The organism is Halomarina ordinaria (assembly GCF_030553305.1).
Lineage (GTDB): Archaea > Halobacteriota > Halobacteria > Halobacteriales > Haloarculaceae > Halomarina > Halomarina ordinaria.
This window is the reverse complement of the sequence record NZ_JARRAH010000001.1, coordinates 2134104-2188039: the sequence shown is the minus strand read 5'-3', so window position 1 is coordinate 2188039 and position 53936 is coordinate 2134104. Positions and strand designations below refer to the sequence as shown.

The window sequence follows — 53936 nt, the reverse complement described above, 5'->3', positions numbered from 1 at the left end:
CGGTCATCTCGTTGCCGCGCTCGCCGCAGCCGACGTAGACGACGATGTCCGCGTCGGCCCACTTCGCGAGCTGGTGCTGGGTGACCGTCTTCCCCGAGCCGAACGGACCGGGGATGGCGGCCGTCCCGCCCTTCGCGATGGGGAACAGACCGTCGAGGATGCGCTGGCCCGACACGAGCGGCTCGCGGGGCGTGCGCTTCTCGACCGTCGGCCGGGCCTCGCGGACCGGCCACTCCTGGCGCATCGTGACCTCCTCGCCGTTCTCGAGTGCGACGACCGTGTCGGTGACGGAGAGTTGCCCCTCCTCGACGCGGTCGACCGTGCCGCCCTCGAATCCGGGCGGGACGAGCACCTTGTGGTCGATGCTCTCGGTCTCGGGGACGACCCCGACGACGTCGCCGGGTTCGACCTCGTCGCCGACCGCGACCTCGGGGGTGAACTCCCAGACCTTCTCCAGGTCGATACCGGGGGCGTCGACCCCGCGGTCGAGGAACGCGCTGTTCATCTTCTCTTCGAGGACGTCGAGCGGGCGCTGGACCCCGTCGTAGATGGAGTCGAGCATGCCCGGTCCGAGGTCGACGGAGAGGGGCGACCCCGTGTTGACGACGGGTTCGCCGGGGGCGACGTCGGAGGTCTCCTCGTAGACCTGGATGGTCGTGAGGTTCCCCTCGATCTCGATGACCTCGCCCATCAGTCCCTCGTCGCCGACGTAGACGACGTCGTTCATGCGGGCGTCGAGGTCGACGGCGGTCACGACCGGACCGCTCACGCTCTCGATGACGCCCTCTCGTTCTTCGGCGTCGATGTCTTGTGTTTGACTCATTGTTGGTCTTCTTCCATCAGGTCGATACCGATGGCACGTTTGATCTGCTCGCGCAGTCCGCCGCTCCCGGCGGCCCCGCCCAGCGTGACCAGGACGGGTTCGACACTCGTCTCGACGTCCTGGCGCACCCCGCGCGAGAGGTGGTCGAGGTCCTCGTCGTGCATCACGATGATGCCGACCTCGTCGTCCGCGAGCATCTGCTCGACGGCACCGTCGAGCTCCTCGCTCATGTCGTCGTCGGGGATGTTGGCGAAGCGGCGCACGCCCGCGAGGCGGAACCCCGCGGTGAAGTCCGGACTCCCGATGACGGCGATCTCCTGGCTCATCGAACCACCAGCTCCTGTTCGATCTCCTCGTTCGAGAGGCCGGCCTCGGTCCCGCGCGCGATGGCGCGGATGTTGTCCACCTCGCGCTCCTTCGCCAGGATGTACGCGAGGACCGGGCAGACCGAAAGCGGATAGCGACTGGACATGGTGCTCGAGTACTCGAGGAGCGCCCGTTCGAGCGCGCGCTCGAACTCGATGAGGCTCCCGGCCGCGTCGAGGCGGTCGAGGGCGTCGTCGAGGTCCTTCCCGTAGGTGCTGTCGCGGATGCGCTCGACGAGCTGGTCGGGGTTCGAGACCAGCTGGTTCAACTCCTCTTGCTTGAACAGACGGCCCCCGGGAATGAAGTACTCGGCGGGGGCGATGTCGGCGCCGCTGCGCGCGAGGCGCAGGGCGTTGCGCATGTTCCGGAAGTCGATCTCGGCCTCGAGGAACTCGATGTAGAGCCGCGTCGCGCGGTTGGTCTGCGACGGGAGGCCCGTCAGCAGCGACCGGTAGTACGCGCGGTCGACGGCGTTCTCGAGCGGGACGAGCACGCCCGCCGCCTCGTAGTCCTCGTAGGCGGCCTCCAGCGACTCGCCGAAGCGCGTCCCGTGGAGGACCTCGACGACCGTCTCGATGGAGTCGGCCTCGACCAGCCGCGTCAGCGTCCGGTCGTCGAGTTCGCCCGCCCGGATGAGGTCGTCCTCGATGTCCTGGCGGTCGGCGTTCGAGTAGATGCCGCGGATGACGGTCTTCACGTTCCAGGCGTCGAACTTCCGGAGGTAGCGTGCGAGGTAGTCGTACAGCTTCCCCTCCGAGAAGTCGAGCATGTCGTTGAAGTGCTTCGCCAGGTTGCGGTTGAGCGCGTACTCGATGAGGTCCACGCCGGAGTACCGCGCGCCGAGGGCGTTCATCTCCTCCTCGTACTCGGTCTCCTCCATGAACCGGGCGATCTCGCCGGGGCCCATGCGGACGAGCTTCCGGTAGTCGTCCGCGTCGAAGAGGGCCGCGCGGCGGGCGTGCGCCCGGGCCGTGACGTATTCGTAGTTCGCTGCCTCGTTGCGGGAACTCATTGGTCGAACAGGGTGGCGCTGACGTCCCGGAGGTTGTCCTCCCAGACGTCCTCCAGGACGGAGTCGAACGTGTTGCTCACGCGGACGCGCGAGCCCTCGCTCTCGACGACGACGCCGCCGAGGCAGTCGACGCTCCCCGCGTACTCGCAGTTCTCGTAGTCCGCGAGGATGGCGAGCAACAGCGCCTCGTCGTCGGCGCGACCGGAGACCTGTTTCTCGGCGTCGTCGTCGAACTCCTCGACGGCGTCCTCGAGCAGCGCGCGGGTGAGTTCCTCGCGGTCCTCCTCCATCGACGCGATGCGCTCCTCGACGGAGCCGCGGACGTCCTCCAGCACGTCGCGGCGCGCCTCGAGGCGGGCCTGCTTCGTCTGGAGTTTCGCGCTCGAGAGCTTCTGCTCGCGCTCCTGGTCGATCTGTCGTTCCACCTCCCGCTTTCGTTCTTCGAGGAGCTCTTCGGCGTCGGCCTCGGCGTCGGCGACGATTCGCTCGGCACGCTCGTCGGCGTCCGACCGAATCTCCTCCGCACGCGCGCGGGCCTCGTCTCGAATGTCCTCTACGACTGTATCAAGGCTCATAATGTAGAAGGCGGGGGGCGTTTAGACGACGAAGACGACGACCAGCGCGAGGATGACCAGCGTCTCCGGCAGGACCGTCAGGATGAGGCCACGGCCGAACATGGAGTCGTCCTCTGCGATGGCGCCGACCGCGGCGGCACCGATACCGCGCTGGGAGTACCCCGCACCGAACGCGGCGAGCCCCACCGCGAGCGCGGCGAGACCGGCGGCTTCGATGGCGGGACCTTGCTGAAGGAGCGGTGCGATACTGCTGACGAACGCGATGGCGAGTTCTAGCATGGATTCCGGGTGATGGTTCGCTCGTAACCGAACAGTTTGGACTCGTCGTAGCGTCTTCATAAAGCTTCCCAAGTTCGACGGGCTACGGGGGGCGAGAGTACCGAATCGTAAGGTTTGACACCCCTGCAGTACCTCTACGTACGGTCGGTCTACCGCCCGAAAAACGGCGTCGAGCCGCGACTACTCCTCGGTCGTGTAGTGGCGCTCGCGGCCGAACGGTTCGTACGCCTCGCCGCCGCCCTCGAAGAACTTGCCGAAGAACTCGACGTACTCCAGCCGGACCGCCTGCAGGCCCGCGCTCGTGATACCGAGGACGAGCACCAGCGCGTGCCCGACGAGCAGGATGACGATACCGACGATGGCGCCGAGGACGAACTCGACGCCGGTGCCGTTCATCAGCCCCGTGAAGACGATTTCGCCGTGTTCGCTCGCGTACTCCAGCGAGTAGTTCGGGAAGATGAAGTGCCACTCGCCGCCGCTGTCCTCGTAGGCACCGAACGCGAGCAGGTTGATGACGAACGCCATCCCGGCCTTCGCCAGCAGCACCGCCGCGAGACGGGTGTACGAGAGCGCGTTGACCAGCACGTTCAGCGCCTCGACGACTTCGATGCGGTCGCCGAGCGCGAGGAGTACGACGCCGACGAAGAACGCCGCCAGGCCACCCCAGCCGACGAGTTCCGGGAATCCGGAGAACCCGAGAGCCATCGGGTTGCCGTTGAAGACGCTCTCCGGCCCGACCATGAACTCGGGGGAGGTACCCTCCAGCGCGTAGCTGAAGATCCACGTCCACAGCCCGAACATCATGATGAGCCACGACCCGCTGTGGGTCACGGCGTGCCAGAGGCCGTGGTCCAGGTTCTCGTAGAAGTCGAACACCCACCCGATAGTGAGGTGGGCGATGCCGAACAGCACGCTCATCACCAGCCAGAAGTACGCGTAGTCGATGTAGCCCGGCTGGAGACCCTTGTGGACCGGCGGGTTGCCGCCCCAGAGGACCTCACCGAGGACGTGCAGCCCGAAGATCTCACCGTAGAGGATGCCGAAGACGGCCGTCGAGAGGCCGGCGACGACGCCGACCCCGCCGAGGCTCCGGATGGCCTCGTTGTCGAAGCTACTGTAGAGCCACCCGCCGAGGGCGACGTACAGCAGGCCGTACCCGAGGTCGCCGATCATCAGCCCGAAGAACACCGGGAAGGTGAGGAACAGGACGATGGTCGGGTCGAGTTCGGAGTACTTCGGCCGGTTGATGACCTCGACGAGCGTCTCGAAGGGCTTCACCGCGCCGGAGTTCTTCTGGATGACCGGCGGCGAGAGGTTCGTCGACCCGCCGGGGCCGCGCTCGGCGTCGACGGTCCCGCCGTCGGCGGCCACCTCGTCGCCGCCATCGGCGGCCGCCGGCCGACCGCCGGGGGTGCCGCCGACCTCCTCGCGCTCGACGATGCGACCCTTGCCGTCGTACTCGGCTATCTCGAGTTCGTCGACGTCGACGTGTTCGCCGACCTCCTCCTCCAGCCCGCGTTCGAGGTCGATGACCCGCGCGGTGGGGACCCACCCCTCGGCGACGAAGGCGTTCTCCGTCGTCGCGAACGAGAGGGGAGCCTCGCGGCGCTCCACCCGGATGGAGAGCGTCTCCTCGGCGGCGAGCAGGAAACCGCCGACCTCGAGGCGCTCCTCCTCCAGTTTGTTCTCGACGGTGGTGAGCTTCGATTCGAGCTGTTTGCGCTCGTGTTCGAGTTCGTCGAGGTACTCGCTCGGCGTCCCCTCCGCGTCGGGGACGTCGTAGGTCGCGAACTCGGCGCCGACGAGCACGTCGTCCAGGTCGTCGGTCCGCGCGAAGACGGCGACGACGCCGTCCTCGACGAACAGTTCGTAGTCGTCGACCCCGGCCTCGTCGAGTTCCCGCCGGACCGCGTCGGCGTCGCCCTCGCCGACCGCGACCGACAGCGTGTCGTAGCCCGACAGCAGGTCGAGGTCGATGTTGAGCGTCGCGAACGGCTCCATCGTGTCGATGCGGTCCTCGACGTCGCGCAGGTCGTCGCGCAGGTCGTCGCGGCGCTCGTCGAGGCCGTTGACGCGCTGACGGATGTCCTCGAGTTCCTCCTCGAGGGCCTCGTCGGTGACGATGCGCGCCGGGCCGGCGTCCTCGTCCTCGATGCCGAGGATGCTCTCGAGCGAGCGGACCGTCACGAGCCGCTCGGCGTCGGTGTCGGCGCCCGGACGCGGGGTCCCCGTCTCGAAGCCCGACCAGTCGCCGCCGTAGTCGGTGACGTGCAGCAGGTTCAGCTGGTGGACCGCCTCGATGGCGTCGTCGATGACCTTCTTCGAACCGGTCACCGACACCCGGCTCATCCGCTCAGGTCTGAGCATGGACGGCCTCCTTGAACCGGTCGAGCACCTCCTCTACGACCTCGTCTTCCCGCTCGTGCGCCTGTGCCTCGAGTTCGGCGCGCTCGGCCTCGCCCGCCTCGATGATGGCCTCGCGCTCCTCCTCGATGCCCGCGCGAGCCTCGGCGAGCCGTTCGGCTTCGTACTCGTCGGCCTCGGCTTCGGCCTGCGCGCGTATCTCGCTCGCGCGCTCTCGGGCCTCCGCGATGCGTTCGTCGCGGTCGTCCTCGGCCTCGGCGAGGATTTCGTCGGCCTCGCGCTCGGCCCCTTTGATGCGGTCAAGAACCTCGGGTCTCGCCATAATTATGTCAGACGAAGGTTGGACAAGGGCCTATTTGGTAGTTGCGAACCACGTTTTGCTGCGCGCGCTTTCGGGCGACACGCACCGGGGTCGCCCGCGGCGCGCTGGCAAAATCTGGACGAAAAGCGCATCGTCACCCCTTCGGAGGCTCGCGTCGCTCGCGTCCTCGAAGGTCCCTCGGCCCGCTCGCTCCCGCCAGTCGCTCGCGGAACGGTGTCGGCGTGGACCTGCTTCGACGACGAATCCGCAGGATTATGCGCGGAGCGTCCCAACGTCGGGTAATGGGAGTCCTCGAGAACAAGGCGCGGGCGCGGCTGTTCTACAAGTATCTCTCGAAGGTGTACGACCAGGTCAACCCCTTCATCTGGAACGAGGAGATGCGCACGGAGGCGCTCGACCTCTTCGGCGTCGAGGAGGGGGACGTCGTCCTCGACGTCGGCTGCGGGACGGGCTTCGCCACCGAGGGCCTGCTCGAACGCACCGAGAACGTCCACGGCCTCGACCAGAGCGTCCACCAGCTGGAGAAGGCGTGGGCGAAGTTCGGCAAGAACGAGCAGGTGCGCTTCTACCGCGGCGACGCCGAACGCCTCCCGTTCGCCGACGACACCTTCGACGCGCTCTGGTCGTCCGGGTCCATCGAGTACTGGCCGAACCCGGTCGACGCGCTGCGCGAGTTCCGCCGCGTCGTCAGGCCCGGCGGCCCGGTGCTCGTCGTCGGCCCGAACTACCCCAAGTCGACGGTGTTCCAGCGCCTCGCGGACGCCATCATGCTGTTCTACGACGAGGCCGAAGCCGACCGGATGTTCCGCGAGGCGGGCTACGACGAGTTCGAACACCACTTCATGGGGCCGACCTACAGCCCCGACATCGCCATCACGACGGTCGCGCGCGTCCCCGGCGCGGCCCCCGAGGCCGTCGAGACCGAGTCCGCCTGAGCCTCAGGCGCGCACGCCGAGGCGGGCGACGGGCCGACCGTCGACCCACACCCGGACCGTCACGTGCGAACCCTCCTCGATGGCGGTGTTCGTCCCCGCGAGCCGGAGGCGTGCGGTCTCGCCCGCACGCCAGTCCCCGCCGGTCGCGCTGTTGAACGCGCCGGTCGGCCCGCTCTCGAACCCGCGCGCGGAGAAGAACGGGACCGGCGGCTGGCGGGCGAGCGGGTCGCCGTCGACGGCGACGCGCAGGCGGAGGTCGTCGGGGTCGATGGGGTCGCCCGAGCGGTGCGTGAGCGCGAGTTCGTCGTCCTCGGCGTCGACGGCGAGCGAGAGGGCGGCGGTCGGGGCCGGAGCGGCGGTCGGGGAGTCGGCGAGTCCCTGTGCGAACACGCCGACCGTCGCCGCCGCCGCGACCGTGACGGCGAGGAGACAGACGACGGCGACGACGGGGGAGACGGCGCGGTCGGTCACGACCGACACTGGTCCCGCTCTCGGTTATGAACCTTCGGAGCCGACGGTGACGTTCGCGTCCGGTTCGGGGCGCGGGACCGTCACCGACGCCGGGCCGGCGTCGGGCGTCGTCGCGCTGACGGTGACGGGGTCGCCGCTCGGCATGAGCACCCACCGCTCGCCGTCTGCGCCCGTCGTCCCCACCTCCTCGTCGTCGACGGTGACCGTGGCGTTGACCGATTCGTCGCCGGCGCGCGTCTCGACGAGGACGGGGCCGCCGGGGTAGGTCCGGCTCACCGCGAGTTCCAGGCCCGCCTCCGAGCCGCGCTCGACCTCCGTGACGGGGACGAGCGCCAGGTCCTTCTCCTGGTACTCGCGGAACACGCTGTCGCTCTGGCCGTCGATGAACGTCGTCAGCTCACCCTGCGGGTGAGGTGTCGAGAACCGATAGACCTCCTCCAGTCCGTCGATGCGGATGGAGCCGGTCGGGAAGTCGTCCGAGGAGGCCCACGGGTAGAGTTCCTCGGCGCGTCGCTGGATGTCGTCGATACCGCCGTACTGGTCCTCGCCGCTCGACGCCTCGCGAATCTCGCCGAGGTAGGCTTCGCGGACGTAGACGGGGCGACCGTCGCGCTCGACGATGACCGAGAGGACGACCCCGGTTCCGGTCGCCTCGACGGCCACGCGTTCGGGGGACTCCGAGCCGGAGTAGACCGACGCCAGTCGGTCGCGGACCGGCCCCTCGAGGGCGACGAGGTCGGCCTGCACGGCGTTGAGCCGCGACGCCGGGACGGCATCGTCGGTGCGCCGCTGCAGGGTCGCGAGACGGTCGAGGAGCGCCGAGGTCCGTTCCGCCTCGACGTGCAACTCCGCCAGCGTCTGCAGGTAGCGCTCGGCGGACAACTGTCCGGCGACGAACCGTGCGAGCGCCCGGCGTTCGCTCGACCGGAGGTCGGCGGTCAGGTTCTCCGCGCGCTGCGTGTACCCGAGCAGGACCGCGCGGCGCTCCTCGGTCGTCTCCGCCTCGCTGTACGCCCGGTCGAGCGCCCGTCGGTCGAGTTCGCCGCGGGTGGCGGCGGTGTCGGTGGCGAGCGAGGCACTCACGTCGATGCCGGGGGTGCCGAACTCGGTTTCGACGTCCTCCGACCGGTTCAGGTCGAGGTAGTTCGTGGTGTCGTTCACCGTGACGACGGGCATCGCCGCCGGGGGAGTGTCGCGCTCGACCGCCCGCGGCGTGGACTCGGTCAGGGGGACGGCCGCGGCGCTCATGGAGAGGACGCAGCACAGCGCCAGCACCACCGCGAGCGCACGTTCCATTATTCGTGACTACGCGTAATGATATAAAAAATCGACCCTCTTACATTCGGTACGAGCCGAGGATATATTCAGTGTCTTGACGTATGCAAAGCGTTTTCGTCACGGGGTAACGACTGCGAGACATATGCGGACCGGGTCGCGCCTCGCCCTCTGTCTTGCACTCTGTCTCCTGGTCGTCGGCGCCGCGCCGGTCACACAGGCGACACAACAGCGTGCCGCACCGGTCGATTCGGGGACGACGACGATAGCGATACACGTCGAACAGAACGGCGACGCGCGCTTCGTCGTCGAGACGCAGTACGAACTCAACGGAACCGACGAGACGGCCGCGTTCCGCGACGTCGGCGAGGACTTCGAGGCGGGTCGCGCCGAGGCCGGTCCGTCGATGGACGCCTTCGAGGCGGCGAACGACGCCGCGAGCGAGGCGACCGACCGGGAGATGGCCATCGAGAACGTCACGCGCGAGGCGAACCTCACCGGCGGCAACGAGAGCGGCGGCAACGAGAGCGCCACGGCCGACGACGAGGACGACCTCCCCACGAACGGGACCGGAACCCTCCGCCTCGGGTTCGAGTGGACCGCCTTCGGCGTCGTCGAGGACGACCGCATACGCGTGTCCGACGCGTTCAACACGACCTCCGGGACGTGGCTCCCGGGACTGACCCAGGACCAGCGTCTCGTCGTCTACCCGCCGCCGGAGCACGGCGTCCAGAGCGCCCCCGTCGGCCCGGTGAACGACGTCCTCACCTGGCGCGGTCCGACGACCTTCGAACCCGGCGAGATAACCATCACCTACCGCGAACGGGGGATGGGCGACATCGCGTCCGGCGAGGACGGACTGATGACGACCGTACTCGGCGGCACCGCCCTCGTCCTCGTCGTCGCCGTCATCGGCGGGTACGCGCTCCGGCGTAACCCGGACACGGACGCCCTCGGGGGCCTCGTCCCGTGGGCGGCGAACCGGGGGACGTCTGAGTCGTCGACGCCCCCGGCCGCGGTGTCGGAGGGCGTCGACGCGCCCGACTCCGGCGGACCGGACGACGCCGAGACGGGGCCGATGGGCGGTCCGGTCCTCGACGACGAGTTGCTGAGCGACGAGGAGCGCGTCGAACGCCTGCTCGAGTACAACGACGGACGGATGCGGCAGGCCGACATCGTCACCGAGACCGGCTGGTCGAACGCGAAGGTCTCACAACTGCTCTCCAGCATGGACGAGGAGGACCGGGTCGACAAGCTCAGAATCGGCCGCGAGAACCTCATCAGCCTCCCCGACGCGGAGGACGATAACGGACGTTCCTAAACGTTTAACACCGCAGCGAGGCGAGTGTCGGATGGCAATGAAGATACTCGTCACCGTAAAGGAGGTGGCCGAGGCCGAAGACGATTTCGAGATCGACGGCCTCGACATCGACGAGCGGTACCTGGAGTACGACCTCAACGAGTGGGACGACTACGCCGTCGAGGAGGCCGTCCAGATCGCCGAGGACGGGGACGACGTCGAGGTCGTCTCCGTCACCGTCGGCCCCGAGCGCTCGGAGGAGACGATCCGGATGGCGCTCGCGAAGGGCGTCGACCGCGCCATCCGGGTGTGGGACGACACCCTCGCAGGGGCGGAGATGCTCGACGTGGGCGCGAAGGCGGACGTCCTCGCGTCCGTCGTCGAGGCCGAGGAGCCCGACCTCGTGTTCACGGGCGTCCAGGCGAACGACGACGCCTTCGGCGCGACGGGCGTCGCACTCGCCGACACCGTCGGCTTCGAGTGGGCGGCGGTCGTCAACGCCCTCGACCTCGACGCCGAGGGTGGCGTCGCGCACGTCCACCGCGAACTCGAGGGCGGCGTCGAGGAACTCACCGACGTCCAGCTGCCGGCGGTGCTGACCATCCAGACGGGTATCAACGAACCGCGCTACGCGAGCCTCCGGGGTATCCGTCAGGCCCAGCGCAAGGAACTCGACGTCCAGGGGCTCGACGACCTCGGCCTCGACGCGAGCGTCGTCGAGACGCCCGTGCGCCGCACCGCGATGTACGAACCCGAGTCCGAGGGTGACGCGACGGTGTACGAGGGGAGCGCCGAGGAGACGGCCGGGCAACTGGCCGACCTCCTGCGTGACAAGGGGGTGGTCGAGGGATGAGCGACGTCCTCGCAGTCGCCGAACACCGCCGGGGCGACCTCCGCGACGCCAGCTTCGAGGTCGTCACCGCGGGTCGCGAACTGGCCGACGAGCAGGGCGGCGACCTCCACCTCGCCGTCGTCGGCGGCGACGTCGACGGCTTCGCCGAGGAACTGAACCGCGAGGGTGTCGACGTCGTCCACACCGTCGCGGAGGGCGAGGAGTTCAACCACGACGTCTACGTGCAGGTCGTCGAGCAACTCTACGCCCAGGTGGCGCCGACCACACTCCTCATCCCGAACACGGTCAACGGCCTCGACTACGCGCCGGCGGTCGCAGAGCGACTCGGCGTGCCGGTCGTCACCGACGCTATCGGCGTCTCGCGGGCGAACGGTTCCATGGAGGTCACCCGCGAGATGTACGGCTCGAAGGTCGAGACCACGGTGGAGGTCGACGCCGACGAGGTCGTCGTCACCACCCGTCCGGCCGAGTGGCCCCAGACCGAGAGCGAGGGCAGCGCCGACGTGCAGGCGTTCGACGCCGACGTCGACGAGTCGGCGGTACGCTCGACGGTCACCGGCTTCGAGGAGGTCGGCGGCGGCGACGTCGACATCAGCGAGGCGGACGTCCTCGTGAGCGTCGGCCGCGGTATCGACGAGGAGGAGAACCTCGAACTCGTCGAGGCGCTCGCCGACACCCTCGGTGCGACGCTCTCCTCGTCGCGACCCATCGTCGACGCCGGCTGGCTGCCGAAGAACCGCCAGGTCGGCCAGAGCGGGAAGGTCGTCACCCCGAAGGTGTACATCGCCATCGGCATCTCCGGCGCCGTCCAGCACGTCGCCGGGATGAAGGGCAGCGACACCATCGTCGCCATCAACACCGACCCAAACGCCCCCATCATGGACCTCGCCGACTACGCCATCGTCGACGACCTCTTCGACGTCGTCCCCGAACTCATCGAGGAGTTCGGCGGCGAGTCGCCGGTCTGAGTCGGCGGGGCTCGCGACGGCTCTCCGTTCTCTCGTCCGTTCACCGACCGAGGACGCGAGGCTCCCCGCGTAGGAGACGAGCGCGTCTCGCCGGCCCGTGTGCGTGGCGGCGCGACGGACGAGACGACGGTGTAGTTCGCGGGACGCCGGACTCTCGCGTTCCGTCACGTACTTGCCTCGCGGTGCCCTCTTTATATGCAATGGAATACCTGGAGTCCCGGCGGTCGCGCATCGAGGACCGCTTGGAGGAGGTCCTCGACGCGGTCGAGCCGCCGGAACTCGCAGACCAGGTGCGCCACGTCTCGTTGTCGGGGGGAAAGCGCGTCCGGCCGATGGTGACGGTGCTCGCCTGCGAGGCCGCCGGCGGGACCACCGCCGACGCCGTCGACTTCGCCGTCGGCATCGAACTCGTCCACAACGCCTCGCTCGTCGTCGACGACATCATCGACGACTCGGAACTGCGCCGCGGGGTGGACGCCGCGTGGACGGCCTTCGGCTACGGCCCGGCCATCCTCGCCAGCGACGGCCTGCTCGGCGAGGCGTTCGCGCTCTTCTCCGCCGACGAGCAGGCGATGCAGGTGGTCGCCGAGGCGATGGTCGAACTCGGCGAGGGCGAGGCGACCGAACTCGTCGCCCAGCCCTCGACCGAGGAGGAGTACATGACGCTCGCCCGGCGCAAGACGGGGGCACTCTTTCGCGCCGCCGCCGAACTGGGGGCGGTGGCGGCGGGCGCGGACGCCTACACCGTCGAGTCGTTCGGCAACTACGCCGAGCGCGTCGGCGTCGCCTTCCAGATACGCGACGACGTCCTCGACGAGACGGCCGACCCCGAGGAACTGGGCAAGCCGACCGGCCAGGACGAGGAGATGGAGCGCCCCTCGCTCGTCCAGATAACCGACCTGACGCCCGAGGAGGCCAACGAGCGCGCCTACGCGCGCGCCGACGCCGCCCTCGAGGCGCTGGAGACCGCCACCGTCACCCGCGACGGCAACGCACAGGCCCTGGAGTACCTCCAGGACCTCGCGGAGTTCGTCGTCCTCCGGGAGCGATAGCCGTGAACGACGGGAGAGGGGGCGCCCCGTCGCTCGGCCTCGCGCGGGGGACGGTCCGACTGGAACCGCACGACGAGCGGTGGCACCGCGCCTTCGAACGGGAGGCGGCCCGCCTGCGCGACCTGCTCGGTCCTCGCCTCCAGAGGGTCGAACACGTCGGCAGCACGGCGGTCCCGGGCCTGTCGGCGAAGCCGGTGCTCGACCTGAGCGTCGCCGTCGCGTCGCTCGCCGTCGCCCGGGCGTGCGTCCCGCGGCTCGAACGCGCGGGCTATCAGCACCGGCCGGGCGACCCGGTCGCGGACCGCGTCTTCCTCGCGCGGGGACCGGCGGACCGCCGGACGCACTACCTCACGCTGACCGAGCGCGGGAGCGACACCTGGCACGACCACCTCGCGTTCAGGGACGCCCTGCGCGACGACCCGGAGACGCGGCGAGCGTACGCCCGGCTGAAGCGCCACCTCGCCGCTCGTCATCCGACGGAGAGAGCGGCGTACACCGACGCGAAAAGCGCGTTCGTCGAGCGCGTCCTGGGACGCGTGCGCGAGGCGTCGTACTAGTCCTCGACGCGCGCCTCACTGCCGGCCAGCAGCTCGATGACCTGCATGACGCCGGAGTTGTCGTCTCGGCCCATGTCGTTGGCGACCATCGACTTGTACAGTTCGTGGGCCAGTTCGGTCGCGGGCATGGGCGACCCGAACGCCTCGCCCGCGTCGGTGGCGATGCGGAGGTCCTTGTACTGGTAGTCCGCGAAGAACCCCGGGTCGAAGTCCCCCCGTATCATGTCGGGGGCGCGGTTGTCGAGCGTCCAGCACCCCGCCGCGCCGCCGCTGATGGCGTCGACGACGGCTTCCAGGTCGGCGCCGGCGTTCCCGGCGAAGACGAGCGCCTCGCTCACGGCGACGTTCGTGCAGGCGACGACGATCTGGTTGCACGCCTTCGTCACCTGGCCGGCGCCGTTCGGCCCGCAGTGGGTGACCGTCCCGCCCATCACCTCGAAGAGGTCGCGGTGCGCCGAGAGGACGCCCTCCTCGCCGCCGACCATGATGGAGAGCGTCCCCTCGATGGCCCCCTCCTCGCCGCCGCTGATGGGGGCGTCGAGCATCGTCACTCCTACCTCGGAGAGTTCCTCGGCGATGCGCTCGGTCACCGTCGGCGAGATGGTCGACATGTCGACGACCGTCATCCCCTCGCTCAGGCCGTCGACGACGGGCGCGTCCTCCTCCTCGTCGCCGAGGACGACCCGCTCGACGTCCGGGGAGTCGGGGAGGCAGGTGACGACCACGTCCGCCCGCTCGGCCACGTCGCGGGGGGAGTCGCCGGCCTCGCCGCCCGCCTCGACGAGCGACTCGACCGGGTCGTCCGAGCGGTTGTAGCCGACGACGGGGTAGCCCGCCTCGAGGAGGTTCCGGGCCATCGGCAGGCCCATGATACCGAGTCCGACGAATCCGACCGTCTTCTGCGACATGCTCGTGAGCGCGTAGCACGCCCGCAAAAGTGTTTTCTCTGGAACTCGCGCTTCCCGAGAGCGTAAAGAACTGGAACCTTTTTGCGGTCACGTTCCATCGACGGGGTATGGACGACCCGGTCGCTCGCCCGGGCGACGAGCGCGAACGCACCCTCCCCTCCCCGGCACGCCGCCCATGAGACCCGACGACGAGCGCTACTTCGAGCGCATCGAGAGCCGTCTCGACGAGGCGTTCGCGGTGGCGAGCGAGGCCAAGCGACGCGGCGGCGACCCGAAGCCGGAGGTCGAGATTCCCGTCGCGAAGGACATGGCCGACCGCGTGGAGAACATCCTCGGCATCGATGGCGTCGCCGAACGCGTGCGCGACCTCGAAGGGCAGATGTCGCGCGAGGAGGCCGCCCTCGAACTCGTCGGCGACTTCGTCGAGGGGACCGTCGGCGACTACGATACCAAGGCGGGGAAGGTCGAGGGGGCGGTCCGCACCGCCGTCGCCCTCCTCACCGAGGGGGTGGTCGCCGCCCCCATCGAAGGTATCGACCGCGTCGAGGTCAACGACAACGACGACGGCACCGAGTACGTCAGCGTCTACTACGCCGGCCCGATTCGCTCGGCCGGCGGGACCGCCCAGGCGCTGTCGGTACTCGTCGCCGACTACGCCCGCACGCTGCTCGACATCGACCGCTTCAAACCCCGCACCGAGGAGGTCGAGCGCTACGCCGAGGAGGTCGGCCTCTACGACAAGGAGACGGGCCTGCAGTACTCGCCGAAGGACGAGGAGACGAGGTTCATCGCGGAACACACGCCCATCTGCCTCGACGGCGAGGCGACGGGCCAGGAGGAGGTCTCCGGCTACCGCGACCTCGAACGCGTCGACACCAACTCCCCGCGCGGCGGGATGTGTCTCGTCCTCGCGGAGGGTATCGCCCTCAAGGCGCCGAAGATACAGCGCTACACGCGGGAACTCGACGACGTCGACTGGCCGTGGCTCCAGGACCTCATTGACGGCACCATCGGGAGCGAGGAGGCGAGCGAGGCCGACGATGGCGACGGTGAGGACGAAGCGAGCGACGAGGGCGACGACCCGAGCGACGAGGCCGACGCTTCGGAGGACCCCGCGGAACCTGCCGGCCCGCCGCGCGTCGACCCCGCCGGCAAGTACCTCCGCGACCTCATCGCGGGACGGCCGGTGTTCGGCCACCCGAGCGAACCCGGCGGCTTCCGCCTGCGCTACGGCCGGGCGCGCAACCACGGCTTCGCGACGGCGGGCGTCCACCCGGCGACGATGCACCTCGTCGACGACTTCCTCGCCACGGGGACGCAGATAAAGACCGAGCGCCCGGGGAAGGCGGCGGGCGTCGTCCCCGTCGACACCATCGAGGGGCCGACCGTCCGCCTCGCCAACGGCGACGTCCGACGAATCGACGACCCCGAGGAGGCCCTCGAGGTACGCAACGGCGTCGAGGCCATCGTCGACCTCGGGGAGTACCTCGTCAACTACGGCGAGTTCGTCGAGAACAACCACCCGCTCGCGCCCGCCTCCTACACCGTCGAGTGGTGGGTCCAGGACCTCGAGGCGGCGGGCTGTGACGTCCAGGCGCTCCGGGACTCCCCGCACGTCGACCTCGACCACCCGAGCGCCGAGGAGGCACTCGACTGGGCCACGGAGTACGACGCCCCGCTCCACCCGACGTACACCTACCTCTGGCACGACCTGTCGGTCGAGGGGTTCGAGACGCTCGTCGACGCGGCGCGGGCGGGTCACCTCGCCCGCGCCGACGGGGCAGCGCTGCCCGGGGGGACCGCGACCGACGACGCGTCCGCCGACACCCTCGTGATTCCCCGGAGCGAGGAGGTCTGCGAGGCGCTCGAGACGCTCCTCGTCGAACACACGCAGGGCGAGGAGACGGTGACCGTCTCCGACGCCCGACCGCTGCTTCGCTCGCTCGGCCTGGACGACGACCTCGAACCGACCTGGGACGCCCTCTCGCCCGCGGCGCGCGAGTGGGAGGACGGCGCGAGCGCCCAGCAGGCCGTCGAGGAGGTCGCCCCCTTCGCCGTCCAGGAGCGCGCGCCGACCCGCATCGGCAACCGGATGGGCCGGCCCGAGAAGTCCGAGAAGCGCGAGATGAGCCCCGCGGTCCACACGCTCTTCCCCATCGCCGAGGCGGGCGGTAGCCAGCGCAACCTCGGGCAGGCCGCCTCGCACACCGACTCGATGCGCGGCGCCGCCGGTCAGGTCGAGGTGCAGGTCGCCCGCCGCGAGTGCCCCGACTGCGGGGAGCGGACGTTCAAAGCGCGCTGTCCCGACTGTTCGACGCACACCGACGCCGTCTACGAGTGTTACTCCTGTGAGGTGCGCGCCGAACTCGACGAGGCGGGGCGCGCGGTCTGTCCCCGGTGCGGGCGCGACGCCGAACCCGTCGAGTACCGGACCGTCGACCTGGCGAGCGAGTACCGCGAGGCGCTCGCGACCGTCGGCGAACGCCCCGGCGTCTTCGAGATTCTGAAGGGCGTGAAGGGGCTCACGTCCGCCGAGAAGGTCCCCGAACCCATCGAGAAGGGCGTCCTCCGGGCGAAACACGGCGTCTCGACGTTCAAGGACGGCACCGTCCGCTACGACATGACCGACCTGCCGGTGACGGCCGTTCGGGCCGCCGAACTCGACGTCTCGGTCGACCAGCTACGGTCGCTCGGCTACGAGACGGACGTCGACGGCGAACCCCTCCGCCACGACGACCAACTGGTCGAACTGCGCGTCCAGGACATCGTCCTCTCCGACGGTGCCGCGGAACACATGCTCAAGACCGCCGACTTCGTCGACGCGCTCCTGACGCAGTACTACGGGCTGGAACCGTTCTACGACGTCGAGGAGCGACAGGACCTCGTCGGCGAACTGGTGTTCGGCATGGCGCCCCACACCTCCGCCGCCGTCGTCGGGAGGGTCGTAGGATTCACGAGCGCGGCTGTCGGCTACGCACATCCGTACTTTCACGCAGCGAAGCGCCGCAACTGCTTCCACCCCGATACGAAACTGTGGTACGAGGGCGAGGACGGCGCGTGGCGCCACGAGCGCATCGAGACGTTCGTCGAAGCGCGACTCGACGACCCGGAGTCGGACGACTTCGGCACGCTCGTCCAGGAACTCGACGGTGTGTCACGGCCGCACGTCCCGTCCCTCGGGGCGGACGGGTCACAGTCGGTCCAGCCCGTCAGTGCCGTGAGCAAACACCCGTCACCGGCTCACGTGGTCGAGGTCAGGACCGAATCCGGTCGAGAACTGGTCGTCACGCCGGACCACCGGGTGCACGTCTACGACCCGGACCACGGCCAGATCACGTCGGTCGAAGCCAGAGAACTCGACGAGGACAGTCGATTGGTCAAACCCCGACACCTCGATTCGGTGTCGGCGGGGGAGACCGAGCGCCGGTTCGACCTGCTCGAAGCGTTCCTCGACGAGCCGAGCATCGACAACGACCGGCTCATGGTCAAAGGGCTGGACAGAAGTCGGCTGTACGAACTGTTCACCGACCGCCTCTCCGAGGGCTGGAACGGTCAGTTCTACCCGCTTCAGAGCACGGCTGACCACCTCGGACTGACGAAGAAGGGATTGAGCAACTACCTCTACCGCGAGAGCATCCCGGTGTCGCTACTGTCGGAGTTCTTCGAGACCGACGCGGCGCTCCTGGCGTTCGTCCCCGCCGACTGTCGCCTGGGGATGAAACGCGACCGGACCGAGGTCGACCGGTTCGTCGCCCTCGACGAACGTCTCGCGACGCTCCTCGGGTACTACGCGGCGGAGGGGTTCGCACGCGAACAGGAGACCCCGAAGGGAACGATTCACCAGACCACGATCTGCGGCACCGAACGGGAGGCGAGGGAGTTCTTCGTCGACGGCCTCGCGGGGGCGTTCGGCGTCGAACCGTACGAGGAGAACCACGCGAAAGTGACCGCCTCCGGTCGCCTGCTCCGTACGTTCTTCGACACTGTTCTGGACGCGGGTGTTCGTGCCCACACGAAACGGGTCCCGCAGTGCGTCTTCGACGCGCCGGACCGCGTCGTCGGTGCGTATCTGAGCGGCTACTTCAGTGGAGACGGACACGCCGACGCGGACGTGCCTCGCGTCACCGCCAGCACGGTCAGCGAGGAACTCGCGTCCGACCTCGTCGCACTCCTCACTCGACTCGACATCACGGCACAGGTGAATCGAGTGCCCCCGCTCCTGCTCCACGAGCAGTTCCCGGAGTTCTACGACGAGGACGACATGTCGACCTCGCGGCCGGGGTACGAGATCGACGTTTCTCGGGACGACGCCGTTCGGTTCGCCGATCGAGTCGGGTTCCATCTCGGTCGGAAAGACGACGTTCTGCGTTCGAACGCCGCCGCTGTCCGGCCAGATGGTCGCCACGCGTACTGTTACGACGGTGGCACCGACGAGTACCTGCTCGACCCCGTCGAGGAGGTCAGGGTCGTCGAATCGGACACCGACCACGTCTACTGCCTCACGGTCGAGGACACCCACTCGCTCGTCGCAAACGACCTGTCGGTCCGACAGTGTGACGGGGACGAAGACTGCGTCATGCTCCTCATGGACGGCCTGCTCAACTTCTCGAAGTCGTTCCTCCCGGACAAGCGCGGCGGGCAGATGGACGCGCCGCTGGTGATGTCCTCGCGCATCGACCCCTCGGAAATCGACGACGAGGCGCACAACATGGACGTCGTCCGGAGCTACCCGCGGGAGTTCTACGAGGCGTCGCGGCGGCTGGCCGACCCCGAGGAGGTGGACGTCACCATCGCCGAGTCGTCCCTCGGTACCGACCGCGAGTACGTCGGCTTCGACCACACCCACGACACCTCGAACATCGCGCTCGGGCCGGACCTCTCGGCGTACAAGACCCTCGGGAGCATGATGGAGAAGATGGACGCCCAGCTCCAGCTGGCGCGGAAGCTCCGGGCCGTCGACGAGACGGACGTCGCGGAGCGCGTCATCGAGTACCACTTCCTGCCGGACCTCATCGGGAACCTCCGGGCGTTCTCCCGACAGGAGACGCGCTGTCTCGACTGCGGGGAGAAGTACCGCCGGATGCCCCTGACGGGCGACTGTCGCGAGTGCGGTGGCCGCGTGAACCTCACCGTCCACCAGGGGTCGGTGAACAAGTACATGACCACGGCCATCCGCGTCGCCGAGGAGTACGACTGCCGCGACTACACGAAACAGCGCCTCGAAGTGCTGGAGAAGAGCCTCGAGAGCGTCTTCGAGAACGACCAGAACAAACAGAGCGGCATCGCGGACTTCATGTAGGGCGTTTTGCCGCACTCACTCGGCGCCGTGCGCCCCGTTCGCAGGCGGAACCTCCACGAAAACGACGGCTCGCTCCCGTCGCGCTCACGACGTTCGCGCGGTGGTCGCTGGCCGAGACGGTTTCTCGTGCGCTCGCTCCGCTCGCGCACTCGAAATCGCGAGGGACGGCGACCGCTCACTCCTCGCTCGGCCGCTCACTCCTCACTCGACCACTCGTCTTCGAGCACCGCGTAGTGGTGGACGTCCACGTACTCGCCGTCGAGGAACGCCGACTCGCGGTGGGTCGCCTCGTGACGGAAGCCGAGTTTCTCCCAGACCCGTGCCGACCCCTCGTTCCCCTCGAAGACGCGGGCGAACACGCGGTGGTGGCGTCGCTCGCGGAACGCGTAGTCCGTGAGGAGGCGACTGGCCTCGGTACCGTAGCCGTGGCCCCAGAATTCCTCGGCGAGGAAGAGGCCGAGCTCGGCGTTGACGCGCAGTTCGCCGTGAGGGTGGAGGCTGATGGAGCCCATGACCTCCTCGCCGCGGCAGACGAGGAGGCTGACCTGGTCGTCGCCCGAGGCACGCTCCTCGAACCACTCGCGCTCCTGCTCGCCGTTGATGGGCGTACTGGCTCCGAGGTGGCGGCGCACGACGGGGTCGTTGATGGCCTCCTGGAGGAACGTCAGGTCCTCGTCCTCGACGGTTCGGAGCACGACCGACTCGCCGCGCAGGAAGACGGGTCCGGGCATAGCTGGACGTTATCGGGGGCGAGCAAACCCTTTGGGGGGCCGTGCCAATCGATGGCAGGCGGCCGGGCGACGCGACGACGGCAGAGGTGGACCTGCGGGACGTGGCATCGCACACTCATGAACGTCCCGCGACGACGTTCAGCGCACGGGGGGCAGGTCCGTCCCGGTAGAAAGGTCGGTCTACTCGTCGGGGTACTTCGGTTCGCGCTGCTCGGCGCGGGAGAGCGCCGTCTCGACGACGTCGCGGACGTCGCCGTGGAAGACGCCGCCGTGGCCGGAGTACATGTGTTCGACGCCGTCGGGCAGCCGTTCGAGGAGCGTCTCGATGGACTCGATGAGTCGTTCGCGCGACTGGCCGGCCATGTCGGTGCGGCCGAAGCTCCCGTAGTCGAACGCGCCGTCGTCGTGGACGACGACGTCGCCGCCGAAGAGCGTCGCGTCGCTGACGAACGCGAGGTGGTCGTCGGCGTGGCCGGGGGTGAACACCGCCTCGAACGTCTCGTCGCCGATGCGGACGGTGTCGCCGTCGGCGAGGGCGTGGGTGCGGTGGGGGTGCTCCGCGTAGGCGTACACCGCCGGGTCGAAGGCGTCGACGACGGCGTCGAGTTCGGCGACGTGGTCGCCGTGCTGGTGGGTGAGGACGACGCGCTCGACGCTGTCGGTGTGCTCGCGAACGACGCCTTCGACGCCGGGCATCGCGCCGACGTCGACGAGCGTCGGTACTTCCCCGAGCGCGAGGAAGGCGTTGCAGGTGAACGTCTCCGCGTCCTCGGTGACGTGGTGGACCTCCATACCCCGAAACTCGGGGGGCGAGCACTTCAACCCCGACCCACCCAACGCTTTTGATGAGGGATTCCTAAGCGCCGAGTGACCATGGGCTTCGGGAGCTACGACGAGTCCGAGCAGGACCGCCAGCAACTCGACACCGACTTCGAGGACGAGGACGACGACGACCTCGCGACGGGCGAGGCCCACGACGGGAGCGTCAGCTTCGAGTTCGGTGCGAGCAACGACGAGTTGCTCGACCGACTCGAGAGCATGAAGGAGTGACGGAGCGGTGACCGGCGCGGTGCGCACCGGTGTGTCGCGTATCGAACCGACCAACCGAGCGGCGAGGAGACGACGGTGGACGAGGAGGCGACGGTGACCGTCCGCGGGCGCGCGCTGGGCATCGCCGAGTCCCACGCCGCCGGCGAGCGCAGCACCGTCGCCGGCGCGGTCTGTCGGCGCGACCGCGTGCTGGACGGTCTCGCGTACACCACGATTTCTATCGGCGGCACCGACGGCACCGCGAGGTACGTCGACCTCTGGGAGACGCTCGACCGCGAGGACGTCGGCTACGTCCTCGTCGCGGGCGTCGCGCCCGCGTGGTTCAACCTCGTCGACCTGCCGCGACTCGCGGCGGCGGTCGAGCGCCCCGTTATCGGCGTCTCCTTCGAGGCGAGCCCGGGACTGGAGGACGCGCTCCGCGACGCGTTCGACGGCGACGCCCTCGACGCCCGACTCGCCCTGTACGACCGACTGCCCGAGCGTCGACGGGTGACGCTCGGTGAGGACACCGGGGACGCCGGGGACGCCGAGACGCTGTTCGTCCAGAGCGTCGGGCTCGACGCCGAGGCGGCCGCGCGGGTGGTTCGAGCGTACACGCCGGAGGGCGGGCGACCGGAACCCCTCCGGGTGGCGCGCCTGGCGGCGCGGGCGGCCGAGCGCTTCGGTCGCACCGATGGCTTGTAGTCGCTGCCGCGCGGCGACTGCGCATGGACCACATGGACGGCCTGACCGTCAGCGGCTGTGAGCGCTGTCCGGAGCTCTGCGCGTCGCGCTCGCAGATCGTCAACGGGAGCGGTCCCGCGGACGCCGCCCTGCTGTTCGTCGGCGAGGCCCCGGGCGCGCGCGAGGACGAACAGGGGCGCCCCTTCGTCGGCCGCTCGGGGGACGTCCTCTGGGGGGCGCTGCGCGAGCGGGGCGTCCTCCGCGAGGAGGTCCGCATCACCAACTGCGTGCGCTGTCGTCCGCCGGAGAACCGCGACCCGACCGCCGAGGAACTGGCGAACTGCCGGGACTACCTCGAGGCGGAACTCGACCGCGTCGACCCGGACCTCGTCGTCACGCTCGGCAAGGTGCCGACCGAACACCTGCTGGAGCGCGACGTCGCGGTGACGAAGGAGGCCGGCACGGTGGTCGAACACCGCCTCGGCGGCGCCCCCCGGCGCGTCCTCGTCTGCGTCCACCCCGCCGCGACGCTGTACGACCGGAGCCAGGAGGAGACGTTCGGCGCGGCGCTGGACGAGGCCGTCGCGCTCGCGGGACTGGGCGACGGTACGGGTGACGGGAGCGGCCAGTCGCGTCTCGGCGACTACTGAGCAGCGGCGGAGCCGTGCGAACCGTCGACGGGGGACAGAAAGCGACTTGCACCCCACCTCCCAAGCGGTGGTATGAGTACGCAGGTCGCCGCGGACGTCGTCCTCGTCGATTACGGCCTCGGGAACCTCCGGAGCGCGACGCGCGGCCTGGAGCGCGCGGGCGCGAACGTCGAGTTGAGCACCGACCCCGCCGACTTCGAGCGCGCCGACGGCGTCGTGCTGCCGGGCGTCGGTGCCTTCAGCGAGGGGATGGAGAACGCCGGGCCGTTCCGCGAGGCGCTCGTCGAGGTGGCCGAGTCGGGCACTCCCCTGTTCGGCATCTGTCTCGGGATGCAGATGTTGCTCACGTCGAGCGAGGAGGCGGAACGCGTCGGGCAGGGCGACGTCGAGGGCCTCGGTCTCGTCCCCGGCACCAACGTCCGCTTCGCCGAGGGACAGAAGGTGCCCCACATGGGGTGGAACGAACTGAACGTCGAGCGCGAGCACCCGCTCGTCGACGGTGTCGATGGCGAGTACGCCTACTTCGTCCACTCCTACTACGCCGTCCCCGAGGACGAGGACGCCGTCGTCGCCACGACGGACTACGGCCGCACGTTCCCGAGCATCGTCGCCAACGAGGCAGGGACCGTCTTCGGCACCCAGTTCCACCCGGAGAAGAGCGGCGAGACGGGCCTCAAAATCCTGCGCAACTTCGTCGAGCTCTGCGCGGAGCGGTAGCTCGGTCGATTCGCACCGCAGCCGTAGACGGGGCCGGTCGTTCGAACAGGCGACGCCGCGGACGGGTTCGCGGGGCGTGGCGTCGCACACCCGTGGTGCGCCCCGCGACGCGAGTCACGTCACGGAGGGCTCTGGCCGCGTTCTGTGAGATAAACGTCCGGACGGCACAGTGACTACTCGTCCGATGGCAGCGCGGCACCCGCGAGCGACCGCAGGAAGCGAGCGGGCCGACGACCCCCCGACGGAGCGAAGCGATGGAGGGGGAGCGGAGTGCGTTCGGTCGAGGGGTCGCCGAGGGTGGACCTTCGGTCCGCCCGCAGCGCGAGACGTCGTGTTACAGGAAGTCCCTGACGTCCGAGTACCACATGTCGTGGTGGTCGACGGCGTCGACTCGGCGGGCGATCTCGACCGCGAGGGCGTGCCAGCAGAGGGCCTCCGGGTCGGTGGGGTCGAGGTTGTACTGCGAGTCCTCGCAGGTGCAGGCGCCGTCCTCGACGACGTACTCCGCGCGGTGGCCGACGACGACCGTGAAGTCGCGGTACTCCTTGACCCGCCGCTCGCCGACGGCCTCGATGGCGCGGGCGGCCCGCGACCCGTGGGCGTCGAGCAGGCGACCCGCCGCGCTCGCGTCGAGTTCGCCCGCCTCGTCCAGCGCGCTGCGCCACTCCTCGGCTCTCGTCACGGCGCGAGGTTGCCGCGCAGGGGGGAAAACAGGTTCGGTACGGATATCCGAGAGGTCGGGCCGAATCAGCGTCCGGCGTCGAGCGCATCGAGGTGCGCCGGCAGGTCGGCGCTGTCGAGGACGGTGGCGAACTCGCCGTGGAGGTGCGCGAGCGCGAAACGGTGGTTCTCCGCCGCCGAGAGCGACCGACCCTGGTGGTCGGGGCGGTCGAACGTCGCCGTCGCGTTGGCGAGGACGTACACCTCGAAGCCGAGGTTCTCGGCCATCCGGGTCGTCGTCGAGACGCAGTGTTCGGTGGTGAGACCAGCGACGACGAGCGTCTCGTGGCCGCGTGCGCGGAGCCACGCCTCGAGGTCGGTGCCGACGAACGCGCTGTTGACGGACTTCTCGAAGACCGGTTCGTCGGCCTCGGGTTCGGCGACGGGGAGGAAGGCGAACCCCGGCCGGTCGGGTCGTAGCGGGGAGTCCGGGTCGGTCGAGGCGTGGCGAGCGTGGACGACGGGCCATCCGCGGGCGCGCCAGTCGGCCAGCAGCGAGGCGACGGTCGATTCGAGCGTGGGGGTGTTTCGCTCGCCCCAGGACGCGTCGTCGAACCCCCTCTGGAGGTCGATCAGCAGGAAGACCGGCACGTCCTCTCCGGCGTGGTCGGTCGGCCGAGTACCGGTCATGAGCGGGGGGTCGTGATTTCTATCGGACAGCGCTCGTGACTCCCCTCGCCCTCGGGGAGGAGGTACTGCGTCCGCTCCTGGGTCTCCCCCCAGTCGCCGATGTCGGCGTGGGGACAGACCGCGTCGTACGATTCGAGCCGACCGCGGATGACCTCGCGGGCGCGGCGTCCCGCCGCCGTGTCGCCGGTGATACCCGCGAAGATGGCTCGCGGCTGGAACGTGATTTCGAGGCCGTGTGGCGTGTAGCGACTCCGGCGGTCCTCGTAGAACGGCGCGCGCGCCGTCGGGAAGATGGGCTCGCCGCCGAAGCAGAACTCCCAGTGAGGGTCCGATGGGTCGGCGGGGAAGTCTGCGGGCCAGGGCACGGGGTCGTGGTCGTGGAGGTACTGCAGGACGCCCCAGAAGCGCTCGAAGTACGCGCGTTCGTCGAGCGGGCGCTCGGGCGGTCGGAAGAAGGCGACGAGCGAGGCGCGTTCGGAGTGGTTCTCGAAGACCCGCGTGTACTCGACGAGCGTGTCGCGGAGCGTCGCCAGCGCGGCGGGGTCGGTCGTCGACGCGCAGGCGGTGTAGAGCGCCATCCCGGTGCGCTCCGACTCGACACCGAAGTAACAGGGGAAGGCGTCGTCCTCGTCGAGCATCGCGGCGCGGAAAGCCTCGTAGTGGTCGCACACCCACGCGGGGAGCGACCCCTCGCGGACGCGCCGCCTGATGGTCGACTGGTTCCACAGCCCGAACGGCTCCGTCATGGCCATGGTTCGACTAGCGACCGGAGGAGAATGAGCGTTCGTATCCAGCCGTCTCGGGTGGATGTCCGGCCGGACGGCGGGGTCGGTTGCGGGTACGGAGATGACACGGCTTTTCGCCCCGGGGCGGCAGGCCCGAGTATGGAGGTTAGCGAGGGGGCCGTCGTCGTCGAGGTACCCGAACAGCCGGACCACGGTGCGGGCGACGTCGTCTTCTTCAACCCGAAGCAGGAACTGAACCGGGACGTCACCGTCGCCGCGCTCCGCGCCCACCGCGAGTCCGACCACGGGCGCGGACGCACCTACCTGGACGCGACGGCGGCCAGCGGCGTCCGCGGCGTCCGCGCCGCTGCGGAGGGGTGGGAGGTGACCTGCACCGACATCGACCCCGAGGCGGTCGAACTGGCGCGCGCGAACCTCGCGCGCAACGACCTCGACGGCGAGGTCGCCCGGCGGAACGCGAACGCCCACATGCACGAGGCGCGCTACGACGTGGTCGACGTCGACCCGTTCGGGACGGCCATCCCGTTCGCGGACGCGGCGTTCAACAGCGCGACCGAACTCGTCTGCGTCACCGCCACCGACACCGCGCCGCTCTGCGGGGCGCACTTCCAGAGCGGCGTCCGGAAGTACGGCGCGATTCCGCGCAACACCGACTACCACGCCGAGATGGGCCTGCGAATCCTGCTGTCGGCGCTCGCCCGAACCGCCGCCCGCTACGACGTGGGCGTGACGCCCGTGTTGAGCCACGCGACGCGCCACTACGTGCGGACCTACCTCCGCGTCAGCGGCCGGGCGACCGACGCCAACGCCGCGCTCGACGAACTGGGCTACCTCTATCACTGCCCGGAGTGCCTCTACCGCGAGCACGACCCGGGGCTCGTCGCGGACCCACTCGACGACTGCCCGAACTGCGGCGGCGAGCAGGTGCTGACCGCCGGGCCGGTCTGGCTGGGCCGAGCCCACGACCCCGCGTTCGTCGCGGCGACGCGCGCACACGTCACCGAGGAGATGGGGACGGCGAAGCGTGCCCGACGGTTGCTCGACGCGCTGGAGGGCGAACTCGACGTCCCGACACACTACGACCAGCACGTCCTCTCGAAGCGGTGGGGCATCTCCGCCATCGGGATGGACGAGTTCCTGGAACGCCTGCACGACGCCGGCCACGAGGCCTCGCGGAGTCACTTCGGGGGGACGACGGTCAAGACGACGGCCGACGTCGAGGAGATTCGGCGCGCGACCACCTGAGCGAGTCCCCGGAAGGTCCCCCGTCATTATATGTAATCCACCCTCGATAGGGGTAGCGTGAGTCAAGCGGCGCCACGCGCGATCTCGATCACGAAGGGGGTGGTGGAGGGGGTCCAATCGGAGCGCATCACCTTCATCGCCGCCAGCATCGCGTACTACGCGTTCATCTCGCTGATTCCGCTGTTGCTGTTCGGCGTCCTCGTCGCCACCGTCGTCGGCGGCGAACAGTTCGCCCAGGAGATGGCGGCGATAGCCGTCGACCAGCTCGGAAGCGAGACGGCCGGCGAACAAGTCGAGAGCATCCTGTCGAACCAGGCGGGCGCGGGCGGCGCGACGGTCCTCGGGACCGTCGCGCTCCTCTGGAGCGCACTGAAGCTCTTTCGCGGCCTCGACATCGGCTTCTCGGAGGCCTACCGGGCGCCCGGCCCGGAGGGGTTGCTCCAGCAGGTCAGGAACGGCCTGGTCACGCTCGTCGCCGTCCTCCTCGGCATCGGGTTCACCGTCGGTGTCGGGACGCTCCTCGCGCTCCCGCAGTTCGACCTCGTGGTCGCCGGCGTCGACCTCCTCGGGATGCTCGGGACGCTGCTGTTGCTCGTCGGCCTGACGCTGACGTTCCTCCCGCTCTACTACTTCCTCCCGTCGTCGACGGTGACGCTCGCCGACGCGCTCCCCGGCGCGATGTTCGCGGCGGTCGGCTGGACGGTCCTCCAGACCGGGTTTCGCTACTACGCCGAGGCGGCCGGTGCGAGCAACGAACTCTACGGCGCCATCGCCGGCGTGCTGTTGCTGGTGACGTGGATGTACTTCGGCGCGCTCATCCTGCTGGTGGGCGTCGTGCTGAACGCCGTCCTCGCGGGGCGTATCGAGGCCGACGAAGACGACGACGGTACCGGAGACGAATCGGAGACGCAAACGACATCACCCTCGCTCATGGCAGACGAAGACTTCGACCGACTGGAGACGGAACTGGACGACGAAGAGCTAAAGGCGGAGGTCCGCCGACTGCGCGAACAGGTCGCCTCGTTCGAGCAGGACATCGAGGAGCGGACCGTCCACCGCGACGACATCGAACGGGACCTGAAGCGATACGTCCGCGGACGCATGCGCCGCGGGAAGGCCCGCGGCTGGGGGCCGTACCTCGTGTTGCTGTACGGGACGGCGATGACCCTCGGGGCGTTCTGGCTGCTCGACAGCGGCGCGTGGGCCGTCGCCGCCATGCTCGTCATCTGGCTCTCGACGCTCGGCCTCTACGTCGTGTTCGTCGCCGTCGGCCTCGGGTTCAACCTCGTCGGCGTCCCCGGCCGTCTGCGCGACCGCGTCCAGCAGTTCCGGAGCTAGACGCGACACACCACAGTCCTATTGTGACGGCGAGTGCAACTGCCGAGTGATGTACGTCTCGACCGTCGCCGTCGGCCGAAACCTCGGGGTAACGGCGGAGATACGGGACCTCCTCCCGGAGGTCGCCGTCACCCTCTTCGCCGTGCTCACGCAGCTCGGCGACCCGTGGCTGCTCGGGCTCGTCACCGCCGGCGCCTACGTCGGCGCCGAGCGCGTCCCGTGGCTCGACCGGCGACGGGCGGCGCTGGTCGTCGCCGCCGCCATCACGGCACTGGCGCTCACGACGGCGCTCAAGGGACTGTTCGCCTTCCCGCGCCCGACCGTCGAGGCCATCCCGTTCCGCGACGCCCTCCCGTCGGTCGTGGGTGCGGCATACGTCGACGCCGCGACGGCGACGGGCTACGGCTTCCCGAGCGGTCACGCCATCGGTTCGACGGTCGTCTGGGGGACGCTCGCGCTCGTCGCCGACGTCTGGACGCCCCGGCGGCGGGCGCTCGCCGTCGCGACGCTCGTGGGCGTCGTCTCGTTCTCGCGGCTCGTCCTCGGCGTCCACTACCTCGTCGACGTGGTCGCCGGGGTGGTGCTCGGTGTCGCGCTCATCGCGGTGTTCGTCGGCCTCGACGCCGTCGAGCGACCGGTCCGCGCGCTGTGGCTCGCGCTCGTGGCGGCGCTGGCGGCGGTCTGGTTCGACGGCGGGGTGACGGCGGCCGCGGAACTCGGCGCGGCCGCCGGCGCGCTCGTCGGCTGGACGCTCGTCTCGCGGGCCGACTGGCGGTCGGCGACCGCGCTGGTGGCCGGCGGCGGGGCACTGGTACTGGCGGCCGTCCTGCCCGTCGTCCTCGACGGGTCGTGGCTCGGCGCGCTGCTGGCGGTCGGTGCGGGTGCGGGCGTCGCCGCCGCCGTCGCCCTGCCGGTGGTCGGCCGGGGACGGGAGGCGGTGCGAGCGCCCGGATAGCGGGAGGCAGCGCTGGCGGGGTGGGGTCGAGCGCCGAAAGAAGGGTCTCGTGGTCGGTTCAGAACGTCTCGAGGTAGCGGTCGAGTTCCCACTGGGAGACGTCGACGCGGAACTCGTCGTACTCCTGGGTCTTCGCCGCGACGAACTTCTCGACGACGTGCTCGCCGAGCGCGTCGCGGACGACCTCGTCGTCCTGGAGCGCGTCGAGCGCCTGCCCGAGGTTCGCCGGGAGCGTGTCGATGCCGTACTCCTCGCGTTTCGCCTCGTCGAACTCGTAGATGTTCTCGCGGACCGGGTCGGGCGCCTCCAGGTCGCGCTCGACGCCGTCGAGGCCGGCGTGGATGATGACCGCGAGCGCGAGGTAGGGGTTACACGACGGGTCGGGCGAGCGGAGTTCGACGCGGGAGGCGGCCGGGACGCGGGCGGCCGGCTTGCGGATGAGCGCCGAGCGGTTGCGGTCGGACCAGGCGACGTAGACGGGGGCCTCGTAGCCGGGGACGAGGCGCTTGTAGCTGTTGACCGTCGGGTTGCAGATGGCCGTGATGGCCGGCGCGTGTTCGAGGACGCCCGCGAGGAACGAGTGGGCCGTCGACGAGAGGTTGAACTCGTCGTCGTCGTCGTGGAACGCGTTCTCGCCGTCCTCGGTGAACAGCGAGACGTGCGTGTGCATCCCCGAGCCGTTGATGCGCGCGATGGGCTTGGGCATGAACGTCGCGTGGTAGCCGTGTTCGGCCGCGATGGCGCGGACGACCATCCGGAACGTCGCGACGTTGTCGGCCGTCGCCAGCGCGTCGTCGTACTTGAAGTTGATCTCGTGTTGGCCCTCGGCGACCTCGTGGTGGCTGGCCTCTATCTCGAAGTCCATGTTCTCGAGGCCGTAGATGATGTCGCGGCGGACGTCGCTCGCGAGGTCCTTGGGGGCGACGTCGAAGTAGCCACCGGCGTCGTTGGTCGTCGTCGTCGCGGTGCCGTCCTCGCCCTCCTCGAACAGGAAGAACTCGGGTTCGGGCGCGGCGTTGACCTGGTAGCCCATGTCGTCGGCGCGGGCGAGCGCCTGCTTGAGGACGTACCGCGGGTCGCCCGTGAACGGTTCGCCCGTCGAGGTGTCGATGACGTCGCACATCAGGCGGGCGGACTTGCCGTCGCGCCACGGGAGGATGGCGAACGTCGCCGGGTCCGGGACGAGTCGCATGTCGCTCTCCTGGATACGGACGAACCCCTCGATGGAGGAGCCGTCGAAGTAGATGCCTTCGGTGAACGCCTTCTCGGCCTGTGAGGCCGGAACGGCAACGTTCTTGACCGTCCCGAGGATGTCAGTGAACTGGAGCCGGAGGAAGTCGACGCCTTCCGATTCGATCTCGTCGACGACCGCCTGGGCCGCCGTCGTCAACCCCCCATCCGGAGTTACGTTTGGGTTTGTCATCTTTGCGCGTTGTGCATACATCCGTCTATTCGTATAAAGCGATACTGGTCAGTGCAACCCTCGCCCGCGGTCCTGTGGAAATGGATAAACGTAAAATTATAGTCCCTCCACTCACTGGGTAGGTGTAATGACGTACGAAAATCTAGACGAGAAGCTGGTCAACGCCCTCCTGGAGGACGGACGCGCCAGTCTTCGCAGTCTCGCCGAAGAACTCGACGTCTCGGTCACGACCGTCTCGAACCACCTGAAGGACCTCGAATCGAACGGCGTCATCCAGGGGTACGCCCCCATCGTGGACTACGACGCCGTCGGCTACGACGTGACCGCCGTCATCCAGCTGAAGGTCGAGGGCAACGCCCTCCAGGACGTCGCGGACACCCTCCGGAACGCCCGGCAGATGATCTCGGTCTACGAGGTCACGGGTGACCACGACATCATCGCCATCGGCAAGTTCAAGGACACCGATGGGATGAACCGACAGATCAAGGAACTGCTCACCGACGCCAACATCAAGGAGTCCAACACCAGCGTCGTGCTCAGCGCGGTCAGCGAACACGAGCAGTTCCCGCTGGAAGTCCCGGAGTAAGCGACCACCCCCTCTTACAGCGCGTCGAGGACCCACCTGACGAGCGTCGCGGCCAGCAACAGCACGCCTTCGGGCCGCGAGAGGCGCCGGCCGGACGCGAACAGGACGACGACGACCACGGAGAGTCCAACCAGCCACGTCGCGTCCGGGAGCGCCGCCGGGGAGACGTCGACGGGGTGGACGGCCGCCGTGAGGCCGAGGATGCCGAGCGCGTTGAACACGTTGCTGCCGACGAGGTTGCCCGCCGCGATACCGCCCAGTCCCCGGCGGGCGGCGGCCACGCTCGCGGCTATCTCCGGCGAGGAGGTCCCGACCGCGACGACGGTCACGCCGATGAGCCACTCAGAGAGGCCGGCGAGGCGCGCGAGGTCGCTCGCCGACGCGACGAGGACGCTGGCCCCGACGACGACGAGGACGAGACCGGCGACCAGCGCACCGACGGTCCGCGGGACCGACGACGAGGTGGCGGGAACGGCCTCCGTCGGGGCGTCGTCGCTCCGCAGGAGGAGGGCGAGGTAGGCGGCGAACCCGAGGAGCAACAGGAGGCCCTCGACGCGGGAGACGCGGAGGTCGAGGAGGAACGCGAGGACGAGGAGCGCCGACCCGACGAGGACGCCCCCGTCGCGTCGGACGAGCGCGCGGGAGGCACCGACGCCCCCGAGGAGGGCGACGAGGCCGAGGACGAACCCGATGTTGAACAGGTTCGAGCCGACGACGTTGCCGACGGCGATGTCGGGGCTGCCGACCAGCGCCGCCTCGACCGAGACCGTCGCCTCGGGCAGGGAGGTGCCGGCCGAGACCACCGTGAGACCGATGACGAGGTCCGAGAGGCCGGCGCGGCGCGCGAACACCGCGGCGCCGTCGACGAACAGGCGCGCGCCGAGCCACAACCCGACGACACCGACGACGACGAGGACGACGTCCACGGCGATACTCGTGACCATCTCAGTCGTCGAGAGTAGCGCACCCGGCACAATAAAACGCGACGAGTCGGCAGGCGCCGCGGCTCGTCGAGGCGAAAAATCGGAGAAGTGGTCGAAGCGCGGTGCGAGTGACGTGTGGGGTCAGGGGGACGTAGTGGGTGCCTGTTCGGCGCTCACATCGCGCCGCCCATGCCGCCCATACCGCCCATGCCGCCCATACCGCCCATGCCGCCGCCCGGCATGTCCATGTCCTCGTCGTCGTCGTCGCTGCCGCCGCCCTTCAGGTCGCCCGCGGCGATGACGTCGTCGATGCGGAGGATCATGACGGCCGCCTCCGTCGCGCTCTCGATGGCCTGGGTCTTGACGCGGAGGGGTTCGACGACGCCCTCGGCCTCCATGTCGATGACCTCGCCGGTGTAGGCGTCGAGGCCGGAGGTGCCCTCGCCGCCCGAGTGCTTCGAGCGGAGGTCGACCAGCGAGTCGATGGGGTCGAGGCCGGCGTTCTCCGCGAGCATGCGCGGGACGACGTCGATGGCGTCGGCGAACGACTCGATGGCGAGCTGCTCGCGGCCGCCGACGGAGTCGGCGTAGTCGCGCAGTTCGAGCGCGAGTTCCGTCTCGGGGGCGCCGCCGCCGGGCAGCACCTTCCCGTCCTCGAGCGTGACGCGGACGACGCCGAGCGAGTCGTCGATGGCGCGCTCGACCTCGTCGACGACGTGCTCCGTGCCGCCGCGGAGGACGAGCGTGACGGACTTCGCCTCCTCGACGTCCTCGACGAAGATGCGCTCGTCGCCGCCGATGTCCTTCTCGGCGACGCTGCCGGCGAAGCCGAGGTCGTCGGCCTCGATGTCGTCGAGGTTGGAGACGACGCGGCCGCCCGTGGCGCGCGCGAGGCGCTTCATGTCGGACTTCTTCGCGCGGCGGACGGCGATGATGCCCTCCTGGGCCAGGTAGTGCTGGGCCATGTCGTCGATGCCCTTCTGGCAGAAGACGACGTCGGCGCCGACCTCGACGAGCTGGTCGACCATCTCCTTCAGCTGTTTCTCCTCCTGGTCGAGGAACTGCTGGAGCTGGTCGGGGTCGGTGACGTTGACCTCGGCGTCGATTTCCGTCTCCTTGACCTCGATGGCCGAGTCGAGGAGCGCGATGTTGGCGTCCTCCTTGAAGTACGGCATGTTGTCGTGGACGCGCTCCTTGTCGATGATGACGCCCTCGATGAGTTCGGACTCGTCGATGGAGCCGCCGACGACCTTCTCGACCTTCACGTTCTCCGTGTCGATGCCTTCCTCGTCGGCGATGGCCCGGACGGCGTCGACGACGAGCGCCGCGAGGTGGTCCTTCGCGGACTCGGCGCCCTTGCCGGTCATCGCGGTCGAGGCGATCTGCTCGAGCAGTTCGGTGTCGTCCTCGTCGACCTCGATGGCCATCTCCTCGAGGAGTTCCTTGGCCTTCGCGGCGGCCTGTCGGTACCCCTGCGCGAGGATGGTGGCGTGGATGTCCTGTTCGAGGAGGTCCTCGGCCTTCGCGAGGAGTTCGCCCGAGATGACGACGGCGGTGGTGGTCCCGTCACCCACCTCGTCCTCCTGCGTCTGGGCGACCTCCACTATCATGTTCGCGGCGGGGTGCTCGATGTCCATCTCGTCGAGGATGGTGACGCCGTCGTTCGTGACGACGACGTTGCCCGTCGAGTCGACGAGCATCTTGTCCATCCCTTTCGGGCCGAGAGTCGTCCGTACCGCCTCGGCCACGGCCTTCCCCGCCGTGATGTTCATCGACTGCGCGTCGCGCCCGGAGGTGCGCTGGCTCTCCTCCGAGAGTACGATGAGGGGCTGGTTGCCCATGTGTTGGGACATAGTCAGCCGAATGATTGAATGTGATTCTATATAAAAGCGTCGGAGTGATATGCGAAACCGGCACACAGTCCCCCCGAGAGACGGCCGATATCGTCGGTTTCGTCTTCTTTTAAATACTCAAACGGGACGGGTGTAGACGTGTTCGGGGTACGACTCCCCGCCGATGGTCGTCGTCCCCTTGCTCGTCCGCTCGAAGCCGTTGGCCTCGTAGAACGCCGTTCCGGGGTCGTTCGCCGCGAGCGTCATCGCCTGGACGCGCTCGACCCCCCGTGCAGCGAGTTCCTCGCACGTCGCTTCGAGCAACTGGGTCCCGACGCCGGTCCGGCGGCGGTCCGGTTCCACGTAGAGGCGCAGGACGGTCCCCGTGTCGCCGTGGACGACGGCGTGGGCGAAGCCGATGACCGCGTCGCGCATCGCGGCGGCCAGCACGAGCACGCCGGGACTCTCGACGTCGGCGGCGAGTCGCGACTCGTCGTACCACTCCTCGACCGTCTCGGTGGCCGTCTCGCGGGTGAGCACCTCGTCGCGCTCCCAGGACGCGCGGGCGATACGTCTGAGCGCCGGGACGTCGGCGAGCGTCGCTTCCCTGACGTTCATGTCCCGTGGTACCACGGGTGGCGGCTTAACGCCTACCCGTCAGCCCATCGCCTCGAACGGTTCCTCGCAGTCCGCACAGAAGTGAATCGACCGGCAGAGCGACGGTCCCTTCGGGTGCTCGCGCTCGGTGTTCGTCCCCCCGCAGTACGGACAGCGCGCGGGCGCGCCCTCGCCACCGGCGGCCACGCTCGGGTCGAGGCCCCTCATACGCTCACCCCGAACTCGCGGAGGTCCTCGCGCCCCGCCTCGGTGACCATCTCGACGGACCACGGCGGCGACCAGACGAGGCGCACCTCGGCGCTCGCGACGCCCTCGGGCGAGGCGGCCGCCTCCTCGACGTCCGAGAGCAGCATCTCGCGGGCCGGACAGCCGGTGTACGTCAGCGTGAAGTCCACGACGACGTGCGCGCCGTCCTCGCGGTCGTCGAGCGCGACGCCGTAGACGAGACCGAGGTCGACGACGCTGACGGGCATCTCGGGGTCCTCGACGTCGTAGAGCGCGTCCCAGACCGCGCGTTCGAGGCCCGTCGTCCCCGTGCCCGTCCGGGGGAACGCCTCGTGGGCCTGCCCGCGGTCGTAGCTGGTGTACGCGCACGCGCGCGACTCCGTCGGGTCGTCGACCCTGACGTCGTCGTTCGGGTCGGGAGCGAACTCGTCGTCACTCATCGTCGGGGTCCCGCATGATGCGCCGGGGCTCGCGCCGGCCGAGTTGCTCGTAGGTGTAGGTCATCTCGTTGTAGAGGCGCTGCCAGTGGTCGGTGTGCGTGCCGTCGCGCCCGTGGGCCTCGGGCACCAGCGCGGCGAGGTTCACCTCGCCGTCGGTGACGCGCAGGCCGAGCGACTCGAGGAACGGGACGACGATGGCCAGCCAGTCCTCCCGGAGCGTCTCGATGGACTCGGTCCGGACGCCCAGGTCGACGATGGCGTCCTCCTGTTCGGTGGGCTCGAACAGCGTCAGCGCGTAGGGGAACAGGCGGTCGAGCGCCGCCTGGACGCGCTCGCGGCCCGGGTCGTCGTCGCAGAGGCGTTCGAGCCAGTTCTGGGCGTGCTCGCGGTGGTAGGACTCCTCGGCCTGCACCTTGGCGACGCGGTCGGCGATGCGCGGGTAGGAACTGCCCGCGAGCGCCTCCAGTCGGAGGTGTTCGGCCACGTCGTGGAAGTACGACCGGAGGACGCAGTCGGCCCAGTCGCCGCGCTCGAAGGGGAGTTCGAGCAGCGTCGCGTGACGGAAGTCGTCGGGCGCGCGTTCCCAGATGAGGTCCTGCTCGCGGTAACCGAAGTCCTGAAGCAGGTCGTACCAGAGACGGGCGTGACCGAGTTCGTCCTGTGCGATGTTGGCGATGGAGATGTCGGCCTCCAGCGTGGGGCCGCGGACCTGCCAGTCGATGTAGCGCTCGGCGGCGACGTACTCGTCGTCCGCGAGCGCGCGCAGGAGCGCCTCGACGGCCGCCCGCTCGCGGTCGTCGAGTTCGTTGGGCCCGGGGAGCGTCGCTGCGCTCATCGCTCACCCCGGGCCTCGCTCGCCGCCTCCTGCTCGCGCTGGGAGGCCTCTATCTCCGACGCGAACGTCTCGTCGGTGGCGAACGTCGGTGCCCACCGGTAGCTCTTGTCCGTCGTCCCGCCGAAGGCCGTCTCGCTCGCGTCCACCTCGGCTATCTCGTCCTTGGGGACGACCCACAGCGAGTTGGCCGGCTTGCGCCGGGCGTGCATCACCTGCGCGAAGGTGAGCGCCATCTCGCGGTCGGGGGCGTGGACGTTGCCCACGTGGACGTGGTAGTCCTTCTTCTTCTCCTGTCTGAACACTTCCCAGATCATGGTCAGTCGGCCGCCGCGCCGGTCACCCCCGGCGCCCCGGGCGTCTCGAGCGACTCGCGGACCCACTCGACGGCCTCCTGGGTCCGGTGGCGCTTGGCTATCTGGCCCGCCCCCTGCGGGTACTCGTTGCGGGCGATGAGGCCGAACTCCTCCCAGTCGAGTTCGTCCTCGGCGACGCGGTAGCGCTCCTCGTAGTCGTCGTACCAGATGCGCGGCGTGTCGGGGACCTCGAGGCCGTACTTTTCGGCCTTCGGGAGGTAGACGTTGAGGAACGCCGTCCGGAGTTCGTCGTTCCCCATCGTCTTCAGGCCCACCGCGCTGGAGAAGTCGCTGTGCGTCGAACGGTCGTTCGTGGGACCGAAGAACTGCAGGATGCGGGGCCACCACAGGTCGAACGCCTCCTGGAGGCGCTGGCGGTCGCGCCGGGACCCGGCGGCGAGTTCCTTCAGGATGTCCTCGCCGTGTTTGATGTGGAAGCCCTCCTCGAAGCAGATCTTGTCGATGGCGTGCGCGTAGGGTTCCCACGAGGTGCGCTTCAGCGTCGCCTGCCGGCGCATCGCCGCCCCGTCGACGAAGAACATGATCATCGGCAGTTCGTACCAGTCGGCGAGGGGGTAGTGGAAGCAGTTGAGGAACTTCCCCTCGCCGTTGGCCAGTTCGTCGAGCATCTGCTCGCGCGTCTTGATACCCAGGTTCTCGGCGGCGCGGTAGAGCAACTGCCCGTGGCCGATCTCGTCCTGCACCTGCGCGCTGACGGCGAGTTTGCGTTCGAGACTCGGCGACTGGCGGATGAACGGGCGCTCGATGTACGCCCCCATTATCTCCGAGTTCGCGTGGAACTGTATCATCCGGGTGGCCGCCTTCCGGTACTCCTCCGGCATGTCGTCCTGCGGGCCGAACTCACGCGGCCCGGCCCGGCGCTTGACCTCCTCGATGTCCATACCGGATAATCTGTAACGGATTGGCATACCGGTTGGCCCGTCCATACACGGCCTTTATATGTACGTCGTGCTAACTCGTCACGTGATTCCGGAGTGCCTCGTCGTCGAGGTGGGGGTGCGCGGCGACGACTGTCCGCTGGCGACGGCCACCCGCGAGGTGCCGGTCGTCGTCGACGCGCGGCCGCCGCAGTTGCGCGCCGACGGCTACGCGCTCCTCCAGTTCTCGGCGCCGGCCGACGACCGACTCGCGGACGCCCTCGACGACGACGACCGCATCCGCTACCTCCACCGCTCGCGCGTCGACGGTCGGGACAACTACCGCTGTCTGTCGAAACACCCCTGCGTCGTCCACGAACTCGTCAGCGTCGGCCTCGTCGTCGAGTCGCTCACCTACCGCGCCGGCGACGCGCGTATCCGGGGGGCGGTGGTCGGCCACGACGTGCTGGAGGGGGTGATGGACCGCGCGGGCGAGACGGTCGGTGTGAGCCTCCAGCGCGTCTACCCCCTCGGCGATGACGACGACCACCCGGTCGCCACGCGCTGGGACCTCACCGAACGGCAGGAGGCGGCCCTCCGGACGGCGTTCGAGATGGGGTACTTCGACGTCCCGCGACGGACGGACGCGGCCGCCGTCGCCGGGGCGCTGGGTATCAGCAAGTCCGCGTTCCTCGAGCGACTCCGGCGGGCGGAACGGACGCTGGCGGAACGGATGTTCGGGTGAAAAGGGCTACGTGCGTCGCCTGGGCATCGTCGAGTGCATGTCCGAGCGGGAGTCCTGGGACGGCATCGTGGAGAGGCTCGAAGTGAACCGCGGCGGCGCCTCTTTGTCCTCGTCCTCCGCGTCGTCCTCCTCCGCGTCCTCGGCTTCGTCCTCGTCGTCACCGATGTCGTCGAGCAGGGCGCTCGTCTGGTCGACCGCGTTCCGGAGGGAGTCGAGCGGCGAGGACTCCGCTCCCGCCTCGCTCTCCGCGTCCTCGTCGGTACCGTCGGATGCGTCGTCCGGCGTCGACTCCTCCTCCTCCGTCGCTTCGCCGTCGGCGAAGAGGTCGGTGAGTTCCTCGCGGAGACCGGAGGCGGCCTCGTCGTCGTCCCACGAGCGCGAGAGCTTCGAGAGCTTCAGCAGTCGTTCGAGGTCGAGGACGCGGCCCTCGTCGCCCTCGGCGAGCGCCTCGGGGATGGACCCGTAGTCGGCCTCGCCGTCGGGACCCGTCACGCCGACGGCCTCGAGGAGCGCCACCGAGTCGGCCTCCTCGACGACCGCGGCGGCCTCCTCGGCCGTCTCGCGGAGCGCGTCGCTCGCGTCGCCCCCGCTCTCTTCCCCGTCTTCGTCGCCGAAGAGGGTCCCCGCATCCGCGAGCACCCCCTCGACGCGGTCGGCCAGTGAGTCGCTCATTCCTCGGAGGCTTCGTCCTCAGCGTTCGTAAACTGCTCGACGATTTCGTCCGTCATCTCCTCGCGGCTGAGGTTCGCCTTCACGTCGACCTCCTTGGCGATAGACTGGAGTTCGCGGTACGACATCACGTCGAGCAGTTCGCGGAACGTCTCCTCGCGCAGCGAGGCAGCGTCGTCGGGGAGGAGCGACGACGCCTCGGATTCGGCGTCCTCGGCTGCTTCTTCGGCCTCCCCGGCCGCTTCCTCCGCTCCCTCTTCGGCCTCATCGGTTCCTTCAGCAGTCTCTTCGGCCGCTGCTTCGGCCTCCTCCGCACTTTCCTCGGCCGTCTCTTCGCTCTCCGAAAGGGCGGCGGTCACCTTCTCTGCCGCTTCGGCGACCGCCCCGTCCGCCTCTTCGGCGGTTGAAGTCGCCTGGTCGGCCGCGTCGGAGGCGGCCTCCTCGACTTCCCCGGCGGTCTCCTCGGCCTTCGACTGCGCCGCGCTCTTGAGCTGTCTGGCCGCCTCCTCGGACGCGATGTCGCCGACCGCCTCCGAGAGCGACTCGACGAGTTCGCGGTCGGTCAGCACCTCGCGGACGCTCTCGACGAGGCGGTCCTTCGCGTCGGCGAGTATCTCCCGGATGGACTTGCCCTCCTGGATACCCTCGACGACCGCCGCCTCGATGGCCGCGCCGATCTGTCGACCCAGTTCCCGTCCCACGCGCGCGCCGAGCTGTCGGCCGACCTCCTCGGCCACCTCGTCGCTCGCGATGGCGTCGTTCAGCCCCGAGGCTACGAGGTCGCCGAGCGACGAGTCGTCACTCATCGTGGCTCACCGTCACGCGTCGTCACCCTCACCGTCGCCGCCGTCGTCCCCGCCGAGCAGTTCGGCGAGGAGCGACTCGCCGACGAGCCGACCGACGGCCGCTCCGAGGAGCGCGCCGAGGAGTTCGCCGAGGTAGGCGCCGAGCGACGCGCCGATGCCGCCCTCGGCGTCACCGTCGCCCTCGCCCTCGCCCTCGCCGGGGGCGAACAGCTCCGCCAGCGGCGTGTCGGCGAACAGCTCCGCCAGGTCGACGTCCTCGAGCACCTCGTCGAGGTCGATGCGGCTGGTCAGCGTCTCGCTCATGCGCTGGCCTCGTCCCCTCCGTTCCCGTCGTCGGACGACCCGCTGCTCAGCAACTGCTTGACGACCGAGACGAGCACTTCGACGAACAGTTCGCGCAGCGGGAGGCTCCCGAGCGTCCCCGACGCCGAGTCGCTCAGCCCCTCGAAGGCGTTCGAGAGTCGCTCCCGGACGTCCTCGCCGAGTCCTTCGAGCGGGTTGAGCAACCCGTTGAGCAGGTCCTGGAGCCCGCCGTCGAGCAGGTGTGCCACCGCCGAGAGGAGGTTGCCGACGAGGTTCCCCTCCGCCTCGACCGCCTCGACGTCGAGGTTGACATCGTCGAGGTGGACCTCGAGACCGAGCAGGTCGAGGTCGAGACCGTCGAGGTCCAGGTCGAGGACGCTCGTCGTCTCGCCCTCGCCACCGCTCTCGCCGTCATCGCCCGATTCCCCCTCGTCTTCCTCCTCGCCGCCGTCAGTGAGCAGTCGCCCCTCTACCACGTCGTCGTCGATAACCGTCGGGTGGACACCGTCCATGTCCTCTGACGTGCACGCGAAACGCCGATAGCAGTTGGGGTTGCGCTCGCAAGTCCGGCTTTATCAGGGGCGACCGAACGCCCGTCGGCGGGTCGTGGGGGCGAAACGGGAGGTGGACTCGGGAGAACGCTTATGCCCCCGTGGCCGTGCGAATCGGCTATGGGATACGCAGTGCTGGCGGGACCGAACGGCGTCACGCTCCGGGGAAGCGGCGACCTCATCGGCGCGCACTTCCACCGCATCGAGGAGGCGGTCCGAGAGCGCTACGACCTGGCCGGGGTGACCCGACCGCGACACGTGGGGTACGCACGCGTGGCCGAGGACGACGACCTGGCGCTCACCCTGTTCGACGACGCAGCGCCGTCTCGCCCGTCCGCGAGGGCGCGAGCGACGGCACTCGCGTCGGCCGGCGAGTGAGACGGCATAAGCTTTCTGGTCGGATGATAGACATGTTTAACATCGCCCGGACGCAGGTGAGTGCATGGTCACTGACAGCGAATCGCACTCTACCCCCCTCACTGTGACCGTCGCCGACCACCCTCCGGCCCCCCGCCGCACGGGACTCCTCGACCGGTTGTGGGGTCGTCCCGGACGGACGCGCAGGGTCGTCGGGTCGGCCGACGGTATCGTGTTCATGGACGCCGCGACCGGACGGCGGCGATAGACGCCGCACGTCGACCGGCCATCCGTCGGAGAGACATCGGTCGCGTCCACTCAATCGACCGGCGGACCACGGGCGGAACGGACCACGGACGGAGACGTGCCCGATGGGTCGAGCCTGTACGTCCCCTCTTTTGTACGCCCGGGGCCGACGCGACGACGGAGACACGCCCGCAGTTCACGACGAGTGCCGACCATCAGCCCTACCCACTACGTTCGAGGGCCCGAGGAGCGCCGTCTCGTCGTCTCTCGGGGCCGTATGGCAGTCCTTAACCGGACCTTTCACGCGGTAGCAACCGCTTATCCGATACGAAAGGTCCTGAATCGGGTCGAAACGTCTTCGGTACTTAATATCAGTACTGGTGAGATAGCATCAATGGCACCCGACAGGCGTCAGACGCGCTCGGGCGGTTCCCGCGGCGCAGACGACAGCATACTCGAATCGATCGGCGGGATGACGGTCGCGGCCGTCGCGGCCGCGGTCCTCCTCGTCGCCGTCGGCTCCGTCGTCGTCTGGGGCGTCCTCCCCATGCTCGACGACCGGGCGGCGGCGGGAGACGAGAACGACACCATCGACACGACGGACGACATCACCGACGCCGCGAGTTCCGAGACGAACGGGACCGACGATGGAACCGAGAGCGAGTCGGGCGAAGGGGTCGCCGACGAAGACGACGACGGGACCGGTGACTCTGACCCGCCGGACGGCGCTGACGACGGCGACACCTCCAGTTCGGACGACTCCGATTCTTCCGACGGTGCGAGCGACGACGGTGCGGACTCCGACGACTCGGACTCGACCGACGACTCCGTCACTGACGAGAGCGACGACGGGTCGGACGACCCGGACGTGAACGACGACGGGTCGGACGATTCGAACACCGACGACTCGACCGACTCCGACGACTCCGACGCTGACGACGGTGATTCGGACGACGAATCGAGTGACGGCGATTCGGAGGGTTCCGACGACTCCGATGATTCCTCTGACGACTCCTCCGCGGACGACTCCGACAACTCTGACGACTCCGACGACTCGGACGACTCCGACAACTCTGACGACTCCGACGACTCGGACGACTCCGACAACTCTGACGACTCCGACGACTCCGACGACTCCTCCGCGGACGACTCCGACGACTCCGACGACTCCGATTCCGACGACTCGGCCGCGAGCGACGGGGAGACGCACACGCTGGTCGTCGACGGCCAGCAGGCGTCGACGAGCACCTACCAGGTGACCGTCTCGGGCGAGTTGACGCCGCTGCGTGGTGGTACCGACGACGACACCATCGGACCCGACGGGAGTACGCTCTCCGGGCAGGTCGACGACGGCTACGACGCCTACGAGTTCACCGGCGACCTCCGGCAGGTCCAGGTCTCGGGGAAGGCCGTCGTGAAGGTCGACGGTGAGGTCGTCGCCCGCGCCGGCGGTGCCACCGACCAGCGACCCGACGACCAAAACGACGAGAGCGAGACGTCGCCGTACGCCGTCCAGTTCGACGGACACGAGGGCGTCTGGGAGGGCGAGATGACCGTCGACGGCGAGTCGGAGACCGTCCCGAGCCAGGGTGCCCGGTTCGAACCGGCCGCCGACGCGGAGACGGTGCGCGCGGAGGCGACCAACTACGAGTACGACAGTCCCGTCTCGCTGGCGTTCGAACACGACGGCGAGACGTACTTCGACGAGACCGTCCGCGACAAGTACGGCGCGGTCGGCTTCGACTACGAGGCCGGCGCGTCCGCCTCCGGCGACGCCGTCACCGGCGACCACGAGGTGACGCTCGACCGGGACGGCGTCCTCTTCGTGACGAAGGAGTACCAGACCGACGACGGCGTCCTCACGACGATGGAGAAGCGCTACCCCGACGCGGGCGAGACCACGACCATCGAGGGTGACGCCGACCTGCGGGGCGTCAGCGTCGAGTTCGGCTACCCCGACGGGGTCCCCTCCGACGGCGAGTTCACGGGCACGCTGACGTACCCCGACGGCTCGACCGAGACGGCCTCGGGCGACTACAGCGCCGAGTTCTCCCTCGGGACGGCGCCGAGCTACTACTGAGGACCGACGCGAGCGCACGTGCGCTCGTCGCCACTCTCATCTTATTTTCACTCCCTCCTCGCGCTTCTTCGCCGCCGGGAGCGGCGACACCTGAGAGTCGGCCCAGGGCGTACGACTATACCCGCGGGCGACGAGGAGGAGGGCGTGTCACGCGACCCCCGCAAACAGCTAGCGACGAACGTACTGACAGCGCTCGGCCTCGGCACGTACTACGGGCTCCGGGAGGACGAGGAGAGCTACCGCACGCTGGTCGTCGGCTACCTCGTCGCGGCGGTGAGCGTCGTCGTCGGGTATCGACTCGCCCGACTGCGGAAGTGAGGGAGGGTCTACTCGCGGCGCTTGAACATGAACTTCATGTCGCCCGCGAACACCTCCTCGCCGTCCTGATTGGTGGTGTGGGCGTCGATGACGACGAGGCCGGCGTCCTCGCGGCTCTCGAACGCACGTCTCTCGGTCACCTCGAACTCCGCCTGGACGGTGTCGCCGATGTAGACGGGGTTCGGGATGTCCATGTAGTTCATCCCGAGGAAGGCGACGACGGTGCGCTCGACGAACCCGCAGCGCTGGACCAGGCCCGTCGTGAGGATGAACGTCATCGGGCCGTGCCCGATGCGCTCCCCGAAGGGTCCGTCCTCGGAGTACTCCTTGTTCGTGTGGAGTTCCGTCCAGTCGCCCGCGAACGCGGAGTGGAAGACGAAGTCCGCCTCGGTGATGGTTCGACCGGCGCTCTCGAAGGTCGTGCCGACCTCCATGTCCTCGAAGTAGTGCGGCTCGTAGCTGTACGCCATGCACTACGACTCCGACGTGGAGGACATGAAGCTACCGCCGAGCGAGGGGTTCGTGAGGGGTCCGGAGACGCGCCCGGACCCCGACCGCTCACTCCACCTCGCGGTGGTCGAACACGCGCTTGACCTTCCCGGTCTCCTGACGCTCGATGCCGCCCGGGTCGACCATCCTCACGGCGTCGGGCGAGAACGCGAGTTGCGCGTCGAGTTCCCGCTGGACGCGCTCCCTGAGCGCCCTGACGTCACCGTCGTACTCGCTGGCCCGTTCGACGGTTATCTCTATCTCGTCGAGTTCGGCGGCGCGGTGGAGGTCGATGCGGTACTGCGGTTCGACGCCCTCGATGTCGAGTATCGTGGCCTCGATCTCGCTCGGGTAGAGGTTGACCCCGCGAACGATGAGGAGGTCGTCGGCCCGGCCGGTGACGTTGTCCATCCGGGCGGTCGTCCGTCCGCAGTCGCACTCGTCGAACCGGAGGCTGGTCATGTCGCCCGTCCGGTAGCGCAGGACGGGGAGGCCCTCCTTCGTCAGCGTCGTGAGCACCAGTTCGCCCTCCTCGCCCTCCTCCAGGACCTCGCCCGTCCCCGGGTCGACGACCTCCGGGTAGAAGTGGTCGTCCCAGAGGTGGAGGCCGGCCTGTGCCTCCGCACATTCGATGGCGACGCCGGGCCCGATGACCTCCGAGAGCCCGTAGATGTCGACGCCGGTGACGTCGAGGCGCTCCTCGATGGCCGCCCGCATGGGTTCGGTACACGGCTCCGCACCGAAGATGACGGTCGAGAGCGGGAGGTCCGCGAGGTCGACGCCCGCCTCCTCGGCCGCCTCGGCGAGGTAGAGCGCGTAGGAGGGCGTGCAGGTGAGCGTCTCGCTCCCGAGGTCGGAGAGGAGCTGGAGCTGGCGTTTCGTCTGACCGCCGCCGATGGGGATGACCGTCGCCCCCACCTCGTCGCAGCCGTGGTGGACGCCGAGGCCGCCGGTGAACAGCCCGTAGCCGTAGGCGTTCTGGACGGTCTGCCCTCGCTCGACGCCCGCCGCCGTCAGCGAGCGGGCCATCACCTCCCGCCAGAGGTCGAGGTCCGAGCGGGTGTAGCCGATTATCTTCGGTGCGCCGGTCGTCCCCGAGGAGGCGTGGATGCAGCGCATCTCGTCGTCCGCGACGGCGAACAGCCCGTCGGGGTAGGTGTCGCGGAGGTCCTCCTTGGTGGTGAACGGGAGGCGGTCGAGGTCCGCGACGCCGTCGACGTCCCCGGGGGAGAGTCCGGCCTCGTCCAAGCGCTCGCGGTAGAAGGGGACGTTCTCGTAGACGTGCGAGAACACGTCGGCGAGGCGGTCGTCCTGACGTTCGCGGACGCGCTCGCGTGAGGCGGTCTCGATGTCGTTCCAGACCATGCGAGGGACTTGCAGGCAGATGCGAAAAAGGTGCGGGACGCGGGGACGAGGTGTAGCCGGGACGAAGCGAGGGGCTACCCCGAGAACTCGTGGTAGCTCAGCCCCTGGCGCTTCATCTCGCTGCGACGGCGTTCGAGGAACGAGTAGACCGCCCCGTGGGGCGCACCGTCGAGGAGCATCTCGACCGCGCTCCGGACGGTACGGACCTGCTCGGGGCCGCCGATGATACCGACGGTCGAGCCGTAGATGACGACGGACGCGCCGGAGAGTTCCTGCATGAGCTGACGGGTCCGGCCGTCCTCGCCGATGAGTCGGCCCTTCTGTCGCCGGAGGTCGTTCTTGTTTCTGGTCGCGGCGTCGAGGTCGACGAGTTCGAACATCCGCATGTCGTCGTCGAGCAGGGAGAGCGCCTCCTCGGGGGCGAACCCGCGGCCGATGGCGCGGACGATGTCGGGACCCATCAGCCCGGTGACGGGGTCGCCGACCGTCTCGACGGCGACCGCACCGGTCTCGGAGTCGATGTCGAGTCGCACCTCGGCCCGGTCCTCGATTCGCCGCATCGTCTCGCCGCCCTCGCCGATGAGGGCGCCGATGCGGTCCTGCGGAATCGTCACGTGCTGCATGGGCCTGCTAACGGGTGGGTGCGTTTCAAGCCTTCGCCAGCGCACTCCGGACCGGGCCGGCGTAGACCACCTCACGGACGCGTTCGCCGAAGAGGTCGGTCTCCGACTCGATGACGAGTCGGACGCCCCGCCCAGCGTAGAACGACCGGCCGACCTCGTTCTCGGCGAGCACGCGAATCTCGACGTACTCGGCCCCGCGCTCGGCGAGCCGTTCGAGGACGGCCTCGAACAGCCGACTCCCGACCCCCTCGCCCCACCGCCCGGGGTCGACGTAGAGGGAGGTGAGGTGACCCGTCGCGCGGTCGAGGCGACCGGTGGCGTAGCCCACCACCCCGTCGGAGGCGGCGACGCGGTAGACGACCGACGGGTCCTCGATACCCTCGGCGACCACGTCGGGGTCGTACCACTCGCGCATGGCGCGCTCGACCGTCTCGGCGTCGAGGAACGCCCCGTAGGCGGCCTCCCATCCCAACTGGGCGACGCGCCGAATCCCGTCGACGTCGGCGGCGGCGGCCGGTCGGACGGTGACCTCTGTCATAGGAACCCCCTCGACGTGCCGGCGCTTCAGTGTTCGCCGGCGGCCGTCGACAGGTCGGGGCCGAGACCGACGGCCGCGAGCGCCCGTTCGCGCTCGCGGTCGGTGAGCCGGTAGGGCGCGAGCGCGGCGTCGAGGTCGGCGTCGCTCGGCCGGCGCGCCCGGTGGGCGTCGAGGAAGTCCGCGATGCGGTCTGCGGCGTACGCCTTCAGCTCGCCGGTCAGGAGGTCCCCCGAGCGGTAGTCCCGGGCCAGCCGTTCGACCGTCGCGTCGTCCGGTTCGAAGAACGCCCGGAGGTACCGGAAGGCGACGTCGACCTCGGGGTCGCCGCCGTGTTCGCGGTGGGCCGCGACGCTCGATTGCCCGCCGGAGTAGGCGTAGCGGGCCACCTTCTCGTGGACCGTCTCGCGGTCGTCGGTGAGGGCGATGGTCGGCGCCCCGTCGCCGCTCGTCGTACTCATCTTGCCCGGCCCGTCGAGCGCCGGGAGGAAGCGCGCGAGGAGCGCCCCCGGTTTCTCGACGTCGAACCGCTCCTTGGCGGCGAGGTCGCGCGCCAGGCGGACGTGCGGGTCCTGGTCGACGGCGATGGGGACGGTGGTGGTGTGAGGGCCGCGGACGAACTGGGGGAGCAGGAGGTGCGTCGCCTGCACCGCCGGGTAGAACCCCGCCCCGGCGGAGTCGGGCGCGCCGTACACCGCCTCGACGGTGGCCGGGGTGAGGTGCTTCGAGAGGGCGGTCGCCAGCGGGTAGACCACGTCCGCGTCGGCCGTGTCGACGACGATACGGGTGCGCTCGGGGTCGAAGCCGACCGCGAGGAGGTCCCTGAGGTTCTCGCGGGTGTACCACCGCACGTCGGCGAGCGAGAGGTCCCGCGTGAGGTACTTCTCGTCGTCCGAGAGCGGGAGGTAGACGTGCGCGCCGGTCGCCGCCTGCAACCACTTCGCGACGTAGAAGGGCAGGACGTGGCCGAGGTGCATCGGCCCGGAGGGACCGACGCCGGTGACGACCGAAAGCGGCGCCTCCGACTCGCAGGCGTCGAGCAGGGCGTCGACGTCGCGACCGGCGTAGAAGACGCCACGACGGAGCATCGGGTGCGGTGGCTGGGGGAACCGGGCGAGGTGGTCGTCGGTCAGTTCGGCGGCGCCGAAGCGCTCGACGGGCGTCTCGTAGTCGACGTCCCGGGGGTCGAGGGTCGTGGAGTCGGCGGCGTGGTCGGAAGCGGTACTGTCGGGCGCGTCGGGTGTGTCGGGGTCGTGGTTCGTCGGCATCGGAGTCGAGTCGGGGTGGTCGGCGGCGAGGCGAGAAGGAGAGCGGAGGGAGCGCCGACGGCCCGCCAGTCGCGGTTAGGCCGCGACGGCGACGCCGAGGGGACTGTCCGCTGGCGAGGGGGGCGACCAGCGCCAGCGGGACGGCCCGGTCATCGGGTAGAGAGAGCCGTGCGAGCGAAAAAACGGTTGCGGTCGTCGCGGTTGGAAACGCGAGGACGCCCGTCGTCAGCGGTCGGCGCGTTCGACGCCGGCGACGCGCCCCCGTTCGTCGACGTGGCCGGTGAGCGACTCGCCGTCGAGGGTGAGTGTGACGGTCACCCCGTCGGCGTCGACGTCGTAGGCGACATCGCGCTCGGGCAGCAGTCGCCACGACGGGGTGCGTGTCGTGTCGACGCCGTGGTCGTAGAGGAACCCCAGGGTGGCGGGGTGATACAGGAGGGGGACCGACGCCGACACACGGGCGACGTCGCCGCAGCGGTCGCAGGCCCAGGCGATGGACGGCCGGTCGTGCTCCGGTTCCAGTCGGCCGGTCACCCGCCCCGCACAACTGGCGCAGAAGCCGGCGGTGATGCGCCCGAACAGGGTGTACATCCAGCGGTCGAACGCCTCGGGGAGTTCGTCCGGGTCGTACTGGTCGAGCGTCCCCGGCGGGAACGAGAAGTAGTTGTACCACTCCTCGCAGGCGGGACACTCGATGGTGACGTGGTCGTCCTCGTAGGAGACGGCGAGCGGCGTGGCCTCGCAGACCGGACAGGGGTCGTGGACGTCGAGCGTCTCCAGTCGCCCCTCGGCGGTGTAGGTGCCGGCGAGCAGCGCCCCCACGACCTGCTGGCCGGCGAGCGTGAGGGCGTAGCCGTCCGCCTCGCGACGCACGAACGGCCCGACCAGTTTCCCGAGGTGGTAGTTGAACTTCCCCGAGTCACGTTCGCCGACGCGCTCGCGGAGCGCGGAGAACGTCCGCGGTTCCTGGCCGGCCTCGGCCAGCGCCCGGAGGACGTCCACCCGGAGGTCGTTGCCGAGGAGGGCGAACACCTCGCCGGGGGGCCGCCGGTCGACCGTGATGGGGGAGTCCGACGGTGCCGTGTCGTCCATACCTGCCAACTGCGGGCGGGGGAGAATAGCGTTGCGTCGCTCACTCGGACTCGCCGGTGACGAACGCGAGCATCTCCTCGCCGGTGACGTCGTAGCCCTGCCGCGAGAAGAAGTTCGCCACGTTCCGGCAGTCGCGTTCGAGGAAGTCGCGGCTGTTGGGGTGGTGGACCGTGACGGCCTGGCCGAGGTCGATGACGTACAGTTCCCCCTCGTGGACGACGATGTTGTACTCGCTCAGGTCGCCGTGGACCAGCCCCGCGTCGTAGAGCCGACGGGTGTACTCCCGGACCACCTCGTAGGCCGTCTCGGGGTTCTCGACGGAGACCTCCGCGAGGCGGTGGCCGCGCTGGCCGTCGTCGCCGACGTACTCCATGACGAGAACGTTCCGCTCGACGGCGATGGGGCGGGGGACGCGAACCCCCGCGTCGCGGGCGCGGCGCATGTTGGCGTACTCCTTTCTGACCCACGCCAGCACCACCTTCGACTTGTCGTTGCCGATGCCCTCGAAGCGGGGGTCGCCGTCGAGGTAGTCGCGCATCTGCTTGAAGTCGCTCGCGGAGATGCGATACACCTTCACCGCGACGGTCCCGTCGGGACCGAGCGCCTCGTACACCGACGCCTCCTTCCCCGACGAGAGGGGGCCGCCGAACGCGTCGATGTGGCCGTCCTGGACGAGTTTGTAGATGGCCGCGAACGTCGCGTCGTCGAACACCGACCCCTCGACCTTGAACTGCTCGGCGTCCTTGATGCGCTTCCGGAACTCGAGGAACTCGCGGTCGCGCTTGCGGGCGATGCGGTCGGCCTCGGTGTCGGAGACGTCGACCTCCTCCCACTCGTCGCCGACCCCCTCGACGTTCTCGAAGTCGAGCAGCCCGTACTCCTCGCGACTGCCGCTCACGGGCGTCCCCCCGCACGTTCCTCGTCCGGTCTCTCCCCGGCACCCGCGAGCGAGTCGCTCATACGCTCACTGCCGGATGTGCCCCTCGCGGCGGAGCTGGTCGGCGTCCTGCTTCTCGTAGCGCCAGACGACGTCCGCCTTCTCGTCCTGCCAGTCCCAGGGTTCGACGAGGACGACGTCGTCCTCGCGAATCCAGATGCGCTTCTGCATCCGCCCCGGGATGCGGGCGGTGCGCTCCGTCCCGTCCATACAGCGGACCTGCACGCGGTTCGCGCCGAGCATGTTCGTGACGACGGCGAACACCTCCCCGTCGTCCGGCATTCGGAGGTCTTTCCTCCCGTTGCTGTCGCTCATGTGCCCCCGTTCGTGGGGTGGACGGTTAAAACTTGCAAACCTGCGAGTGCCGTACGCTACGGGTCGTTCCCGGCGTCCGACCGGTCGGACGAGGGGACGAAACGACCGGCTGTCGGTCGGTTCCGGAGGCGGAGTCGAGCGGCCGGCGGCACCGTACCCGGCACGCTTTTGGCCGCGCGTCGGCCAGCGTGGCCATGTTCGGAAGACTCGGTCGGACCGGCTTCGCGGGCGTCCTCCTGGTGCTCGGCGGCCTCGCGCTGCTCGCGCTCGAGAACGTCGTCATCGCGGGGGGCATCGCGCTCGTCCTGCTCGGCCTCCTGCTGGTGGCGCGGGGACTCGTCGGGTCGATGCTCTCGGCGTTCGGGATGCGCTAGCCGCCCGTCCCGTCGGCGCGTTCGGGGTCGTCGACCCCCGCCCGGTGCTCGCTGATGAGGCGGTCGACCATCGACCCCTTGCGCTCGCGGCGGCGCGCCTCGGCGCGCTCCTCCCAGTCGTCGACGACCGCCTCGATCTCCGGTTCGCGGGCGACCGCGAGTTCGTCTATCTCCTGTATCGTCACGTCGTCCGCGGGGCCGACCGGTATCCCGTGGTCGAACAGCACCTCGTCCGCCACGTCCGAGAGGCCGCCCTGCCGGAGGACGACGCGCGGCTCCGTCTCGGCGAGGCGCTCGGCCGTGGAACGGCCGGCACCGCTCGCGTCGCGCAGGTACACCACGTCGCCCGTCGCGAGGCCGAAGCGCTCCTCGGCGCTCTCGATGGCCCCCTTCGTGAACTGCTCGACCACCTTCACGGGCACCAGGTCGCGCTGGTGGTCGGCCACGTCGGCGAAGTTCGAGTGGTCGAGCTTCCAGAGCGTCTTCAGGCGTTCGAGCTTCTCCGAGAGCGCCTCCGTCTCCTCGCGCTGGTCGTCGAGTCGACGTTTCAGCTGGTCGTTCTCGCGTTCGAGGCGGACGACCGCCCGGCGCTCGCGGGCCTCGCGGCGCTCCTCGCGGCGGGCCTCGCTCAGTTCGCGCTCGTACTCCTCCAGGCGCTCGTCCTTCGTGTCGATGGTCTCGCGGAGGCTGTCGGCGTGGGACTCGAGGCGCTCGATGCGCGCCTCCAGGCGCTTGATGCGCTTCTCCTCGGCCGTCAGTTCGCGGACGGTGTGTTCGTGCTCGTCTTCCTCGGGCGCGTCGTCCGCCGTGAGGTCGTCGACGACCGCCTCGACAGACTCCTCGCCGGTGAGGACGCGCGCGATGACCTCGCCGCGGTCCAGCGGCGCGGGCACCTTCCGGGCGATGCGGTCGAACTGGTCCTCGTGGTGGTCGAACGCGAAGAGGGCGGCGGCGGTGGCGTCGCGCTCGTGGTCGTTGTCGTAGCCGACCTCGCGGGTCCGGTGCTGTTTCGAGTCGACCGGGAGGTCGCGTTCGGGCGTCCACGGCGCGGCGTCGAAGCTCCGGCGGAGTTTCTCGACCGTCTCGGGCATCGGCGTCACGTCGGCGGCGACGAGGATGGGCCGCCCGCGCTCGATGATCCACTCGATGACGTCGGCGGTGTCGGCCGTCCGCGTCGAGAGCACGTCGAGGACCGTCCCGCCGAGGCCGACGACGGCGACGGCGGTGGTCGTCCCCGGGTCGACGCCGACGATGACGTGGTCGCGGCGCTTCGCCAGCGGCTGGAACTCGATGCCGTCGCGGCGCTCGCGTTCGATTTCGACGCGCACGTCGCCGCGCCGGACGCTAGAGACGGGGAGGTCGCCGGGGCGCGCCTCGACGGTGAAGACGGCGTTCGAGAGCCCGCCGTACTTCTCGGTCTTCTCGACGGTGAACTCCAGCCCGGCGTCTCGGAGGTCGGACTCGACCTTCCGGGTCCGGTTCTGCACGTGGCCGTGGATGCGCCGCGTGTAGCGGTCCTCCGACCAGCCGCCCTTGCCGGTCGAGCGACCGCGGGCGACCTTCACGGTCGTGGTGTTGGTGAACGCGCTCACCTCGTAGCCGACGTTGGCGGCGGCGAGGCGGGCGGCCGCCTCCGCCTCCTTCATCGGCTTCTTGCCGTAGGGGACGCCGTGGCGCGAGGCGACCCGCGAGAGCGGTTCCGGGCGCTCGGCACCGGTCACCTGCACCAGTGTCGTCTCCTCGGGGAGACTGCGGAGGAAGTGGACGAGCGCGTCCTTGTCGGCGGCCAGTTCGTACATGTTGTCCGTCGCCACGATGGCGGGCCGCTCGCGGTCGATGAGCCGTCGGAGCTTTCGCAGGGAGACCACGTCGCGGTCGAGGTGCTCGCCGTCGAACGCGACGACGGCGTAGGAGGGGGCGTCGCCGCGGACGTCGCCGCTCTGGACGTCGACACCGAACACGACCGCGTCGAGCGCACTCGTGCGGGTACTCACGGCGTTCGCTAGACGGCGCGGCGATAAAAACCTCGTGACGGTCGCGGGGGCGTCGACGGAGCGACGGCCGTCGTGGCCCGGCGGCGACCCGCGAGAGCGGTTCCGGAGGGCTACGAGTCCGGGTAGGGGACGTCGAGTTCCTGGCCGTCCTCGGCGACGAACACCTCGCCGTCGAAGGCCTCGCGGGCGTCCGCGAGGAGGGGGTCCACGTACCCCCCGTAGCGCGTCGAGACGTGGATGAGCGCGAGGCGTTTCGCCCCGGCGCGGCTGGCCACGCTGGCGGCCTCGCGAGCGGTCGAGTGGCCGGTCTGGGGGGCGCGCTCGGCGTTGTCGTCGGCGAACGTCGCGTCGTGTATCAGGAGGTCCGCTTTGGAGGCGGCCTCGACGGTGGCGTCGGTGGGGCGGGTGTCGCCGGTGTAGACGACGCGACGGCCGGGGCGGGGGGCACCGACGACCTGTTCGGGGTCCACGACCGTCCCGTCGGCCAGTTCGACCGCGTCGCCCGCGTGGAGTTCCGAGAACTTCGGTCCGGTCGGGACGCCGAGTTCCTCGGCGCGCTCGCGGTCGAACCGGCCCTTGCGCTCGTCCTCGACGACGGCGTAGCCGACGGAGTTCGTCCGGTGGTCGGTGCGGAACGCGCGCACCTCGTAGGCGTCGCCGCGGAGCGCCACCTCGCCGGGGCGGACCTCGTTGATTCGCAACGGGTAGGCGGGGTGCGTACTGGTCGCGCGGAGGAGTGCCTCGACGTCGCGGCGGGTGCCGGGCGGGACGTGGACCGCGAGCGCCGCCTCGCGGTCGTTGAAGTCCATCGTCTGACAGAGGCCGGGGAGGCCGAGGACGTGGTCGCCGTGGAGGTGAGAGAGGAAGATATGCGAGACGTCGAAGCCCGTCCGGAAGCGCATCATCTGGCGCTGGGTCCCCTCGCCGACGTCGAAGAGGAACCGCTCGCCCTCCCGGCGGAGGAAGACGGCGCTCGTGTTGCGCTCGGTCGTCGGGACGGCCCCGCTGGTCCCGAGGAACGTCACGTGCATACGCACACTGGCCGCGGCGGTCGGATAGCCGCTTCGAAAGCGCGCGAAGCTTTTTGCCCTCGTTCGGGCGATATCGAGGTATGAGTCCCCTCAGCGAGCGGACGCGGGAGACGGTCGTCGAGGTGGCGGTCTTCGTCATCTTCGGTCTCGGGTTCCTCGACCTCTTCCTCGGAGTCGTCCCCGGCGTCCCCTTCTACGTCGTCTGGGTCGTCGGGTTCGCCGTCGTCCTCCCCCTCCTCGCGATTCTCCTCGAGGACGACGACCGAGCAGACGAGGCGATGCTCGACGACCTCGACCGGAGCATGTCGCGCCTGGGTCGCGACCTCGAACGCGCGGCCGACCCGTGGAGCGCCCGCCGGCGCCGCGAGACGCACCGCACGGTCGACGACGACGGCGACCCCCCGCTCACGGACGCCGTCGAGACGCTCCGGTCGCGGTACGCCCGCGGCGACCTCACCGACGCGCAGTTCGAGCGGAAACTCGACCGTCTCCTCGAGACCGAGAGCCCGGAGTCGGCGGCGGAGTGGCGGAGCCGAGAGCGGAGGCGCGGGCACGAGCCCCCTCGGGAGCGCGAGTTCGAGGACGCCTGAACCGGCACCGTTCAGACCGTTCAATCGCCGGACGGCGGTCGCGCTGAACGCTCCCGAACGGTCGACCGTGTTTTGTCGGGGGGACGAGTACGGCGAGCCGTGATGGACCGACCACGAGCCACCCTCCTGCTCGTCGGCCTCGTCGCCGTCGCCGGCGTCCTCGGGGCGACCCCCCTGATGGACGCGGCGGACGACTCGGACGACTCGGACGACGACGGGCCGACACCCGACCCGGACGACGACACCACGGAGCGCGCGGCCGTCACCGGCGGTGACGACGCGACCGGCGGCGACGCGCTCGACCCGAACCCCGAAGCCGACGGGGCGTAGC

At 69.6% G+C, this 53936-nt stretch carries 60 protein-coding genes (1 of these 60 only partly in view); 22 read left to right on the top strand and 38 right to left on the bottom strand.

Going from position 1 to position 53936, the window contains the following annotated elements; all coding sequences use genetic code 11:
- From P1Y20_RS11795 to ahaH, 7 genes are all read right to left on the bottom strand, one after another.
- On the bottom strand, positions 1-823 hold the 5' end (the start) of the coding sequence (locus P1Y20_RS11795; protein ID WP_304448856.1) for an ATP synthase subunit A. Its footprint begins 941 nt before the window's first position; the window shows 823 of its 1764 coding nt (coding positions 1-823); the start codon lies at positions 821-823; its stop codon lies beyond the left edge, outside the window.
- Positions 820-1149 carry a V-type ATP synthase subunit F gene (locus tag P1Y20_RS11790; protein WP_304448855.1) on the bottom strand — a complete coding sequence of 110 codons (330 nt, stop codon included), beginning with the start codon at positions 1147-1149 and terminating at the stop codon, positions 820-822. Before P1Y20_RS11790 ends, P1Y20_RS11795 begins: the two co-directional genes overlap by 4 nt.
- Positions 1146-2201 carry a V-type ATP synthase subunit C gene (locus tag P1Y20_RS11785; protein WP_304448854.1) on the bottom strand — a complete coding sequence of 352 codons (1056 nt, stop codon included), beginning with the start codon at positions 2199-2201 and terminating at the stop codon, positions 1146-1148. Before P1Y20_RS11785 ends, P1Y20_RS11790 begins: the two co-directional genes overlap by 4 nt.
- Positions 2198-2776 carry a V-type ATP synthase subunit E gene (locus tag P1Y20_RS11780; protein WP_304448853.1) on the bottom strand — a complete coding sequence of 193 codons (579 nt, stop codon included), beginning with the start codon at positions 2774-2776 and terminating at the stop codon, positions 2198-2200. Before P1Y20_RS11780 ends, P1Y20_RS11785 begins: the two co-directional genes overlap by 4 nt.
- Positions 2777-2797: 21 nt before the next feature.
- Positions 2798-3055, bottom strand: a complete 258-nt coding sequence (locus P1Y20_RS11775) for an ATP synthase subunit C-like protein (RefSeq protein ID WP_304448852.1) — start codon at positions 3053-3055, stop codon at positions 2798-2800.
- Positions 3056-3235: 180 nt separating this feature from the next.
- A complete protein-coding gene (locus P1Y20_RS11770; protein WP_304448851.1) occupies positions 3236-5422 on the bottom strand; it encodes a V-type ATP synthase subunit I in 2187 nt (728 codons plus the stop codon).
- Complete coding sequence (gene ahaH / locus P1Y20_RS11765) at positions 5409-5741, bottom strand: ATP synthase archaeal subunit H (protein ID WP_304448850.1); 333 nt, start codon at positions 5739-5741, stop codon at positions 5409-5411. Before ahaH ends, P1Y20_RS11770 begins: the two co-directional genes overlap by 14 nt.
- A 281-nt stretch (positions 5742-6022) precedes the next feature.
- Between ahaH and P1Y20_RS11760 the strand changes: the two genes are divergently transcribed.
- A complete protein-coding gene (locus P1Y20_RS11760) occupies positions 6023-6676 on the top strand; it encodes a methyltransferase domain-containing protein (RefSeq protein ID WP_304448849.1) in 654 nt (217 codons plus the stop codon).
- 3 nt (positions 6677-6679) lie between these two features.
- On the opposite strand, the gene P1Y20_RS11755 is transcribed toward P1Y20_RS11760, so the two are convergent.
- Together P1Y20_RS11755 and P1Y20_RS11750 are read right to left on the bottom strand one after the other, a co-directional pair.
- Entirely contained in the window at positions 6680-7147 is a 468-nt protein-coding gene (locus P1Y20_RS11755) for an archaellin/type IV pilin N-terminal domain-containing protein (RefSeq protein ID WP_304448848.1), read from the bottom strand.
- Between the two features lie 24 nt (positions 7148-7171).
- Positions 7172-8443 (bottom strand): DUF7096 domain-containing protein, encoded by a 1272-nt coding sequence (locus tag P1Y20_RS11750; RefSeq protein ID WP_304448847.1) that lies wholly within the window; start codon positions 8441-8443, stop codon positions 7172-7174.
- Positions 8444-8567: 124 nt separating this feature from the next.
- On the opposite strand from P1Y20_RS11750, the gene P1Y20_RS11745 reads away from it, so the two are divergent.
- The 5 genes from P1Y20_RS11745 to P1Y20_RS11725 all read left to right on the top strand — a co-directional run bounded on the left by P1Y20_RS11745 (position 8568) and on the right by P1Y20_RS11725 (position 13152).
- Positions 8568-9743, top strand: coding sequence for a helix-turn-helix transcriptional regulator (locus P1Y20_RS11745; RefSeq protein WP_304448846.1), 1176 nt, complete (start codon positions 8568-8570; stop codon positions 9741-9743).
- A 37-nt stretch (positions 9744-9780) separates the two neighbouring features.
- On the top strand, positions 9781-10575 hold the full coding sequence (locus P1Y20_RS11740; RefSeq protein ID WP_304449492.1) for an electron transfer flavoprotein subunit beta/FixA family protein: 795 nt from the start codon (positions 9781-9783) through the stop codon (positions 10573-10575).
- Complete coding sequence (locus P1Y20_RS11735; RefSeq protein WP_304448845.1) at positions 10572-11543, top strand: electron transfer flavoprotein subunit alpha/FixB family protein; 972 nt, start codon at positions 10572-10574, stop codon at positions 11541-11543. The genes P1Y20_RS11740 and P1Y20_RS11735 overlap by 4 nt, the downstream gene beginning before the upstream one ends.
- Before the next feature lie 200 nt (positions 11544-11743).
- Positions 11744-12595 carry a polyprenyl synthetase family protein gene (locus P1Y20_RS11730; RefSeq protein ID WP_304448844.1) on the top strand — a complete coding sequence of 284 codons (852 nt, stop codon included), beginning with the start codon at positions 11744-11746 and terminating at the stop codon, positions 12593-12595.
- A gap of 2 nt (positions 12596-12597) precedes the next feature.
- Positions 12598-13152: a GrpB family protein gene (locus P1Y20_RS11725; protein WP_304448843.1), complete on the top strand. Its 555-nt coding sequence runs from the start codon at positions 12598-12600 to the stop codon at positions 13150-13152.
- Here the strand turns inward: P1Y20_RS11725 and P1Y20_RS11720 are convergent.
- Positions 13149-14087, bottom strand: a complete 939-nt coding sequence (locus P1Y20_RS11720) for an NAD(P)-dependent oxidoreductase (protein WP_304448842.1) — start codon at positions 14085-14087, stop codon at positions 13149-13151. The two genes, P1Y20_RS11725 and P1Y20_RS11720, sit on opposite strands and share 4 nt — an antisense overlap.
- A gap of 148 nt (positions 14088-14235) precedes the next feature.
- Between P1Y20_RS11720 and polC the strand changes: the two genes are divergently transcribed.
- Positions 14236-19359 carry a DNA polymerase II large subunit gene (gene polC, locus P1Y20_RS11715; protein WP_304448841.1) on the top strand — a complete coding sequence of 1708 codons (5124 nt, stop codon included), beginning with the start codon at positions 14236-14238 and terminating at the stop codon, positions 19357-19359.
- Positions 19360-19553: 194 nt separating this feature from the next.
- Here the strand turns inward: polC and P1Y20_RS11710 are convergent, their stop codons facing one another.
- The gene (locus P1Y20_RS11710) at positions 19554-20090 is read right to left on the bottom strand and encodes a GNAT family N-acetyltransferase (protein WP_304448840.1); all 537 of its coding nucleotides are present in this window, start codon (positions 20088-20090) and stop codon (positions 19554-19556) included.
- Positions 20091-20270: 180 nt separating this feature from the next.
- Positions 20271-20882, bottom strand: a complete 612-nt coding sequence (locus P1Y20_RS11705; RefSeq protein ID WP_304448839.1) for an MBL fold metallo-hydrolase — start codon at positions 20880-20882, stop codon at positions 20271-20273.
- Between the two features lie 81 nt (positions 20883-20963).
- Here P1Y20_RS11705 and P1Y20_RS11700 point away from each other — a divergent pair, with 81 nt between their 5' ends.
- The 4 genes from P1Y20_RS11700 to hisH all read left to right on the top strand — a co-directional run bounded on the left by P1Y20_RS11700 (position 20964) and on the right by hisH (position 23170).
- Complete coding sequence (locus P1Y20_RS11700) at positions 20964-21140, top strand: DUF5786 family protein (protein WP_304448838.1); 177 nt, start codon at positions 20964-20966, stop codon at positions 21138-21140.
- Positions 21141-21215: 75 nt separating this feature from the next.
- Positions 21216-21824: an endonuclease dU gene (locus tag P1Y20_RS11695; RefSeq protein ID WP_304448837.1), complete on the top strand. Its 609-nt coding sequence runs from the start codon at positions 21216-21218 to the stop codon at positions 21822-21824.
- 23 nt (positions 21825-21847) lie between these two features.
- Complete coding sequence (locus P1Y20_RS11690) at positions 21848-22453, top strand: uracil-DNA glycosylase (protein ID WP_304448836.1); 606 nt, start codon at positions 21848-21850, stop codon at positions 22451-22453.
- 72 nt (positions 22454-22525) lie between these two features.
- Positions 22526-23170 (top strand): imidazole glycerol phosphate synthase subunit HisH, encoded by a 645-nt coding sequence (hisH, locus tag P1Y20_RS11685; protein ID WP_304448835.1) that lies wholly within the window; start codon positions 22526-22528, stop codon positions 23168-23170.
- Positions 23171-23504: 334 nt separating this feature from the next.
- Here the strand turns inward: hisH and P1Y20_RS11680 are convergent, their stop codons facing one another.
- The 3 genes from P1Y20_RS11680 to P1Y20_RS11670 form a co-directional block, all read right to left on the bottom strand.
- Positions 23505-23852 carry an SWIM zinc finger family protein gene (locus P1Y20_RS11680; protein ID WP_304448834.1) on the bottom strand — a complete coding sequence of 116 codons (348 nt, stop codon included), beginning with the start codon at positions 23850-23852 and terminating at the stop codon, positions 23505-23507.
- 65 nt (positions 23853-23917) lie between these two features.
- A complete protein-coding gene (locus tag P1Y20_RS11675; RefSeq protein WP_304448833.1) occupies positions 23918-24520 on the bottom strand; it encodes a cysteine hydrolase family protein in 603 nt (200 codons plus the stop codon).
- Complete coding sequence (locus P1Y20_RS11670; RefSeq protein WP_304449491.1) at positions 24517-25266, bottom strand: YqcI/YcgG family protein; 750 nt, start codon at positions 25264-25266, stop codon at positions 24517-24519. The genes P1Y20_RS11675 and P1Y20_RS11670 overlap by 4 nt, the downstream gene beginning before the upstream one ends.
- A gap of 138 nt (positions 25267-25404) precedes the next feature.
- Here P1Y20_RS11670 and P1Y20_RS11665 point away from each other — a divergent pair, with 138 nt between their 5' ends.
- The 3 genes from P1Y20_RS11665 to P1Y20_RS11655 are packed head-to-tail and all read left to right on the top strand — an operon-like array spanning position 25405 to position 28804.
- Positions 25405-26511 carry a tRNA (guanine(26)-N(2))-dimethyltransferase gene (locus tag P1Y20_RS11665; RefSeq protein WP_304448832.1) on the top strand — a complete coding sequence of 369 codons (1107 nt, stop codon included), beginning with the start codon at positions 25405-25407 and terminating at the stop codon, positions 26509-26511.
- A gap of 57 nt (positions 26512-26568) precedes the next feature.
- A complete protein-coding gene (locus tag P1Y20_RS11660; protein ID WP_304448831.1) occupies positions 26569-27849 on the top strand; it encodes a YihY/virulence factor BrkB family protein in 1281 nt (426 codons plus the stop codon).
- A gap of 49 nt (positions 27850-27898) precedes the next feature.
- A complete protein-coding gene (locus P1Y20_RS11655) occupies positions 27899-28804 on the top strand; it encodes a phosphatase PAP2 family protein (RefSeq protein ID WP_304448830.1) in 906 nt (301 codons plus the stop codon).
- Positions 28805-28862: 58 nt separating this feature from the next.
- Here P1Y20_RS11655 and glnA read toward each other — a convergent pair whose 3' ends face one another.
- The gene (gene glnA, locus P1Y20_RS11650) at positions 28863-30227 is read right to left on the bottom strand and encodes a type I glutamate--ammonia ligase (RefSeq protein ID WP_304448829.1); all 1365 of its coding nucleotides are present in this window, start codon (positions 30225-30227) and stop codon (positions 28863-28865) included.
- Between the two features lie 127 nt (positions 30228-30354).
- On the opposite strand from glnA, the gene lrp reads away from it, so the two are divergent.
- Positions 30355-30813 carry an HTH-type transcriptional regulator Lrp gene (gene lrp, locus P1Y20_RS11645; protein WP_304448828.1) on the top strand — a complete coding sequence of 153 codons (459 nt, stop codon included), beginning with the start codon at positions 30355-30357 and terminating at the stop codon, positions 30811-30813.
- 14 nt (positions 30814-30827) lie between these two features.
- On the opposite strand, the gene P1Y20_RS11640 is transcribed toward lrp, so the two are convergent.
- From P1Y20_RS11640 to P1Y20_RS11605, 8 genes are all read right to left on the bottom strand, one after another.
- Positions 30828-31757 carry a calcium/sodium antiporter gene (locus P1Y20_RS11640; RefSeq protein WP_304448827.1) on the bottom strand — a complete coding sequence of 310 codons (930 nt, stop codon included), beginning with the start codon at positions 31755-31757 and terminating at the stop codon, positions 30828-30830.
- A gap of 152 nt (positions 31758-31909) precedes the next feature.
- Positions 31910-33577 (bottom strand): thermosome subunit alpha, encoded by a 1668-nt coding sequence (thsA, locus tag P1Y20_RS11635; RefSeq protein ID WP_304449490.1) that lies wholly within the window; start codon positions 33575-33577, stop codon positions 31910-31912.
- A 129-nt stretch (positions 33578-33706) separates the two neighbouring features.
- Positions 33707-34186 carry a GNAT family N-acetyltransferase gene (locus tag P1Y20_RS11630; protein WP_304448826.1) on the bottom strand — a complete coding sequence of 160 codons (480 nt, stop codon included), beginning with the start codon at positions 34184-34186 and terminating at the stop codon, positions 33707-33709.
- Between the two features lie 39 nt (positions 34187-34225).
- Entirely contained in the window at positions 34226-34393 is a 168-nt protein-coding gene (paaE, locus tag P1Y20_RS11625; protein ID WP_304448825.1) for a 1,2-phenylacetyl-CoA epoxidase subunit PaaE, read from the bottom strand.
- The gene (gene paaD, locus P1Y20_RS11620; RefSeq protein ID WP_304448824.1) at positions 34390-34851 is read right to left on the bottom strand and encodes a 1,2-phenylacetyl-CoA epoxidase subunit PaaD; all 462 of its coding nucleotides are present in this window, start codon (positions 34849-34851) and stop codon (positions 34390-34392) included. The genes paaE and paaD overlap by 4 nt, the downstream gene beginning before the upstream one ends.
- A complete protein-coding gene (paaC, locus tag P1Y20_RS11615) occupies positions 34844-35686 on the bottom strand; it encodes a 1,2-phenylacetyl-CoA epoxidase subunit PaaC (RefSeq protein WP_304448823.1) in 843 nt (280 codons plus the stop codon). The genes paaD and paaC overlap by 8 nt, the downstream gene beginning before the upstream one ends.
- Positions 35683-36000: a 1,2-phenylacetyl-CoA epoxidase subunit PaaB gene (gene paaB / locus P1Y20_RS11610; RefSeq protein ID WP_304448822.1), complete on the bottom strand. Its 318-nt coding sequence runs from the start codon at positions 35998-36000 to the stop codon at positions 35683-35685. The genes paaC and paaB overlap by 4 nt, the downstream gene beginning before the upstream one ends.
- A 2-nt stretch (positions 36001-36002) precedes the next feature.
- Positions 36003-36941 (bottom strand): Phenylacetic acid catabolic protein, encoded by a 939-nt coding sequence (locus P1Y20_RS11605; protein ID WP_304448821.1) that lies wholly within the window; start codon positions 36939-36941, stop codon positions 36003-36005.
- Positions 36942-37023: 82 nt separating this feature from the next.
- Between P1Y20_RS11605 and P1Y20_RS11600 the strand changes: the two genes are divergently transcribed.
- Complete coding sequence (locus P1Y20_RS11600) at positions 37024-37662, top strand: helix-turn-helix domain-containing protein (RefSeq protein WP_304448820.1); 639 nt, start codon at positions 37024-37026, stop codon at positions 37660-37662.
- Between the two features lie 6 nt (positions 37663-37668).
- Here the strand turns inward: P1Y20_RS11600 and P1Y20_RS11595 are convergent, their stop codons facing one another.
- The 4 genes from P1Y20_RS11595 to P1Y20_RS11580 are packed head-to-tail and all read right to left on the bottom strand — an operon-like array spanning position 37669 to position 39952.
- The gene (locus tag P1Y20_RS11595) at positions 37669-38334 is read right to left on the bottom strand and encodes a hypothetical protein (protein WP_304448819.1); all 666 of its coding nucleotides are present in this window, start codon (positions 38332-38334) and stop codon (positions 37669-37671) included.
- Positions 38331-39137 carry a hypothetical protein gene (locus P1Y20_RS11590; protein WP_304448818.1) on the bottom strand — a complete coding sequence of 269 codons (807 nt, stop codon included), beginning with the start codon at positions 39135-39137 and terminating at the stop codon, positions 38331-38333. The genes P1Y20_RS11595 and P1Y20_RS11590 overlap by 4 nt, the downstream gene beginning before the upstream one ends.
- Before the next feature lie 12 nt (positions 39138-39149).
- Complete coding sequence (locus P1Y20_RS11585; protein WP_304448817.1) at positions 39150-39440, bottom strand: hypothetical protein; 291 nt, start codon at positions 39438-39440, stop codon at positions 39150-39152.
- Positions 39437-39952 (bottom strand): hypothetical protein, encoded by a 516-nt coding sequence (locus P1Y20_RS11580; RefSeq protein WP_304448816.1) that lies wholly within the window; start codon positions 39950-39952, stop codon positions 39437-39439. The genes P1Y20_RS11585 and P1Y20_RS11580 overlap by 4 nt, the downstream gene beginning before the upstream one ends.
- A 159-nt stretch (positions 39953-40111) precedes the next feature.
- Here P1Y20_RS11580 and P1Y20_RS11575 point away from each other — a divergent pair, with 159 nt between their 5' ends.
- The 3 genes from P1Y20_RS11575 to P1Y20_RS11565 all read left to right on the top strand — a co-directional run bounded on the left by P1Y20_RS11575 (position 40112) and on the right by P1Y20_RS11565 (position 42992).
- Positions 40112-40369: a hypothetical protein gene (locus tag P1Y20_RS11575; RefSeq protein WP_304448815.1), complete on the top strand. Its 258-nt coding sequence runs from the start codon at positions 40112-40114 to the stop codon at positions 40367-40369.
- 619 nt (positions 40370-40988) lie between these two features.
- The gene (locus P1Y20_RS11570; RefSeq protein WP_304448814.1) at positions 40989-42674 is read left to right on the top strand and encodes a hypothetical protein; all 1686 of its coding nucleotides are present in this window, start codon (positions 40989-40991) and stop codon (positions 42672-42674) included.
- A gap of 144 nt (positions 42675-42818) precedes the next feature.
- A complete protein-coding gene (locus P1Y20_RS11565; RefSeq protein ID WP_304448813.1) occupies positions 42819-42992 on the top strand; it encodes a hypothetical protein in 174 nt (57 codons plus the stop codon).
- Positions 42993-43000: 8 nt separating this feature from the next.
- Here the strand turns inward: P1Y20_RS11565 and P1Y20_RS11560 are convergent, their stop codons facing one another.
- The 8 genes from P1Y20_RS11560 to eif1A form a co-directional block, all read right to left on the bottom strand.
- Positions 43001-43462: a MaoC/PaaZ C-terminal domain-containing protein gene (locus P1Y20_RS11560; protein ID WP_304448812.1), complete on the bottom strand. Its 462-nt coding sequence runs from the start codon at positions 43460-43462 to the stop codon at positions 43001-43003.
- Positions 43463-43550: 88 nt separating this feature from the next.
- Positions 43551-44846: a phenylacetate--CoA ligase PaaK gene (gene paaK, locus P1Y20_RS11555; protein ID WP_304448811.1), complete on the bottom strand. Its 1296-nt coding sequence runs from the start codon at positions 44844-44846 to the stop codon at positions 43551-43553.
- A gap of 74 nt (positions 44847-44920) precedes the next feature.
- On the bottom strand, positions 44921-45469 hold the full coding sequence (locus P1Y20_RS11550) for a KH domain-containing protein (protein WP_304448810.1): 549 nt from the start codon (positions 45467-45469) through the stop codon (positions 44921-44923).
- Positions 45470-45494: 25 nt separating this feature from the next.
- The gene (locus P1Y20_RS11545; protein WP_304448809.1) at positions 45495-46007 is read right to left on the bottom strand and encodes a GNAT family N-acetyltransferase; all 513 of its coding nucleotides are present in this window, start codon (positions 46005-46007) and stop codon (positions 45495-45497) included.
- 26 nt (positions 46008-46033) lie between these two features.
- Positions 46034-47272, bottom strand: a complete 1239-nt coding sequence (gene trpS, locus P1Y20_RS11540; protein WP_304448808.1) for a tryptophan--tRNA ligase — start codon at positions 47270-47272, stop codon at positions 46034-46036.
- 225 nt (positions 47273-47497) lie between these two features.
- Positions 47498-48364, bottom strand: a complete 867-nt coding sequence (locus tag P1Y20_RS11535) for a winged helix-turn-helix domain-containing protein (protein ID WP_304448807.1) — start codon at positions 48362-48364, stop codon at positions 47498-47500.
- Between the two features lie 40 nt (positions 48365-48404).
- A complete protein-coding gene (gene rio1, locus P1Y20_RS11530; protein ID WP_304448806.1) occupies positions 48405-49262 on the bottom strand; it encodes a serine/threonine-protein kinase Rio1 in 858 nt (285 codons plus the stop codon).
- 66 nt (positions 49263-49328) lie between these two features.
- On the bottom strand, positions 49329-49616 hold the full coding sequence (eif1A, locus tag P1Y20_RS11525; protein ID WP_304448805.1) for a translation initiation factor eIF-1A: 288 nt from the start codon (positions 49614-49616) through the stop codon (positions 49329-49331).
- A 194-nt stretch (positions 49617-49810) separates the two neighbouring features.
- Here eif1A and P1Y20_RS11520 point away from each other — a divergent pair, with 194 nt between their 5' ends.
- Positions 49811-49990, top strand: a complete 180-nt coding sequence (locus P1Y20_RS11520) for a DUF7470 family protein (protein WP_304448804.1) — start codon at positions 49811-49813, stop codon at positions 49988-49990.
- Here P1Y20_RS11520 and P1Y20_RS11515 read toward each other — a convergent pair.
- Together P1Y20_RS11515 and rnz are read right to left on the bottom strand one after the other, a co-directional pair.
- Positions 49987-51984 (bottom strand): DUF460 domain-containing protein, encoded by a 1998-nt coding sequence (locus P1Y20_RS11515; RefSeq protein WP_304448803.1) that lies wholly within the window; start codon positions 51982-51984, stop codon positions 49987-49989. The two genes, P1Y20_RS11520 and P1Y20_RS11515, sit on opposite strands and share 4 nt — an antisense overlap.
- Before the next feature lie 110 nt (positions 51985-52094).
- Positions 52095-53021 carry a ribonuclease Z gene (gene rnz, locus P1Y20_RS11510; protein ID WP_368662151.1) on the bottom strand — a complete coding sequence of 309 codons (927 nt, stop codon included), beginning with the start codon at positions 53019-53021 and terminating at the stop codon, positions 52095-52097.
- 74 nt (positions 53022-53095) lie between these two features.
- Here rnz and P1Y20_RS11505 point away from each other — a divergent pair, with 74 nt between their 5' ends.
- Together P1Y20_RS11505 and P1Y20_RS11500 are read left to right on the top strand one after the other, a co-directional pair.
- Positions 53096-53605: an SHOCT domain-containing protein gene (locus tag P1Y20_RS11505; protein ID WP_304448801.1), complete on the top strand. Its 510-nt coding sequence runs from the start codon at positions 53096-53098 to the stop codon at positions 53603-53605.
- Between the two features lie 102 nt (positions 53606-53707).
- Positions 53708-53935, top strand: coding sequence for a hypothetical protein (locus P1Y20_RS11500; protein ID WP_304448800.1), 228 nt, complete (start codon positions 53708-53710; stop codon positions 53933-53935).
- Position 53936 lies beyond the last annotated feature (1 nt).

Excerpts from the sequence above, each read along its gene's own strand:
- P1Y20_RS11790 (WP_304448855.1), bottom strand. The coding sequence starts at position 1,149 with ATGAGCCAGGAGATCGCCGTCATCGGGAGTCCGGACTTCACCGCGGGG.
- P1Y20_RS11785 (WP_304448854.1), bottom strand. The coding sequence starts at position 2,201 with ATGAGTTCCCGCAACGAGGCAGCGAACTACGAATACGTCACGGCCCGG.
- P1Y20_RS11780 (WP_304448853.1), bottom strand. The coding sequence starts at position 2,776 with ATGAGCCTTGATACAGTCGTAGAGGACATTCGAGACGAGGCCCGCGCG.
- P1Y20_RS11775 (WP_304448852.1), bottom strand. The coding sequence starts at position 3,055 with ATGCTAGAACTCGCCATCGCGTTCGTCAGCAGTATCGCACCGCTCCTT.
- P1Y20_RS11770 (WP_304448851.1), bottom strand. The coding sequence starts at position 5,422 with ATGCTCAGACCTGAGCGGATGAGCCGGGTGTCGGTGACCGGTTCGAAG.
- ahaH (WP_304448850.1), bottom strand. The coding sequence starts at position 5,741 with ATGGCGAGACCCGAGGTTCTTGACCGCATCAAAGGGGCCGAGCGCGAG.
- P1Y20_RS11760 (WP_304448849.1), top strand. The coding sequence starts at position 6,023 with ATGGGAGTCCTCGAGAACAAGGCGCGGGCGCGGCTGTTCTACAAGTAT.
- P1Y20_RS11750 (WP_304448847.1), bottom strand. The coding sequence starts at position 8,443 with ATGGAACGTGCGCTCGCGGTGGTGCTGGCGCTGTGCTGCGTCCTCTCC.
- P1Y20_RS11745 (WP_304448846.1), top strand. The coding sequence starts at position 8,568 with ATGCGGACCGGGTCGCGCCTCGCCCTCTGTCTTGCACTCTGTCTCCTG.
- P1Y20_RS11740 (WP_304449492.1), top strand. The coding sequence starts at position 9,781 with ATGAAGATACTCGTCACCGTAAAGGAGGTGGCCGAGGCCGAAGACGAT.
- P1Y20_RS11735 (WP_304448845.1), top strand. The coding sequence starts at position 10,572 with ATGAGCGACGTCCTCGCAGTCGCCGAACACCGCCGGGGCGACCTCCGC.
- P1Y20_RS11730 (WP_304448844.1), top strand. The coding sequence starts at position 11,744 with ATGGAATACCTGGAGTCCCGGCGGTCGCGCATCGAGGACCGCTTGGAG.
- polC (WP_304448841.1), top strand. The coding sequence starts at position 14,236 with ATGAGACCCGACGACGAGCGCTACTTCGAGCGCATCGAGAGCCGTCTC.
- P1Y20_RS11710 (WP_304448840.1), bottom strand. The coding sequence starts at position 20,090 with ATGCCCGGACCCGTCTTCCTGCGCGGCGAGTCGGTCGTGCTCCGAACC.
- P1Y20_RS11705 (WP_304448839.1), bottom strand. The coding sequence starts at position 20,882 with ATGGAGGTCCACCACGTCACCGAGGACGCGGAGACGTTCACCTGCAAC.
- P1Y20_RS11700 (WP_304448838.1), top strand. The coding sequence starts at position 20,964 with ATGGGCTTCGGGAGCTACGACGAGTCCGAGCAGGACCGCCAGCAACTC.
- P1Y20_RS11690 (WP_304448836.1), top strand. The coding sequence starts at position 21,848 with ATGGACCACATGGACGGCCTGACCGTCAGCGGCTGTGAGCGCTGTCCG.
- hisH (WP_304448835.1), top strand. The coding sequence starts at position 22,526 with ATGAGTACGCAGGTCGCCGCGGACGTCGTCCTCGTCGATTACGGCCTC.
- P1Y20_RS11675 (WP_304448833.1), bottom strand. The coding sequence starts at position 24,520 with ATGACCGGTACTCGGCCGACCGACCACGCCGGAGAGGACGTGCCGGTC.
- P1Y20_RS11670 (WP_304449491.1), bottom strand. The coding sequence starts at position 25,266 with ATGACGGAGCCGTTCGGGCTGTGGAACCAGTCGACCATCAGGCGGCGC.
- P1Y20_RS11665 (WP_304448832.1), top strand. The coding sequence starts at position 25,405 with ATGGAGGTTAGCGAGGGGGCCGTCGTCGTCGAGGTACCCGAACAGCCG.
- P1Y20_RS11655 (WP_304448830.1), top strand. The coding sequence starts at position 27,899 with ATGTACGTCTCGACCGTCGCCGTCGGCCGAAACCTCGGGGTAACGGCG.
- glnA (WP_304448829.1), bottom strand. The coding sequence starts at position 30,227 with ATGACAAACCCAAACGTAACTCCGGATGGGGGGTTGACGACGGCGGCC.
- lrp (WP_304448828.1), top strand. The coding sequence starts at position 30,355 with ATGACGTACGAAAATCTAGACGAGAAGCTGGTCAACGCCCTCCTGGAG.
- P1Y20_RS11640 (WP_304448827.1), bottom strand. The coding sequence starts at position 31,757 with ATGGTCACGAGTATCGCCGTGGACGTCGTCCTCGTCGTCGTCGGTGTC.
- thsA (WP_304449490.1), bottom strand. The coding sequence starts at position 33,577 with ATGGGCAACCAGCCCCTCATCGTACTCTCGGAGGAGAGCCAGCGCACC.
- P1Y20_RS11630 (WP_304448826.1), bottom strand. The coding sequence starts at position 34,186 with ATGAACGTCAGGGAAGCGACGCTCGCCGACGTCCCGGCGCTCAGACGT.
- paaE (WP_304448825.1), bottom strand. The coding sequence starts at position 34,393 with ATGAGGGGCCTCGACCCGAGCGTGGCCGCCGGTGGCGAGGGCGCGCCC.
- paaD (WP_304448824.1), bottom strand. The coding sequence starts at position 34,851 with ATGAGTGACGACGAGTTCGCTCCCGACCCGAACGACGACGTCAGGGTC.
- paaC (WP_304448823.1), bottom strand. The coding sequence starts at position 35,686 with ATGAGCGCAGCGACGCTCCCCGGGCCCAACGAACTCGACGACCGCGAG.
- paaB (WP_304448822.1), bottom strand. The coding sequence starts at position 36,000 with ATGATCTGGGAAGTGTTCAGACAGGAGAAGAAGAAGGACTACCACGTC.
- P1Y20_RS11605 (WP_304448821.1), bottom strand. The coding sequence starts at position 36,941 with ATGGACATCGAGGAGGTCAAGCGCCGGGCCGGGCCGCGTGAGTTCGGC.
- P1Y20_RS11595 (WP_304448819.1), bottom strand. The coding sequence starts at position 38,334 with ATGAGCGACTCACTGGCCGACCGCGTCGAGGGGGTGCTCGCGGATGCG.
- P1Y20_RS11590 (WP_304448818.1), bottom strand. The coding sequence starts at position 39,137 with ATGAGTGACGACTCGTCGCTCGGCGACCTCGTAGCCTCGGGGCTGAAC.
- P1Y20_RS11585 (WP_304448817.1), bottom strand. The coding sequence starts at position 39,440 with ATGAGCGAGACGCTGACCAGCCGCATCGACCTCGACGAGGTGCTCGAG.
- P1Y20_RS11580 (WP_304448816.1), bottom strand. The coding sequence starts at position 39,952 with ATGGACGGTGTCCACCCGACGGTTATCGACGACGACGTGGTAGAGGGG.
- P1Y20_RS11575 (WP_304448815.1), top strand. The coding sequence starts at position 40,112 with ATGGGATACGCAGTGCTGGCGGGACCGAACGGCGTCACGCTCCGGGGA.
- P1Y20_RS11570 (WP_304448814.1), top strand. The coding sequence starts at position 40,989 with ATGGCACCCGACAGGCGTCAGACGCGCTCGGGCGGTTCCCGCGGCGCA.
- P1Y20_RS11560 (WP_304448812.1), bottom strand. The coding sequence starts at position 43,462 with ATGGCGTACAGCTACGAGCCGCACTACTTCGAGGACATGGAGGTCGGC.
- paaK (WP_304448811.1), bottom strand. The coding sequence starts at position 44,846 with ATGGTCTGGAACGACATCGAGACCGCCTCACGCGAGCGCGTCCGCGAA.
- P1Y20_RS11550 (WP_304448810.1), bottom strand. The coding sequence starts at position 45,469 with ATGCAGCACGTGACGATTCCGCAGGACCGCATCGGCGCCCTCATCGGC.
- P1Y20_RS11545 (WP_304448809.1), bottom strand. The coding sequence starts at position 46,007 with ATGACAGAGGTCACCGTCCGACCGGCCGCCGCCGCCGACGTCGACGGG.
- trpS (WP_304448808.1), bottom strand. The coding sequence starts at position 47,272 with ATGCCGACGAACCACGACCCCGACACACCCGACGCGCCCGACAGTACC.
- P1Y20_RS11535 (WP_304448807.1), bottom strand. The coding sequence starts at position 48,364 with ATGGACGACACGGCACCGTCGGACTCCCCCATCACGGTCGACCGGCGG.
- eif1A (WP_304448805.1), bottom strand. The coding sequence starts at position 49,616 with ATGAGCGACAGCAACGGGAGGAAAGACCTCCGAATGCCGGACGACGGG.
- P1Y20_RS11520 (WP_304448804.1), top strand. The coding sequence starts at position 49,811 with ATGTTCGGAAGACTCGGTCGGACCGGCTTCGCGGGCGTCCTCCTGGTG.
- P1Y20_RS11505 (WP_304448801.1), top strand. The coding sequence starts at position 53,096 with ATGAGTCCCCTCAGCGAGCGGACGCGGGAGACGGTCGTCGAGGTGGCG.
- P1Y20_RS11500 (WP_304448800.1), top strand. The coding sequence starts at position 53,708 with ATGGACCGACCACGAGCCACCCTCCTGCTCGTCGGCCTCGTCGCCGTC.